The organism is Aquibium pacificum, assembly GCF_040839445.1.
GTDB classification, from domain to species: Bacteria; Pseudomonadota; Alphaproteobacteria; order Rhizobiales; family Rhizobiaceae; genus Aquibium; species Aquibium pacificus.
Window position 1 is genome coordinate 1 of the sequence record NZ_JBDPGJ010000002.1, and the last position, 57,671, is coordinate 57,671.

Here is a 57,671-nt window from a genome sequence, read left to right on the forward strand (position 1 = left end):
TGCTTCTCTACGATCCGACATGGCTCGTCCTCCTGTGGTGAGGATCGGCTCGGACCGTCCGAGCAACCCTCGGACGCGCAGTGTAGGGCGAACCACCTCACCGGCAGAGGCGGACATACGGTCTTACAAATGGGGCAGGCCCAGCCCGGAACCAACTATCCGAAGATCGTCAGCAAACTAGACTAGGCAAGGCTCCCCCGCAGTACCCCGACATCGAGGACGAATGACAGCGCACTGGCCCGTGTCAGTTCAGGGCGTGGCTAATTACCCTGGACGAGACCTACATCAAGGTCCGCGGTCAATGGATGTATCTCTACCGGGCCATCGACAGCGTCGGTGACACGGTTGAATTCTTCTTCAGCGAACACCGCGATCTGATGGCTGCCAAACGCTTCCTGCGCAGAGCGTTTCAGCGTCATGGGCGTCCCGAGCGCATCGTCATCGACGGCAGCCAGACCAATCGCGAGGCAATCATTGCCTGCGACGGCGAAAGCCGGCTCCGGGATCGCTCACGACGGAAGCTGAAGCCGATCCGCATTCGGCAGAGCCAGTACCTCAACAACCGCATCGAGCAGGATCACCGGCGCATCAAGCGCCGCTTCCGATCCATGCTCGGCTTCAAGTCGAAGACCTGCGCCGCAATCATCCTGTCCGGCCTCGAGATGATCCACATAATGCATAAGCGCCAGGGGAGATATGCCTACAATCCCACTCCGACGATCGCCGAACAGTTCCATATCCTCGCCGCCTGAACAGCCAGCCTCCAGCCGTTCACGTCCCTACAGCGAGTTTGCGACAGAACCGCTTCGGATGCCTATGTTTTGGACAGCGTTCTTCTGCCGAAGCCAATCAAGTAGTTCTTGTAGCTGACTGTCGCGGCGAGAAACGATCGATGCGTGATCCAGGTCGAACTCGTACCAGCCCTTTCCGGAAGCTGCGCCAAGTCGTCCATCCTCGACCAGTTTGTGCAGAACGGGCCTGCTGGCGAAATTCGGGTCCCCGGTCTGCTGGTGTAGATAGTCCGTCACTGCAAGAGCCGTCTTCTTGCTCGCGACAAGATCCTCGGTAAGCAGCGGTCCCCAAAGAGCGAGACGGGGACCGAGGCTCAGCCGCACGGCAGCATCTATATCTTCGCGAGAGGCCAGTCCCTCATCCATGATCCGGTGGATCTCCGACTGCATCGCGAACTGGATGCGGTTGACCAAAAACCCTGGACGCTCCAGGCAGGCGATCCCAATATGATCGATCGTCTCAAGGAATGTGCGGCCCCAATCGACGAGCGCCGGCGGGGTGAATTCGGCAGCGATAATCTCCACGGCGCGAACGATGTGAGCAGGAGTGACGTAGTGGATACCAAGAACGCGTTCACGATGCCGAACCCGTCGGCAGATGTCGGTCAGCAGGAACGATGAAGTGTTGGTCGCAAGAACAACATCGGGTTCGCAAACCCTGTCCAATTTTTCGAACAGATGCTGTTTGAGCGCCAGATCCTCTTGCACGATCTCGTGGACCAGAAAGGCGCCATCCACGGCCGCCTCCAGTGTGCGTTCCATCGTGACGTTGGACAATATCCAATCGGCAGGATGCTCGGCGCTGGCCAGGCGTTCGACTATCGGCAACGCGCGTTCACCATAGGCGTCCAGTGCCGAAACGTCTTCGTCATGAAGGACGACCTGATAGCCGTAACGTGCGTAAAGGGTAGCGATGACGCTTCCCATGAAGCCAGCACCGACGATGGAAATACGGTTCGAACTCTGCATCGATCTTTCCTGGGTTGGGGTACCTGCCGGAAACCGAACGGGTGGCCAGCGGGAAGTCAGTGCACTGCGGCGTACATGATCCGCTCTTCGGTCGCCTCCTGCGGCGAGAATTCCTCCACGATCCGGCCGGCCTGGGACACCAGGATCCGGTCCGAGATGCTGAGTATCTCAGGGAGGTACGAAGAGATCACGATAATCGCGAAACCCTCATCTGCCAGCTTGTTCACGAGTTGGTGGATTTCCGAAATTGCCCCTACGTCAACGCCGCGCGTCGGCTCATCGAAAATGATCACGCTCGGCTTCTGCACGAGCGCCTTCGCGATCACAACCTTCTGCTGGTTGCCGCCCGATAGCTCGATGACGCGGGCATTGGAATTGATCGCCCTGATGTTGAGCGCCTTCGTCCAATGGTCGGCGAGTTCTCTCATTTGCGTCATACTGACGAACGTTCCCGAACCGACGTCGGCCGCCTGAGCCGCCTGGTAGATGTTCTCCGCGATCGACATGGTTTCGAAAAAGCCTTCGATTTTCCGGTCTTCGGTCACATAGACGATGCCATCCTTCACTGCCTGGCGCGGCACCCGGTAGCGCACGGATTTTCCGTTGAGCCGCACTTCGCCGCCATAGAAGAAATCGCGCTTGACGATGCCGGCCAGAATTTTCGCGGTCTCGGTGCGGCCGGATCCGATCAGGCCGAATATGCCGGTGACCTGACCTCCATAGATCGTGAACGAGTTGTTCTTCACCACCCGCGACATGGAAAGGTTCTGCACGCTCAAAACCTTTTTCCCCCGCTTGCGGGTGCGGTCACGCGCGTCCTTCTTGTACAATTCGCCAGACAACGAACGGCCCACCATGGAGCGGATGATCTTGTCGCGGTCGAAGTTTGAGGCGTCGTCGGTCACGACCAATTCGCCATCGCGCAGAACCGTGATGCGATCGGCGATAAGAAGCGCCTCCTCTAGGGCATGGGAGATAAAAATAATGGAGACGCCGCGCTGCTTGAGGTTGCGCAGCAGGGAGAAGAAGTGGCGTTTCTCTTCCGGCGTCAGCGACGCGGTCGGCTCATCGAAGATGATCACGCGAGCATTCTGCCGAACGGCCCTGGCGATCTCGACCATTTGTTTCTTGGCAGCGCCCAAGGTGGCGACATTCGCCCAGGGGTCGACGTGGAAGTTTAGCGACTCCATGAATTGCTGCGCGGCGATGTAAATGCCGCGCAGGCGGTTGAAGAGCTTCTCTTCGCCAAGGAACAGGTTCTGGGCGACCGACATCGAGGGAACCAGGCTGGTTTCCTGAAACACCATGGCAATGCCGTTCGCAAGCGCCTGTGCGGGCGTAGCGAACAACGCCTCCTTTCCGTCGAGCAGCATCTTGCCGGACGAACTCTGTGTCACGCCGGCCATGATCTTGGTCAAAGTCGACTTGCCGGCACCGTTTTCGCCGAGCACTGCGTGGATTTCGCCCGGCCGCAGATCGAAGTCGATATTTTTGATGGCCGGCACTCCGCGATATTCCTTTGTCACCGAGCGCATCGAGATGAGTGGTTCCATGACGATCCTCAGTGCTCGATGGCGACGATGGCGTCGCCGCCCTTGGAGGCAACGATCACGCTACTGCCGTCCGGGAGGCAGCTTGTGACGCCGTGCCGCGTCCCGTTGGCGCGGGAATGAAAACTCTCGATCGGCTGACAATCGGCATCAAGCCTGACCAGGAGCCCATACGAGCGGGATGGCGCCCACGGCTTCAATTCGCCGAGCTGTTTCAGCCCGCCCCCCTGGAGCGGCTCCAGGAAGGAAGCCGGGTGGTGGAGAGAGGGCGCGATCCACCACTCCGGATCCAGTTCTTTCATCATCCGCTTTCGGTACTCATCCTCCCGCAGAACGAATTCGATCAATTGCAGGCGGGGTGCGAACACTGCGAGCCACAATTCCTTGCTCTCTAGATCGAGGACCATGCGGGCGGGATAGCCCGGTATGTCGCCGTAAAGCGTTAGCGGCGCGCTTTCCGGCGCGACCTGAACGATCCGGTGGCGCCAGCTTTCCGAAACGATAATCCGCCCGCACGAGTCGGCAACGATCCCATAGGGATACGCTAGAGCGTCGGCCAGGCAGGTGGCGGCCAGGCTCTTCAGATCGATCCGCCATACCGAGCCGCTGGCATGGTTGGCCATCAGATCGTGCTTCCAGTCGGCCGCCGGACATTGTTGGGATCCAAGGCAGACGAGAAGCGTATCGGCATCGGCGAATGTCGCGGCGGTCGCGCAGACGATCTTCCGGTCACCGACCTGGGTGAGGACAGTGCCATCGTGGAGGCCGCCACTGAGCCGTATCGTTCCTTCAGCAAGTCCAATCGCCAACGTGCCCGACGCATGCGAAGCCAGACAAGTCACAGGGCTGGATAAGAGTTCCCGCTCGACCGCGCTCCCTTCCTCGCGCCGAAGTTCAAGGAGGCGGCTGCCGCTGGAAAACAATATCGTACCTGCATAAGAGACGAGATTATCCGGCGCCTCAATCGAATGCAGGAGTGACGCGTTCTCGATGGAAAAATTGGGGCGCAGAGCCCCGTCCATCGGCGGCACCGTAACCGCCGCATCGCCGCTGCCGCGGAAGCGGTCGAGCGCGCGTGTGATCGCCTCGAGCATCAGCGTTTCCCCCAATAGGATGTCACGCCGCTCCAATCCGGGTCGGCGCCCGCAAGCTTGGTTGTTCCGATGCGGTTGTTGAACAGGCCGCCGAGATAGAGAATGCCTTTGTGCTCGCGCACGGAGGTGATCGACGGGTGCGCTAGTCCCCTCTTGTCCCACATCACGTCCAGTATGGTGCCGTCGAGATCGAACTTGATCACGCAGCCGATGTTCATGTTTGGATAAAGCCACTCGTCCTTGGCGACTCGATAGACCATGCGGCGGCGAAATTGCGGCATCTTCAGCGCAAGGTCGAATGCCGGTGAACGCATTCCGACCACGGCGCACCAAAACGTCCCATCGGAGGCCCGGTTGATGTTGTCGGGATACCCCGGCAGGTCGTTTATCACCGTCTCGATATTCCCCTGTTTCGGGCCGGCGAAATAATAGCGCTTGATGGTGCAGCCCCAGGTTTCGGCGAACAGAAAGGAATTGCCGTCGAGTGTAACGCAAATACCGTTGGGGAATCTCAGGCCGGGGATGACCGTGCGGGTGGTATTGTCATTGGGATTGTAGCAGATGATACGGCCGTTGCCGCGCCCCTCGATCGCGTCGAGCATCCAGTCCACGGTATCGTAGCGGATCGACGCTTCCGAAAAAAAGACCCTGCCATCGGGCGCAATGTCGAGATCATCGGCCATCATGATGCGCGAGTCGTCGATGATCGATCCGAAGCTGCGGTTGGTCTCGTCCGACAGTTTTACCACTTCGCGTGCCTTGGTAACCTTGTAAAGACCCATGCCGGCGATGCACACGACCAGTTCGCGCTCGCGGTTGAATGCCATGCCGAGCGGATGGCCGCCGGTGTGAGCATAGATTTCATGGCGGGTGTAGTCGGGCCCGAAAAACCGGATGACGTCGCCGTGTCGGCTGCCGCAGTAGAGATCGTCCGTCTCGTCGAGGACCATGTCCTCAGGACCCTCGAGCTCGCCAAGTCCAATCGCGCCGACATCGCCCAACCGGTCATTGATTTCGTAGGGCGATCCCGAGCCGACTGCCGTCTCCGGGTTGCGCGGCATGGCGAAATAGGTTGGCGACGTGTATGCCCTGCTGAGAACCTTGAGGCGGTTCTTCATCCATTTCACGTCGATCGCCACCGCTGTAAGAAGCACCAGGCCAAGCACGAGATCGCCGGCGCCGGTGCGCAGACCGAGGCGCACCAAGCCGTTGGTGATGAGAACGACAATGATGGTGCCGATGATCGCCTTCGTGGCGGATCCGCGACCGCCGCCGAGGCTGTTGCCGCCGAGCACCGCTGCGGTGAGGATCAGTATTTCGAGGCCGGTGCCGACCGAGCCGCCCGTGCTGCCAAGGCGCGATGCATAAAAGATCGCACCGGCCGCGGTGAACATGCCGCACAGGACATAGGTAAGGCAAACGACGCGCCGGACCGGGAGGCCGACATTGTAAGCGGAGCGGCGCGAGCCGCCGATTGCGCTCAGATGCCATCCAAAGCGCACTCGTGTGAGAAGGATATGAATTGCAACACCTGCGACGACCGCCGCCAGGGCACTGATCGGCAAGCCGGCTATCTTGCCCGCGCCCAGATAATCCCAGAACGGCACCGGGACCGGCGAGTAGGATGCTGAAACCGCATAACGCAGGGTGAGCAGCTCCACAATAGCGCGCAAGATGATCAGCATGACGAGCGTGGTCAGAAATGCCCGCAGCCTGAGATACCCCACCAGAAGGCCATTGACCGCACCGACGCACGCGCCGAGCAGGAGGATGGCCGGAATGACCACCGTGACCGGGAGCCCCAGGGCGTTGGTCATGTAGAGTGCCACGAAGTTGCACAGCGCGAAGTTGGAGCCGACGCTGAGGTCGATCCCGCCTGCCTTCAGCACCATCGTCATTCCAAGTGCAACAAACAGGTACTCGCCGAGTTGTCGGGATATGCTGCTCAAGCTGCTCGGCGAAAGGAATCCCGGCAAAAGGGTGGAAAGGATGCCGATGACGATGGCCAGGATCAGCACCGGTATGGCGTTGTCGATCCAGTTCTTCGACAGGATTTCGCCCACCAAATGATCCGGGACCAGGCGGTAGCGCCAGCGCGTGTAAGCTTCTCTTGCACTCATTCGGCAGGTCCAAACGGTCTGGAGGAAGAGGCCGGCACGTCATGGTGCCGGCTTTGACGCGAGATTTAGTGGCCGGCCTTGATCTGATCCACGGTCCAGCATGAAGAAGGCGTCATGTTGTCCTTGGTAATGACGCTCACCTCGGTATAGAGACCGATCGGCTTCGAACCGGGTTCAGGTTTCGTCTGCAGCAGGCTCTGGATCGCCACGGCCAAATGGTAGGCTTGATGTCGTGTGTCAGACGTGACGTAGGACGAGAAAGAGCCGTTCGCGATGTTGTTGCAAGCGGATTCGACATTGCCGCCGCCGGCGGTTACTAAATGCACCTTTCCTGTGAGGCCCGCCTCGCGGATAGCTGCAGCAGCGCCGATATCCTGGTTGTCCCAGAATCCGATGATCGCGCAGAGATCGGGGTGCTGCTTCAAAACGGTGCTGGCGATGGAATGCGCCTTTGACGCGTCCCAGTCGGCCGCCTGTGTCGAAACGACTGAGAGGTTCGAGTGCCCTGCCAAGGCATCGTTGATGCCGGCAAGGCCTATTTGGCTTGGCGGACTGGTCACGGGCCCCTGGATCAGCGCGATCTTGCCGGACGTGTCTGGCCCACAGAGCTTGGCCGTCTCTTCCAGTTGGCGCTGGCCTTGGCCGTAGAGGTCGGCGCCGACAAAATAGTCGCCGTTGACCGGCGTCTTCAGGTTCACCTGAATGACATTGATACCCTCTGCCATGGCGCGTGTGACGAGCTTGGCGTAGGCCTGCATGTCGTTGTTGTGGAAGATAATGATGTCCGGCTTCTCGATGATCAATTGCTCCAGCGCCTGAGCACCTGCATCAATACTCCAGTTGGGATCGCGGATGATCAGTTCGTAGCCGAGCCTATCGGCGTCGCGCTGGACGGCCGCCATCCAGCCCTGGGTCAGATCAAAGCCCATCGATATAGGCACGAACGCGACCTTCTTGCCCTTGAAGGCTTCGTAATACTGAGGCGCCAGGCCGTCGTCGAAACGTTCGGCCACGGCCGTTTGCATGCCGGATCCAACGCCTGCGGCGAGTATTGCTGCTATACCTAGACGTCTTAACAAAGTTCCCATGATTTCCTCCCTTGATTGTCTCGACTACTTTTGTGGTAAAGTCATTGCATGCCGGTCAGATGTCTCCCTGCTGCGATGTTTGTTCGTCCCGAGGATTCAGGACCGAATCGAAAATGATGGCCAAGAGCAGGATGAGGCTCTTGATGATGTTTTGCACCGGATAGGAGACATCCATGATCGTCATCCCGTTCAGCAGCAGTCCGATGAGGACCGTACCGGCGATGACATTCAACACACTGCCCTTGCCGCCCGAAAGACCGATGCCGCCGATCACCACCACCAGGATGATGTCATAGACCATGGTGGAGCCGGCAAGCTTGGTGTTCACGCTGGAAACCGTCGTGGCCATCACGATCCCGGCTGCGAAGGCAACGGCCGATGAGAGGCTGTACAAGAGAACTGTAATCGGGCGGATGGCGATCCCGGCATTTCGAGCCGCTTGCGGGTTGTCGCCCATCGCGTAGATGAAGTGGCCCTGCTTGGTGTATCGAAGCCCCACATAGGCGGCGCAGGCGAGCACGGCAAAAACGATGACCGGCACCGGTATTTCCAGGACGCGCCCCGTACCTAGGGTCAACAGCCAGCCGATATCTCCGGACACGTACACATTGTCCCGGTCCACCAGGGCGAAACGGCCAATGCCTGCGACAATCGTCGCCACCGCCAATGTGGCGAAGATGGCAGGTATCTCCACATAAGCGATGAGCAGCCCGTTTGCCATCCCGACAAGAATGGCGAACAGGAAACCTAGAAGCAGGGCCAACCCGAGGGGCATGCCGCTGGATGCCAGAGCAAACGACCATCCGACTGAGAAGACCATGACCGCGACCATGGTGAGGTCGATGCCGCGCCCGATCACCACCAAGGCCATGCCGATTGCGAGTATGCCAAGTACCGCGACGCCCTGAAGGAGAGCGAGCAGGTTTGAGACTTGAAGAAAGCCGTCCAATGCAATGGAGAAAAGGATGAACAGGACCACGGAAATCGCGATGACCATTCGTTCCTGATTAAGGCGCAAGCTGAAAGGCATCGCGGCGAAAAACGGCGTCTTTCTGGTTTGCGTGTTAGTGGCCATACTGTTCATCGCTCCCGCACTGTACATCCTGCCGCCTCAGGTGATGGTCGGCGGTAGTCCAAACTCTTTCATCTTGGCGACGTAGTCGGCGATGCCAGTCTCGAAGTCGAATTTTGGTGCGAAGCCCAGGTCCTCGCGGGCGCGACGGTTGTCGAGACGGCCGAAATACTTCACGCCGAGCCCCAGTGGATCGAGGCCCGGACCGATCTCGATATCGGCCCGCGGCAGCACGGTTCGCACCGCATCCGCGAATTCGCCAAGCGTCGTGGCGATACAGCGCGAGATATTGTAGGCGTCGAATTTCGGATTGGGGTGGGTTGCCGCGATCACGCAGGCTTCGGCGATGTCGTCGACATAGATGACGTCGTCGCGCTCATCGCCCCCCTTCTCGATCCTCAGCGGGACGCCGGCCATCGCATTCTCTATGAAGCGGCTGTAGATGCCCATCGGCCCGTGCCGGACGAGTTTCCCGGGGCCGAAAATGGTCGCAAAGCGCAGCGCTATGAATTCGAGCCCGAGCGCGGCAAAGTTCCGCCCCATCAACTCGCTCGACAGTTTGGTCACGTCGTAGACATTGACGCCGCCCAGCCGGTAATCCTCCGCAACCGGCTTATAGACCGGATACGAGTGCTCGCCTTCGAAGTTGCCATAGGCCGCGCGCGAACTCGTATAGACGAAACGCTTAACGCCCGCCTTGAGGGACGCATCCAGCATCTGGACCGTGCCAAGCGCATTCACGCGGAAGCCCTCAAGCGGATTTTGCTGAAGCCCGGAGATCAGGGCCGCGGTGTGGATCACGCAACTCACCTTGCGCGACGCCATCAGGACGCGCATCGCGTCGGCATCCATTATGTCCGCCTGGACAAGCTCGACACCGGCGCCGGCGTCACCCAGCAGCGTCAGGTCGCTGTGCCGGTCGACAACGATCACGGGCAGGCCGCGCTCCAGGAGCTTGCGCGTTATCCAGGCTCCATTGACGCCGAGCCCGCCCGTAATCAGTATCGTCACCTGCATCCTCCTGCGAGATCGGGCCGGATGTTTTTTCATCCAGCCGGATGGTCGGAAGCGTTAGTCGTTAAGTTCCTTAACCGTTTGCGTTATCTCCGATTTCTGCTCATCGGAAAGTTCGCCCCGCAGCTGCTTGTTCGCCGTCGCCTGGGCAATAGCACCGTCAAGGTCACCGATCGTTCCGAGATTCATCGAATCCCGCGGGAAGAATTCGGTGAGTATCTGACGGGCCGAGGCTTCATCGACCTTGATGAGTTCGGCCGCCGCCGCGAGCGCCTTTGGATCCTCATAGAGCGCGTCGATCGTGGCATCGAGCGCGGTGAGGAACCGCTCCACCGTCTCGCGATTGTTCTCGAGGTAGTCGGCGTTCGCGATGTTGACCCTGACTGTCTGCGCCTTCAGCGTCGGCACGTCATTGCCGCGCGCCACGATGCGCAGTGTTCCTTCCGCGACTTCCTTGGGAACGGGCGGCACTCCCCAACCCACATCGACCTGCCCGGACATGACCTGCGTCAACGTCTCCGGCGGGCTGCCCGAGGGCAGGCCGGTGGCTTTGGCGCCATTATGTTCGATAAGGGCCTTGACGACGAGTTCGGACGACGATCCCGGCCGCGAAAAGCCGATGGTTTCGTTGTCCTGCAGGTCCGCGAAGCTCTGGATGTCGCTGTCGGCGCGAACGTACCAGTAGAAATCGCCCGCCCCGGTCATGTCGGCCGAGATGATCTTGACCGGTGCGCCCTGCTGGATCGCGCTCAGAACGCCGGCCATTCCGGTTTGCAGCCCAATGTCGACGCTGCCCGAAATCACCGCGTTCTGAATGTCCGAGCCGCCCTGGGTGAATATGGTCTCGACCTTTATGTTCTCTTTTTCAAAGAATCCCAGCATTTCGCCGAGCCTGATGGGCGTCGATTGCAGCGCGGTCGGATGGGGCGCCGCGACGCGTATGACGTCCTGTGCACTCGCCTGGAATGCCGTCAGCAGAGAGGCCGCCGCCCCGATCAGAGCAATTCTTAGTGTCATGTGGTTTCCTCCAGAGCCATCTGCGACGCACAGAATTCACGGACCGAACCGGCAGTAGTATCGGCCTATTAGTATTTGTATCTCGCAGCAATTTTATTGAACATAATATTGATGCCGATAGCCATCGTGAATATAATTATTAGAACTGCATACATGTCGTCTGTATTAAAAAAGTTGTAGTGCTGTATAGCTAAAAATCCTAGCCCTTTGTTCGAAAGCTTTATTTCCGCAATCAGGGTTCCTGCAATCGCCACGCCTGCTCCCAACCGCGCACCCGTGATCAGAAACGGCACCAATGCGGGGAGATAGACATAGCGAACCATCTGCATCCTCGAAGCCTTGAAGATACGGGCGACGCGGAGCAGTATCGGGTCGACCAGCTTGGTCCCGGCATAAACCGCCACTGCTACCGGGAAGAAGCACGAGATCGCCGCCATCGCTACTTTCGAGCCGGGGCCGACCCCGAAAAGAACCATCATGATTGGCAGAAAGATGATTTTCGGCGTCGGCGCGAGATAACTCAGATAGGGCTCTCCGGTCAGCCCCGCGAAGGGCCAGATGCCAAAAGCCACCCCGACCGCGAAGCCGGCAACGCCGCCGATCAGGAAGCCGAGGACCACTTCATAAGCCGTGCGGCCAAGATGGTCGTAGAATACCGGGTCCGACAGATGCTCGCCGATGGAGCCGAACACGGCGAAGGACGAAGGCACCACGCCTTCATAGAGAAGACCGGAGCGTGACAGAATCTCCCAGGCCGCCCAAACTGCGAGAAACGATCCCACCTGGAGGGCAAGAACCCGGCCGGGAAGCCGCCGCGGATGGTGTTCCGCGCTCAAAGATATCGCAGCCACCGCTCCGCCCTTTCCGTTAAGTCGAAGAAAAGCACGCTGACAACGACGACGGCCAGAATGGCCGCATACATGCCGGCGATGTTGAAGCGGTCGTACATTTCCCCGACGAGAAAGCCGAGACCGCCCAGATTGACCAGGTATTCGACGGCCACCACGCAAATCATGGCATAGATCAGGCCGAGCCTAAGCCCGGTGAACAGTGTCGGGAGCGCCGAGGGCAGCATGATCTTTAGAAACACCTGCGGCCTCGACATGCTGAACGAGGTTCCAACCTTGAGGAACACGCTCTTGACGCCGTCGAACGCCTGTTTCGTGCTGATGATGACGGGGATGCTCGCCGTCAATGCCGCAATGGCCACGGTGGTTACCACCGTGCGACCGAAAAGCACCAGAAACAGCGGGTAGAGCAGGATGAGAGGCGCGGAAAAAAGTCCGGCGACGAATGTCCCATAGGCTTGCCCGAGCAGTTCGCTGCGATGAAGAGCGTAGCCGACCGGAAATCCTATCCCGGCGGCTATCGCCGTCGCGACGAAGGTCGAGGCAAAGGTGATCCCAAAGGCCGCCGGCAGACTTTCCTCACGCAGCATGATCAGTAGTTCCGCGAAAATGTCCGAAGGGCGAGCGACGAGGAAGCGTGATATCACCTCCGTTGCCACCAGCAGTTCGAGCAGCGCCACGAACAGCGCCACCAGAACCAGACCAGTCAGTGTATGCTTGGACACGCGCGCAGCCCTACTTCGATCCTATCACGGAGCCAGATCCGCGATGTTCTTGTTGATCTTTTCCTGCGCCTCAGCCGACAGAGGCGCGGAGAGCTGCTTGTTCTCCACCGCCTGCTGCATTGAGCCCTCAAGATCCCCCAGTTTGTTCATCGTGAAGGCCTCGCGCGGCACGAAATCGGTAAGCACGGAGCGTGCATCCGCGACGTCGAGCTTCACGAATTCCGCCGCCTTGGCCAGGACCTCAGGGTCGGTGTAGAGCGCATCCAGCGTCGCGTTCATGGCGCGCAGAAAGCGGCGTACCGTGTCCTTGTTGGCCTCGAGATAAGCGGCGTTCGCCACGTTGACGCGGGTCGTCTGGCCCGCCAGGACGGTCGCGTCGTTGCCGCGCCCGATGATCCTGAGCCGTCCATCCTTGATTTCCGGATATGCCGGCGGCGCACCCCAGCCCACGTCGATCTGGCCGGACATGACCTGCGTCAGAGTTTCAGGCGGGCTGCCGGACGAGACTGGCGTCGCCTTGGCACCGCTTTGCGCGAGCAAGGCGTTCAAGATCGTCTCCGAAGACGCACCGGGCCGCGAAAACGAAACCGTTTCTCCGTCCTGCAGATCCGCAAAACTCTGGATGTCGCTGTCCGCCTTGACATACCAGTAAAACTCGCCGGCGCCGGTCATCTGGGACGAGATGACCTCGATCGGGGCACCCTTCTCGATCGCGCTCAGCACACCACCCAGACCGGTTTCGATTCCGATATCCACGCTGCCTGAAATGACGGCCTGCAGCACATCGGATCCGCCCTGCGTCCAGAGCATGTCGACCACCAGATTCTCCTTCTCGAAGAACCCGAGTTCCTGCGCGACGCGCGCCGTGATCGTCGTAAGCGCCGTCGGATGCGGTCCAGCCACACGGATCGCATCCTGCGCCTGGCTCGAAGCGGCGGCAAGAACGCCCACAACCGCGATACAGAGCGTTTTCAATATCTTTGACATTTCACTTCCTCCCTATTGCCGAAAATCAGATTTTGCTTTCGATCATCCCCCGCGTCGCTTCCTCGCGCAGATCCTGCCAAATCTGGCCAAGATAGCGGCGGAAGGGCTCGCTTGAGATGATTTCGGAAGTCCGAGGTCGCGGCAGCTCGATCTGAACGATCTGCTTTATGGTGCCGGGCCTGTAGGACATCACGACCACGCGGTCGCTGAGCTGAATCGCCTCGGTCAGATTGTGCGTGATCAATAGCGTGGTCTGGTTGAGTTCGCGCCAGATCTGCACGATCTTGTCGCCTATTAGCATCCGCGTCTGCTCGTCGAGCGCGGCAAAAGGCTCGTCCATGAGCAGGATTCGCGGCTCCGAAGCCAAAGTTCGCGCCAGCGCGGTCCGCTGCCGCATTCCGCCGGACAGTTCGGAAGGGCGCCTATTCTCAAAACCTGTCAGGCCAACAAGTTCCACGAAATGCATCGCCCGCTCGTATCGTTCCTTTTTCGGAACGCCGGCAATCTCCAGCGGCAGCGTCACGTTGCCGATGACAGTCCGCCAGGGAAACACCGACTCTTCCTGGAACACCATGCCGATGTCCTTGTGGGAGCCCCTGATCTCCCTCCCGTCGACCAGGATCCGGCCGGTATCCGATTCCAGCAGCCCGCCGATTATGTTGAAGAGGGTGGATTTCCCGCAGCCGCTGGGTCCGATGACGGAGACGAATTCGCCCTCCTTGATGTCGAGCGTCGTGCTGGCGAGCGCCGTTACCTTTGCTCCTCCCTTGAGCTGGAACTCCTTCGAAACGCCGGCGATGCTCAGCACTACTAGCAGGCTGGCCTCGGGAGCTGTCATAAGCGATGACATTTCCTGCGCTGCGATTGTCATGGGCTCAGCGTCACGTTGACGTTCTTCAGCTGGGTGAATTCGTGGAGTTCCTCGATCGATTCCTCTCGCCCAAGCCCTGATTGCTTGTAGCCACCGAAGGGGGCTCCGAGGAAATGCGAGCTGGACCCGTTGATCCAGATATAGCCGGCCTGGATCCTGGCAGCGGCGCGGTGAGCGGTCGAGAGGTCGTTCGTCCACACCGACGCGGTCAGCCCGTAAGGCACTGAATTGACCGCCTCGAAAAGAGCCGCCTCGTCGCTCCACTTCAAGATCGACAGGACAGGTCCGAAGATTTCCTCGCGAGCGATGCGGTGATCGGGCGCTACGTCGGCAAAGACGGTCGGCTCGACGAAATATCCGCGCTCCAGATCTCCCCTGCCGCGTCCTCCTCCCGCCACGAGCTGGACGCCGTCCCGCTTGGCGCCCTCGATATAGCCGGTGACCTTTTCGAACTGAGCCTGGCTCGACAGACATCCCATCTCGGTCTCGATGGCAGTCGGCTGGCCGAGGCGAATCTTGCCGACCAGATCGGAGACCGCCTCAATCACCTCACTGTAGATCGATTCGTGAACGAGAACGCGGCTGGTGGAGCCGCAGGACTGACCCGCTGTCCAGTCGAAATTCATGCCCTTCACGCAACCCGCAGCCACTTTCGCCGGGTCGGCGTCGGGATAGCCGATCAGCGCGTTCTTTCCGCCGAGTTCTAGCGTCACCCGCTTCAGCGTTTCGGCCCCCGCGCGCATGACGGCACGGCCGGTAGCGATACTGCCGACCACCGCGATGCTGGCAACTCCCGGGTGAGTGGCCAGCGCCTCGCCGGCCGCTCTATCACCGTTCAAGATATTCAAGACGCCCGGCGGAAGCAGGTCCTGGACCAGTTCGGCAAGCCGCAGCGCAGAAAGCGGCGTGTGCTCGCTCGGCTTCAGCACCACAGTGTTGCCGGCAATCAAGGGGGCCGCGATCTTGGCGATGGCGAAGAGAAGCGGATGGTTGAAGGCAACGAGCCGCGCCACAACACCGAGAGGCTCTCGCAGGACATAGTTCAAGACGCCCCCCGGCATGGGGATCGTCGAGCCCTTGATCTCGGTGGAGAGGCCGGCGAAATATTCCATGATGGTCGAACCCATCTGGATATCGAGAAGCATCCCCTTCAGCGGGTTGCCGCTGTCGAGCGCGTCCAGCATGGCAAGTTCGTCGCCGGCTTCCCGAACCCGCTTGGCTATCCCTCGGACATACTCGCTCCGCTTGAGCGGAGACAGTGCCGCCCAGGCTGGAAATGCGGAATTGGCAGCAGCAACGGCGCGATCGACATGCTCGCGATCCGCGAGCGCCACATGCGCGAGGACGTCACCGTTGGCGGGATTCAGCACAGGCAATGTCCTGCCGGCAGCCGGAGAATGCCACTCGCCGCCGTAGAAAAGGCCGAGATTAGTCGGAAGCACATGCCTCCACTCCTCACTCGAGGCGCGTGTTTTACCCTGTGCCATCAAATTCATCGTTTCTGCCAATCACCTATTTATTGACCACGCCGCTGTGGTAGCCGGCCTCGGTCATGACCTCGATCAGGACCTGCTTGCCTGCCCTGACCAACTGCATTCCCGTCAGGATCGCCTGCTGCAGTTCCGCCGGATGGTCGACGCGGGTTGATTCCGACCAGCCCTGAGCTTTGGCCAGACCAACAAGATCGACCGCCGGCTCCCTGATATGCTGGCCGATCCATTTGTTCTCGATCGCGCGGTCGCGGCGTTCCGCCACCACCTTCTGATGCATCTCGTCGTTGAAATAGGAGCGATTGTTGGCAACGATGACGAGAAGCGGAATGTCGTAGCGCGCGGCGGTCCAAAGCGCGCTGCAGCCCATGAGGAGATCGCCGTCCCCAAGAACGGCCACCGGAAGGCGGTCCGTATCCTTCAATGCGAGGGCGGCTCCGACCGACATGCCCGGGCCAGATCCGATGCCGCCGCCACCATCGCCGCCCAGATAGGCGAGCGGGTGGTCGAAGTGACACCCATCCGCGGGCCAACCGATCGGCAGCCGGATCAAGGTGACGTCGAACGACGAACCGGCTTCTTCAACGGCTTCCGCCAACGTAACCAGAGTGATTGCCTCGGACGACGGCTGCGACGGGCGTTCAGCCCTGGAAGTGCGCGCCTTCGGCGCGATCGTCCAGTTGGTATCGCGGGTTCGAGAGCGGCCGGCCAGTCCTTCGACAAGGGCAGCGGTAAATTTGTCGGCCGTTGTCATCACCGGCAGATCCACGGCGGCAAGCGCCATAACATCCTGCGCCCAGCCATTGGCGAGCGTGGTTTCCATCGAAGCGTGAATGAGCCGGGCCTCCGTCGCTCCGCCGCCCACCTGCGCCAGCGTGCCGCCGACATCCAGCCAGTCGAGGCTGAGAATCACGTCGGCGCGGCTCAAAACCTCTCTGGCGGCGGGCGGCATAATGAGGTTGCCCAGTGCCGCGTGACGCTCATGCGCGACCGGGAAAGCGGCGGGCATGCGCATGTCGGTGATCACGAGCGCACCGGTTTCTTCGACCAGCTCGATGCGCCGCTGCCAGTCCTCCATGCTGCGGGAGACACGGCCGGCCAATACCACCGGACGCTCGGCTTCCAGCAACCAGTTCAACGCGGTTTCTACCGCGGCGCGGGAAGGCGTCGGATCTTCGGGAGGCGCAAAACGCGCCAGCGCGGGAAGTGCAATCTCCTCGGTCAGGAGACTCTCCTGCACCGAAACGTCGAGGCAGACATAGACCGGTCCGCGCGGGGCGGTCATGGCGATATTGCGGGCGCGCAGAAGCGCTTCCACCGTCGCCGGAACCGAGGCCGGCTGATCATCCCACTTGGTGTAATTTCGAACCAGCGCACCCTGGTCGCGCGACGTGTGGATCCAGTCGATCCAAGGCCTCCGCTCCGAGGCATCCACCGGCCCGGTGGCGCCGATTAGGATCAGCGGGACACGGTCGCACCATGCATTAAAGACGGCCATCGACGCATGCATCAGTCCGACATTGCTGTGAACCGCGGCCAGCATCGGCTTCTCGGCCACTTTCGCGAAACCGTGCGCCAGCGCGACCGCATGCTCCTCGTGCAGGCAGATGAGCATGCGGGGGTTCTCGTTGCCGAGATGATTGACCAGGCTATCGTGCAGGCCTCGATAGCTCGCGCCGGGGTTGAGCGCGATGTAGCGGCAATCGAAGTCACCCAGAACGCGGGCGATGACGTCGCTTCCCCAGCGAGGCACAGGATCGGGATCGACCGGCTGCTCGCTCTGCCGCAAGCCAATCTTCTCGACCGCCTCGCTGCGGTTTTCCAAGTTCATCAATCCTCCCGCGCCGGCAACTGCCGGCAAACCTGCGCTTGTCGGCTTTGCGGTCTGGCTTTTGGCCCGCTCAGGAAGTCCTCTCCGACACGTCAAAAGCATGACAGTAGGCACCGTCGCGTCAAGGCGTCGAAATCCCTTTCTCGACTATCGAGAAACGAGAGACCTGATGCACCCTGATTTGCCTTACCTCCGACAGGTGACGGATTTCGAGCGGACCTACTCGGCCGCGGCAGACGGCGAAGCGGGTTGGTCCGCGCTTTCGAAACCACGCAGCCGACGCGTGATCTTCCCCACCAGGGAGAATACGATATCGATCTCGCCCTTGCTCATTCCCGCGGTCGCGACTTCGTTGGTGCGCCGGGCGCAGGCGATCAAGTCGTCCTGAACCATTCGGCCGGCAGGGGTGAGATAGACCTTCACCTTCCGCAGGTCCGCGGAATCGCGGATCCGGCTGATGAGGCCGCGCCTTTCGAGCGCGTTCAGGGTCGCCGTTGAGGAAGCACTTTCGATGCCCACCCGCTTGGAGAGTTGCGCCTGGGTAATGCCGTCCTGCTCCCAGAGTTTTCGAAGGTGCTGGTACTGGGAGACGGTAACCCCGTAGGCGGCGAGTTCGGTCCGGAAGACCTTCACGAATGCAAGCTGTCCTTCCTGGAAGAGGTTTCCAAGTCCAATGCCAGGCGGCGCGACCCACGTCGAGGCGGCCTCTTCGTCCGGCTTTTCTGATTTCGGCATGATGGCTTTTCTCACTCTGCAAGAATCTCGGTCAGATCGCTTTGCAATAATCTCCGGCTCTATTTAGTAAGGTATCATATTAATTCAGCGCGGGAAGCGAAGCGATGAAAGATGTCTTCGTATGCCAAGAGGGCGATTTGGCCGATGGCTCGACGCTGGTCGTGTCCAATACCGGCGCCGAGATCGCGGTATTTCGCCATGACGGAGCCTATTACGCCTATCGCAACTACTGTCCGCACCAGGGCGGACCCGCCTGCGAAGGCGTGCGGATGCCTAAGGTGGTCGAGAATATCGACGAGGCCGGCTTCTACAGGGGCCAGAGTTTCGACGAAAGCGAGTTCCACATCATCTGCCCGTGGCATGGTTATGCATTCCGTGTCACGGATGGCGTGAACGCCAACGATCCGAAGCTTCGCCTCAAGAAGTTCGACGTGACGGTCCAGGATGGACAAATCTATGTCCGCATCTGAACTCGAGGCGGCTTTTGCGAGCCAGGCGTCGGCGCTTGCAGGACTCGTCGAGGAGGCGACCGACCGCGGTCTTGTCGGGGAGATTCCCGACGAGAATCTTGGTCAGCTTCTGGCGAGTCTGGTGCGGCTCTATGCGGCAAAGGTGCAGGCAGGAGGGCGTCCCAGGCCGTTTGGGGCAAACAGCGCCCTTGCGGTTACCGACGTCGCCATCGGCTGCACGGCCATGATGGATGCCGTCGGCCTCGAAGTGTTCGAGCTCGGCGCCTGGCAGGCCATGTCGGGCCTGGGAAAAATTCACAGATAAGCGGATTGGGCAGGACTCAAATCGGGAGGTAAGACATCATGAACGCGCCCACCAATTTTCGGGATCTCGCCCATGAGGAATTCAACACCTCGACGCTGCTGAAGAACGCCGCCGAGCAGGCGCGCATTCGCGGCTATGACGACTTCCTCATCGTTGATACGGATTCGCACCACTACGAAAATGAAGTGTTCGCCGAAATAGCCGAATATATCGAAGATTCGGTGCTGCGGCACGAAGCGAAATTCCAGGGCATGATGTCGGGAGGCATCATGTCGACTGAAGGCGGCTATCAGGGCATGGCCGGTCGCATCACGCGCTACCCGAAGCGCAAGCTTGAGAAGGTTCCGCCCGAACCGCATCGCGACATCACGCTGATGCGGCGATGGATGGACGCGATGGGCGTGGACGTGGCCTGCATGTTCCCCACCCCTATGCTGACACTGGGAACCTGCCCTCGCGTCGAAACCGAAGTAGGATTGGCGCGCGCCTACAACCGCTGGCTCTGCGAACGCGTGCTCGCCGAGGACTCTCGCCTCAAGTCGATGCTCTACCTGCCGTTTAACGATCCGGCCGCCTGTCTCAAGATGGTGGAGGATTTCGGCGACAAGCCAGGCGTAATCGGCTTCGTTGTCACGGCGACACATTATCGCGGGGTCTACGACAACGCTTACGTGCCGACATATAGGGCGCTGCAGGAGCGCAACCTCCCTCTCGCCTTCCACGCCGCCTATAGCTGGAACGACCAATCCCTGGCGCTGACCAATCGCTTTATTGCCGTCCACGCGCTCGGCTTTGCCTGGCACAACATGGTGCACATGACTAACTGGGTCGTGAACGGCATGCCGGAGCGGTTTCCACGGCTAAAGGTCATATGGATGGAAAGCGGCCTCGCCTGGCTGCCGTTCCTCATGCAGCGGCTCGACAATGAATTCATGATGCGCAGTTCCGACGCGCCGCTCCTGAAGCGCAAGCCGAGCGAATACATGCGTGACATGTACTACACTAACCAACCGATGGAGATGGTCGACAATCCCGAGGCGCTCGAACTCACATTCAAGATGATCAAGGCGGAAAGCCAACTCCTCTACTCGTCCGACTATCCGCACTGGGACATGGACCTGCCGAGCGTGATCCACGACCTGCCGTTCCTGAGCGACCGGGGCAAGCGCAATATTCTTGGTGGAAACGCCAAGAAGCTCTTCAACCTCAGCGACACGCTGTCGGAGCCGAAGCTGGCGCGCAACGCGGCTCGCGCCGCAGCAGGCATCAATCCGGCAGCGGCGGTCGTCGCATAAGGGATATGGAGCACTCCGCACAGCCGGCTGCCGATTTCGAGACCATCCCGGAGCTTCTGGAGGTGGCCGAGCATGAGCTCGGCCCGAAATTGTGGAACTATCTGACTGGAGGGTCGGACACGGAGACCACGCTGCGACGCAACCGGGCCGCGCTTGACGAGATCATGCTGGTGCCGCGCGTTCTCCGGGACGTGAGCCGCGTCGATGCTTCGAGCAGCCTGTTTGGTCTAGACCTTCGCATCCCCGTGATTCTCGCGCCGATCGGGTCGATTGGCCTTCTCAATCCCGATGGCGCGGCTGCTTCTTGCCGGGCGGCCGAAGCATTCGGCATAGCCGCTGGAGTAAGCGTCATGGCCAAGCCGTCGCTCGAAGAGCTCGGCAGGAGCTTCAAAGGCAAGCATATCTTCCAGCTTTATATCGAGGGCGACGAGGAATGGGTGCGCGACATAGTCCGGCGCGCAGCGGCCAGCGGTAGCTTCGGCGCCCTTTGCGTTACCGTTGATACAGCGCATTACAGCCGACGCGATCGCGACCTGCAGGCCCGCTTCTCGCCAGCCGAGGCGATCGACCGTCCCAATCTTGCCGCCGGGCCTGTCGGGAAAGGCGGATATCGGGCCACCTTCACCTGGGACCGGCTTGAACGACTATGCAGCTGGAGCGAACTGCCGGTGATCGTCAAGGGCATACTCACCGCCGAAGATGCGCGAAGCGCGGTGAATGCCGGGGCGAGCGCCGTCTATGTCTCGAACCATGGCGGCAGGCAACTCGACCACGCGCCCAGCAGCATCGAAATGCTGCCCGAGATCGCCGGGGCCGTAGGGACGGCCACCAAAATCATCGTGGACAGCGGTTTCCTGCGTGGAACAGACATTCTCAAAGCCGTCGCGCTCGGCGCCAGCGCGGTAGGGCTCGGCAAGTTGCACGGAGCAGCCCTGGCGGCAGGAGGCTGGAAAGGCATGGTCCGCGCGCTGGAAATCCTGGAAGCGGAGCTGACGATCGCGATGGCGCTTACCGGCTGTCCCACGCTCTCCCAGGTCTCCCGGGACGTGCTCCGACCGCATCGGCTAGTCAGGGCCTGGTGGGGGCAGAGCAGGTGACGAGCTCACCGCTTGTAGTGGAGCGGATGCGTTAGCCGCCATTCAGCGCATGGTCGCGCCGCCGTCCACCTGGATCAAGTTGCCGGTCATCCACCGCGCTTTGTCCGAAACCAGATAGGCGATGAGTTCAGATACGTCTTCAGGCTCACCTGCACGGCCAAGCGGAAATTCTCTCCCGCGCGCCGCCAGCAGGCTGTCGTAGTCGTCGTTCGACATGCCCGAGGCAAGCCAGATTTCACTGCGCACCAATGCCGGCGCGACGACATGCACGCGGATTTTGTCCTTGGCCACTTCGGTCCCAAGGGCCATGGTGAAGGCCTCGATCGCGCCCTTGGTCGCCGAATAGACAGCGGAGCCCGGCCGCGGCCGGCGCGCCAGCGTCGAAGACAGATTGACGATCGTGCCGCCATTGACTTTCAGAAGCCTGATCGCCGAGCGCGTTACCGAAAGCGTGCCATAGACATTGATCTCGAACAGCCGGCGTACTTCTTCGTCGGGCAGTTCGACGAAATCCTGGCGGGCGGCAGCCACGCCGGCCGAATTGACGACCGCGTCCAGGCGGCCATGATCGCTCTCGATGGCGGATATCAAGCCCTCCACCGAATGGGAATCCGACACGTCGCAGGGATAGGTCGAGAATCCTTGGGAAGCAAGTTCGCGGAGCCGGTCCTCGCGCCGCGCGCATACCGCTACCCGCCATCCGTCCCTTTTGAGCACTTGGGCAACGGACCGGCCAATACCAGCCGTGCCGCCGGTAACCAGCGCAACTTTGGTCTCCACGTCGATGTCTCCTGCTGAAATCTAAGCCGCGCGTTCGGCCGGGATATGAAGAAAGCCTTTGCCGGCAACGAGCATCGCGGCGGTTTTCATGGCGGCGAGCATGCTGCGATGCTGCGCCTTGCCAGTCCCAGCAATGTCGTAAGCCGTACCATGAGGCACGGAAAGCTGGACATAAGGCAGGCCCAGATAGACAGTGCAGGCACCTTCGAAGACGGAGGTCTTGACTGCGATCTGACCTTGATCGTGATACATAGTGACGACCGCGTCATAGCGGTCCTCGATGCACTGGCGGAACACCGAATCCGGTGGCACCGGCCCTTCCGCCGAGAGCCCCTCGGCCTTGGCCCGGGCTACCGCGGGCGCGATCTCCTCAATATCCTCCTCAAACATGGCGTGCGGGTTCAGGCCCGCCACGCCTATGCGCGGCGCCGCGATCCCCCAGCGCCGCAGATGCTTGTCGACAAGACGTATCACGTGCAGGACCCGGTCGGCCGTCACCGCAGCGGCAACGTCTTTTATCCTCAAGTGCTCGCTGATCGGGACGACCCTCAACGGCCCGCTCAGCCGAAACATGAAGGTGCCAGGCGGCTGCAGGTCGTCGATGTCCTTGAGCACCCCGGCGTCCTTCAGCGAGGTGGTGTTGACCGGCGCCATAATCCAGCCGTCAAGTTCGCCGGAATTCGACAAGGCGGTGGCTTTATCAATCCACTGTTTGACCGCCCTGCCGCTCGCCGCGGACGATGCGCCGATACGGTAATCTTCGGGCCGAAGGCTGCCGCTGTCGAGGACGGGGATGAAAAGCTCCCCGCTCGCGCCGGCTGCACTCTCCACCGCCTGAACCGACATGGACACGCCAGCAGCCTTCGCCGCCGACTCGACGACATGGAGATTTCCGATCAGCACCACGTCGGCGAGCCGCTGAGGTTCGCCCGTTGCCAGCGCCTTGACGCAGACTTCCGGACCGATCCCGCCAGGGTCGCCGATCATCACGCCAATCCGCGGCCTTCCCGCCTCGCCCGCCATGGGATGTCCTCCGCGTTCCAGATCAGACAAGGAAGAAGTCCGTGATGAGCTTGTTGAAGCGGTCCTTCTTCTCGATCTGCGTCCAGTGGCCGCATTCGCCGAAGACATGCAGTTCCGAATGCTTGAGGAGTTGATGGAAACGGAAGCTGACCTCGAGCGGAACCACGCGATCCTCACGCCCATGGATGATGAGGGCTCGATTGGGCAAGGCGGCAACCATGTCTTCCGGCGTCGCCATCATCTTCAGATGGCGCTGACGCGGCGCGGCAAACATCGACGAAAAGCTCTCATGGTAACCTGGGCGGATGCTCGCCTCGTAGCGCGACTTCACGAGATCCTCGCGGATCAGACTTTTGTCGTAGGCAAAGAATTCCTGCATCATCATGCGCATGTAGTCCGGGCTCGGCTGGTAGCCCCAAACCGCCTCAAGCCCCTCGGTAACATCAAATTCCAGCCCGCCGGCGCCCATCAACACGATGCGGTCAACCCGCTCGGGATGCCGCGCTGCGATCGCTATCGTCAGCGCGCCGCCAAAGGAATTGCCGACGAAATGCGCCTTCTCGATCCCCAGAGCATCCATCAGCCCGACGGTGTGCCGAACCCAGAAGTCCATGTCATAGACTTGGCCTTCCTTGCGCTCGGTGTAGCCGAATCCCGCCGCGTCGGGTGCAATAACCCGGAAGTGTTCGGCGAGCACGGGAATCGTGAAGCGCCAGTTGGCGTAGCCGGTGACGCCGGGTCCCGAGCCATGCAGCAGCATGACGGGAAAGCCGCTGCCCTGTTCGAGATAGTTCGTATCGAGGCCGGCAGCCTTGATGGACTTGCCTAGTTCCGGATCCGATGCAGCGATGTTCATGTTCACACTCCCATTTATCAATTGTCGGCGGCACTGCGCCGGGCGCTGAGGTCCAGCGCCACGTCGACGATCATGTCTTCCTGACCGCCGACCATCTTGCGCTCGCCGAGTTCGACGAGGATTGCCCTGGTGTCGATGCCGTAAAGCTTGGAGGCCCGCTCGGCGTGGCGCAGGAAACTGGAATAGATGCCGGCATAGCCCAGCGACAGGGTCTCGCGGTCCACGCGCACCGGCCGGTCCTGCAATGGCCGCACGAGATCTTCGGCGGCATCCATCAGCCCAAATAGGTCGCAGTCATGGACATAGCCGGCGCGGTTCGCCGCGGCAACGAACACTTCGAGCGGTGCATTGCCGGCACCGGCCCCTTGCCCCGCGAGCGAAGCATCAACGCGGACCGCGCCCTCTTCGACCGCAACCATGGAATTGGCGACCCCGAGCGACAGATTATGATGCGCGTGAATGCCAACCTGTGTTTCGGGGCGTAGCGCATCGCGCAGGGCGCGGATGCGATCGCGTACGCCCGTCAGGATCAGAGCGCCGCCCGAATCGGTCACGTAGACGCAATGAGCGCCATAGCTCTCCATCAGCTTCGCCTGCTCGGCCAGCGCCTGCGGCTCGCTCATATGCGCCATCATCAGGAAGCCGGCCACATCGAGCCCTATCTTGCGCGCGAACTCTATGTGCTGCTTGGCGATGTCGGCTTCGGTGCAGTGGGTTGCGATGCGCACGGAGCGCACGCCGGCCTGATGCGCCGCCTTGAGATCGTGGATGGTTCCGATGCCGGGAAGCAGCAGCGTCGTAAGTTTTGCGTGGGTGAGTTTTTCAGCCACTGCCTCGATCCATTCGAGGTCGTTATGCCGGCCGAATCCATAGTTGAAGCTGGATCCCGCAAGCCCGTCGCCGTGAGCGACCTCGATGGCGCTTACATGTGTGTTATCGAGCGCTAGCGCGATCGCCGCAGCCTGCTCCAATGAGTATTGGTGATTGATTGCATGCATGCCGTCGCGCAGCGTGACATCCTGGATGTAGAGCTTCGAATGCATGTTAGGCGGCCTTCTGACGCAGTTCGACAAGCCGCTCGGCAGTCCTCAGCGCGGCGGAGGTCATGATGTCGAGATTGCCGGCATATTTGGGCAGATAGTGACCCGCCCCTTCGACCTCCAGGAAGACGCTGACCTTGGTTCCGGTTGCCGACTGGCTGACGTTCGGGATGGTCAACGCGTTGTTTTCGCCGATGCGCTCGAACTGCACCTCCTGCTTGAGGCGGTAGCCAGGCACGTAGCTCTGCACGTCCCTGACCATGCGGTGGATCGACTCGCGGATTGCGTCGCGGTCGTCGGTGCGGGCGAGGCAATAGATGGTGTCGCGCATCACCAGCGGCGGCTCGGCCGGGTTGAGCACGATGATCGCCTTGCCGGCCTCGGCTCCTCCGACCTCGCGGATAGCGCGCGCCGTCGTTTCGGTGAATTCGTCGATATTGGCTCTGGTGCCCGGTCCCGCCGACTTTGAAGCGATGGACGCGACGATCTCAGCATAGGTGACCGGCGCGACGCGAGAGACCGCGGCCACGATCGGGATCGTCGCCTGCCCCCCGCAGGTCACCATGTTGATGTTGCGCGACGAGCAGCCGGCATCGATGTTTACCGACGGCACCACATAGGGCCCGATCGCCGCCGGCGTGAGGTCCACCACCTGCTTGCCGTCCGCCAGCAGGATTTCGCTGTGCTTTGCATGCGCCGCTGCCGAGGTCGCGTCGAAAACAATCTCGATCTCCTTGTAGACCGGGAGCGCGCGCAGTCCCTCGATGCCCCCCGCAGTAGTCGCAACCTTGAGACGCTGCGCCCGCTGAAGTCCGTCCGATTCCGGGTCAATACCGACAAATGCCGCCATTTCGAGGATGGTGGATGTCCGCATGATCTTGATCATCAGATCAGTGCCGATGTTGCCGGACCCGATGATTGCAACCTTGATGCCCACGATCACTGGTCTCCCATGTTGAATGAGACGGTTCCGAGGTTTTCGATGCTGGCGAAAACCTTGCTGCTTGGGCCGACGACCGTCATCGGGCCGAGCGCGCCGGTCATGATAATCTCACCCGCCCTGAGCGGTGTTCCTAGGGCATGCATCTGCGCTGCCAGCCAGGCCGCGGCGTTCAGCGGATTGCCCATGCAGGCACGGCCGCTGCCGGTGGACACGACCTCGTCGTTGAGCTTGAGTTCCATCGCGCAGTCGCCGAAGGAAAACCCTTCAGGTCGGATTGCCGGCGTGCCCAGCACGAACATTCCGCTCGACGCATTGTCGGCGATCGTATCGACAAGCGAAATTTTCCAGTTTTGGATCCGGCTGGCGACAATCTCGATCGCTGGCAGCACGAATGCAGTCGCGCGCAGCACGTCGGCGAGGTTGGGCGACGGCATGTCTAGGTCAGCGCCAAGGATAAGCGCGATCTCAGCCTCGGCCTTGGGCTGCAACAGGCGATCGAAAGCGATGGTTTCCCCATCCCCGACGATCATGTCGGAGAGCAGCGCACCATAGTCAGGTTCGGACACGCCTAGTTGACGCTGCACGGCCACGGATGTGAGCCCAATCTTGCGTCCGATGAGACGGCGCCCAGAACCGATCTTATGATCGATGTTGATCTGCTGAACCTTGTAGGCCGCCTCGACGTCACCGGCAGGCAGCAGGTCTAGAATGGGCGGACACGGCTTCCCGGAATCCTCCGCCTCCCGCAGCATCGCCGCGACGGCGGCAATCTGATCTCCGACCTGCCGGTCGGCTGCTCTTGAACGTGTCGCCATCAACCCTGCTCCTCCTGCAACACCGCATAAACCTGATCGTCGACGACGCGCGTGGCATAGACACGCAGCGGCTTGGAACATGGGGGCGATCTGACGCTGCCATCGCGAATATCGAATTCGCCCTGATGCAGACCGCATTCGATGACAAATTCATTCTGCATGCCGTCGGCCGTCAGCGACGCCTGACCATGCGTGCAGGTATCGTCGGTGACATAGGCCTGCTCACCGACCCGCCAGACTGCCAGTGGCGGAAAACCGTTCAGATCGACACGAAGCCCCTCATCATCGGGAATATCCGCCAATGCACAGATGAGCGTTTCCGATGTGGCGCCGATCATATCGAGCTTCCCGCAACCGTCTTCGCCAATCCCGCCGGCGCCGAAACCGACCCGAGAAAATTCTCGGCATTGCGCCACATGACCTTCGCCGAACGCAATTCGCCGAGCGCCCCACCGACAAAGGCCGCGGCTTGCGGCTGCTGGATCGAAAATGGATAATCCGAACCAAGCACCAGATGCTCATCGCCGACCATATCCGCGATATAGGTCAAAGCTCGCGGGTCGTAGACGATACTATCGAACCAGAACCGCCTTGCGACCTCGCTCGGCTTTTCTGACATCAGCCGCGACAGTGACATTCCGATCGACCACGCATGGTCGAGCCTTGGGAGGATGGAGGTCAGCGCGCCGCCACCGTGGCTGAGAAGGATTTTCAATCCGGGGAAGCGTTCCATAACGCCGCCTGTAAGCAGCGACACGGCGGCCAATGCCGTCTCCAGCGGGAACGCAGCGGTCGCACCCAGATCCGCAGGACCGACGAGCCGCTCCATCCCGGCAGGATGGAGCGGATGCACCATGATGCAGAGATCATTTTCTTCCGCCGCGGCAAAAAACGCATCGAGACGCCGGTCCCCGAGCGGCACACCATCGATGTGGGTGCCGATCTCGACGCCGGAAAGGCCCATTGCCTTCACGTCGGCCAGCCGACGAGCGGCGAGTTCCGGGTCCTGCACGGGAACCATGCCAATGCCCCGGAAACGACCGGGCGTATCGGCCATCATCCTGGCGATGAACTCGTTCATGGCCCGCGCAAGTTCATCCCCATCAGCGGGCGAAAACCAGGTCGAGAGCAATTCCGGCATCGGCGAAATGACCTGAATATCGACGCCGTCCGCACGCATGTCTTCCAGCCGCCGTTCGGCATCCCAGCAGCTCGAGTCGATGCGGCGAAAAACCTCGCCGGCTATCATCACCGCGGCGTCCCCGTTCTCGCCGTGTTGGATCGAAGGCCAGCGCGCGTCACGACCTTTCCCGTTCGGCAGGACGGGCGGGACAATATGCGTGTGGACGTCGGTTACTTGAGACACGGCATGGCCTTTAGCTTGAGCCAACATATCGGCCCCGCCGCCCGGAGGTAAATCGAAAGGAAATCGGTTCTCACTATGCGGAAGCCTGCTTTTTCAGCAGCGCACGCAGGTCGACGGACGGGTCGGCCAGATCGGCGGGTGAGAAGGAAGAGCCTGATGCGATCATCCGGCGCGCCAGCGCAACCCCCTTTGAATTCTGTAGCGCGGCCATCCCGACAAGTTTTCCCCCCAGCAGATAGAACGCCATAGGCGCCGCGCCGTCGCCGGCATTGCGGATAACTTCCTCTCCCGCCAGGCTGCCTTCGACCTGGAGCCGTTGTCCGAACTGATCAGACCAGTAACCCGGAATTTCTTCGTAGCGATCGCCTCCACCGAGGATGGCCTTCGCCACCACCCGCGGATGATTGTCCGCATGCCGCCATGTCTCCTGCCGAACGAGTTGTCCTGCTACCGGATGGCGTGCGACATCGCCGACCGCCCACACAGCCGGGTCGGACGTACGCCCCTGGGCATCGACAATGACGCCGTCGTTCACGGAAATCCCCCCCTCGGCCGCGAGTTGGTCGTTGGGAACGACGCCAATCCCCACGACCGCGAAATCACCTTCGATCCTGCTGTCGTCGTCCAAGGTGACCACGAGTCCATCCGCCGCTCTGTCGACTTTCTCGATCCGTGCGTTCAAATGAAAGTTCACCCCATTCTGACGCTGAAGCCGCAGCATCCAGCCTGCGACGGTGGGCGTCGCCGCCCTGCCCATGACACCCGGCGCGGCTTCAATGACCGTCGCGTGCCCACCCATCTTGACGACGCTGGAAGCAATCTCCAGCCCGATGACGCCGGCGCCGATGATGATGACCCGGCGCCCGGGAGCGAGCCGTTCGCGTACCCAGCGCGCATCGGTGAGCGTCCGAAGATAGGTGATCGGCAGAGCCGGATCGTCGAAAAGCGGCAGACGGCGCGGCCGCGCGCCAGTGGCAAGAACAAGCTGGTCGTAGCCGATCGCGGCGCGTCCGGCGATCGAGACGGATTTCCGCTTCGTATCGATCGCCTCGATTGCCGATCCCAACTCCAATTCGATCCGGCGCTCCTTCCAGAAAACCTCGTCGCCCAGCGCCGCCGTCGCTTCCTCGGAACTTCCCGTGGCAACGTCCTTGGAGAGCGGCGGACGCTCGTAAGGCAGATGCGGCTCTTCGCCGACGAGCAGGATGCGCCCGGTATAGCCTTCCGTCCGCAACGCCTCCGCCATCCGGCCGCCCGACTGGCCTCCGCCCGCCACGACAATCGTCGACAACATCATCAAGTTCCTCCTAAATGCCGCGATACATCATGCTGGCGCCTAGGAACATCAGGAGCGCGAGCAGGAGCTTGTGGAACAGCTTGTCGTCGACGCCGCGCAGGACAAGACGGGCCGCAGTCAGTCCGACCATCACAGGAACCACAGCCATCGCGGAGAACACCAGATCCCCCGGCGCCACAGCGCCGAAGTAGAGAAGGCCGAACAGAAACGGAATGCCCGCGAAGAGGTATATGATGGAGATCGAGGAGATGAACTCCGCCTTGGAGAGCCCGATGCTCATCATGTAAACGATGATCGGAATGCCAAACAGCGAGCTTACCCCGCCCACCATTCCGGCAAACAAGCCGACAGCGACACCTGTCACCCGCTCGAGGCGCGCTGGAACCTGAAAGGTGCCGCGCAGCCTCAGGCCAACGGCCGAGAGCGCCAGCGCCATTCCCGCCCAAAACAGCAGCTGCTGGTCGTCGAGCCTGACCATGAAGCTCGAGGAGAAAACGATCGCCACGGCCATCGTCAACTGCATGGGCCAGAACCGCCGCACGACCGGCAGAAAAGCGCCGCTGGTGAGAGCCTGCCAGCCGTTGGAGACGAGGATGGGAACCATCGTCAGTCCGACCGCCTCGGGGATGGTGAACACCAGCGACAGAATGGGAAGCGCCACCATCGGAAGGCCGATGCCGGTCAATCCCTTGATAAAACCTCCGCAGAGGAATGCGGCCAAGGCGACGGCGGCCGCCTGCAACGTCATCGTTTCAAACATGGCTACCTGCGCATGTCGGCGTCGAGCTTGACCATGGTCTCGACCGGAGGTTCCGCGGCTGGTTCCGCATTCCTGCGAGCGTAGAGATGATTAAGCGTCAATATCGCGCAGCCAGCGACTGCGGCAGTGACGGCAAGCAAAGGCATCGACCACGCGAAGAGGGCGGTCAACGCACATGGGACCAGCGCTATCCGGATCAGCGGCGAAATTCGCGAACGGCAGAACCCAATGGACGCTGCTGCCAATATGTAAATGGCCGCCGCGGTCAGACCGACATCGAGGCAAATCTCGGCCCACGTTCCATCCATCAGAAGCCCTGATCTGACGGTGAAGGCGAAAGGCAGCAGAAAGGCCACCATCCCGAGCCGCACAGAGGCGTTCGCGACCTCCATCGGCGAGGCCTTGGCTATCGTACTTGCCACATAGGCTGCGACCGCCACCGGCGGTGTGATGTGCGAAGCGACCGCGAACCAAACCAGGAACAGATGCGATGCGAGCAGGCCGAAACCGGCCTGGACGAGACCCGGCGCCAGCAGGACCGCAGCCAGCGTATAAACCGCGGTGACCGGCATTCCCATTCCCAGGATGATCGTAATTACGCCAGCGAGCATCAGGATCAGGACAGGCATGCCTTGCGTCATCTCGAAGAGTTGGAACGAAATCTTCGACGCGAGACCAGTGACGTTCAGCGACTGTTCGACCAGGCCCGCACCGGCCACCGCAGCGACCAGCGGAGCGAGCATCACCGTCGCCTCCACGATGACGTTCAGAAGCTTCTTCGGTCCAATCCTAAGCTCCTTCGCCTTGTTGAACCAACTGAAGAAAATCGTCAGAATGATGCCGACAGTGACACTGTATTGCGGAGTGAAGCCCTGCTCGATCATGACGACCAGCGTGCCAAGCGGGATCACGAACATCCAACCCTCGCGCATGACCGACCAGAAGGTCAGGATCTGATCATCGGGCAGGCGCCCGTATCCATGCATAGTCGAATAATGATGGACCTGCAGATAGACGGACAAATAGTAAAGCAGGGCAATGACGATCGAAGCCTTGATCACCTCCGAATAGGAGATGCCGGTGAACTCGACCAGCACGAATACCACCGCGCCCATGACCGGCGGCAGGAAGCTGCCGCCCACCGACGCGACAGTCTCGATGGCCCCAGCCATGACGGCCGGATAGCCGACCTTCTTCATCATGGGCACCGTAACGCTGCCGGTAGTCATGATGTCAGCCGTCGGACTGCCCGAGATCATGCCGAACAGGCCGCTAGAAACTACCGCCACCTTGGCGACGCCGCCCTGGCGCCTTCCGGCCACTAACGCGGCCAGATTGAAAAAGAACTGGCCGCCCCCGCTGACTTCCAGCATCTTGCCGAAAACCACAAAAAGATAAACATAAACGGCCGCGGCCGCCACTGGAGCGCCGAACAATCCGCCATTGATGCTGATGATCGATTGCTCGATAATCTCCGGCACACCGAACGGCCGATGATAGAAGACGCCCGGCAGCAAATGGCCGAAGGCAACATAACCAAACAGGATACCGACCATCACGGTCATGCCGAGACCGATGCAGCGCTTCATGAGGACGAAGGTCACAATGATGAGAACGGCGCCACTTATCTGGCCCAGCACGTCGAACCGGCTGATGCCGAGAATCCATTCGGACAGTGCGCCAGCCTGGGTGAGAAGATAGCTGCCGCTGAGCGCAGTGGCGATCGCCAGAGAGACGTCCCAATAGCTCAGGTAAGTACGGCCGGTTACTCCTGAAGTTGTAAGTAAAGCGATAACGAAGAGAGGCGTCACAAAGGCGAGACCCAGCACAATCGGCGAAACGTTGCCATAAAGTGCCAGCCAGAACTCGAATACGGCCAGCGGAACGGCGAGTGCGATTGCGACAGCCCGAGTGATCGGCGATAGTTCAACCTTGTCGGCTCCGAGGATAAGATTCCGAACGCGGACAGTCGGGGGCATGGTGCCTCTTCAACAATCTGGAAAATGCAACCTAGATAAGAGGAGAGCGCCGCACATGGCATACGTGCGACGCTCTTGTGTCTCCCCGAGACTCAATTCGGAAGCAGGCCGGCTTCCTTGTAGAAGGCCGCGGCGCCCGGATGGATCCTCAGCCCCTCGACTTTGGGAACCAGAGTCTCTTTGGTCGCGGCCTGGAAAGCCGGATGCATCGCCTGGAAATCGGCCAGTTCGGCATTGACGGACTTGGCGAACTTGTATGCCTGCTCGTCGGTCGCCGCGGGGCCGGCCACGATATAGTGGGTGGATACCGGAACGTGCAGATCTTCGGTCTGGAAGTCGTATGTCCCAGCCGGGATGACGCCGACGTCGACATTCATCTGCTTGGCGGCTGCGGCAGCCTCTTCCGCGGTCATCGGAAGGAAGCGCAGCGGCGTTGTGGAATTGAGCTCGATGACGCTGCCTACCGGAGCGAAGCCGCCGGTGATGATGATGTCGGCGCGGCTGTCCTTCATCAGTTCATGAGTCGGACCGGTGCTCTGCGGAATCAGCGTACCGCCGAAAGACTCCAGTTCTTCCATCGTCAGGCCGTATTGGTTGAGGATCGCCACGACATGCGCGCGGGCCCAAAGATTGCCAGGTTGGTTGATCGAAATGCGGACAGGGATCTTGCGCTCCTTGATGTCGGCGAACGACTTGATGTCGTGCTCGTCTAGGAAAGCAGCGCGGCCATAAACGTGAGCCGTGGTCAATTTGGGGCCAATCGCGACAATACCGGAAATCTTGTCTCCGTAGGCTTCCCGGAACGGCGCTTCGCCACGTTGCGCCATGCCGATCTCGATTGAAGTCTCGAGAGCGAATTCGCGCTCGCCATTGGCGACGGCCACCATGGAACCTGCAGGGTTGCCGGGCTCATAGACGATGTTGGAACCGGGATAATGCTTGCGGACCGTCAGCGCCTGACCTTCGCCAAGGAGGCTTGCCATGCCACCGGCGGAATATCCAGCGATTGTGGCGACGACCGGTTCGGAAGTATCGAGCGCAGCCGCATCCTGCGCCGAGGTTGCTGCAGTCATCCCAAGGCTTACGACGAGTGCCGATATTGCACCTGCAAATCTAATGTCCACTGTATTCCTCCCTGTTAAGATCAATATCGTGTCCGCGTGAAACGTTCCGGCAGCCGCACAAACGCGATGCGGTCAGACAAGAAATGTAAGATTGGCCATCGGGCTGTCATTGTTGAGGATAAATACCTTCTTCTTCCTCATCTTCAGGCCGTCCTCCGTCCGTATCAGCGTATGGTGGTTGCGGCCGAACCAGACATTCTGCCGGTCCAGCCTCACATCTCCGAGCACAAAGCATGAGGTGCCAATAATCTCGCTGTCGCTGACCGACTCAATCTCGATGTTCGAGACGATGCGCATCAACCGCGACTTCGGCGACTGGGCGTGCGCGAACTTGCCTTTGAGGCGAAGGATGCGCTCTTCGATCTTCTCAAGATTTTCGTAGATCAGCGAGACGGACTTGTGGATGTCCAAGTCTTCCTCGTTGCACGGAAGCCAGTAGAGCGCGTCTTCCGTCCAGAGCTTGAACCATTCGTCGTATTGATGGTTGTCCATCAGCCGCGCTTCCCGATAAACGAAGCTTTCGTAAAGACGCAGGGTTTCTGCCTCGTCCTGATGCGCAGAACGAGCCGGGGATACGAGGTTCATAACTACTTCCTTCTGATCTTACAGCCGGTCTAGCCCGCGTCCATCAGCCGACGCCATTCCCGCACCTGCGCGCGCTGCGTGACCTCGTCGGAGATGAGACCGATCGTCGTGCCATCCTCGTCAATGCGCTCGCGGTTGAGGCCTCGGGAAATGTCGATCCACGGCTCGACCTGCGCATGCATTCCGCGCTGAGTGCGTTCGAAAATCTCCGCGTCGTCCGGAGAACCCGCTCCCGCGGGGCCGTAGAACGATTCGTGCTGACGAAGCCGCATGCTGTTGATCTCGTCCGGCACGCCCTCGAAGAGAACGGGGAACATCAGGATCTCGGTCTCGTTGGCGGAGATCGGGTTCATGATTCGGACCTGATTGTTAATGATCTGCATGTTCGGGAATATGCCGACATGTGGATCGCCGGCGAGCGACAGGAGTTCGCGGCCCCGTTCCTTTCCGTGCTTCTCATACATTGAGGCAATATATTCGCTGCCGCCCGGCGAGCGCTCCAGGAAAGCAAGATATTCATCGACGTGCTTCAGCCGATGTTTGCGTAGGTCGAGCATGCAGTGGCCATTGCCCAGATCACGCGTTACGCTCAAGGACTTGTCGTCATACGGATCATGGCGATGCGTGGCGCCGGCGCCCGAGTCGGCCTTCGCGTGCCAGACCGCGATCACGGACGCATGAACGTAATAAACATGGTAGCCGTCCATACCGACCAGCTTCCAGTTTCCGCGATATGTCGTCTTGTGAACACCTGCATCCAGCCGGATCTTCCCCGTTGGCGAGGCGTCAATCAGATAGTCGAGCATTTCGGCAGCCTTGCCGAGATGCTCGCGCAGGCCAATGCCTTCCTCAGCCAGGCTTGCAAAAACGAAGCCGCGGTAGTTCTCAACACGCGGCGGCCTAGCCAAACCGCCGACCTTTTCGCAGAAGCCATCCTCGTAGGCATCAGCGCCGGTGACTTGGACAAGCTTGCCGTCAGTGTCGTAAGTCCAGCCATGGTACCAGCAGCGAAAGAACTTGGTCTTGCCGCTTTCCACTTCTGCCACAACTGCGCCGCGATGGCGGCAGCGATTGAGCAGCACATTAACTTGGCCATTGCTGCCGCGAACCAGGATCACGGGCTGGCGACCAATCTGCCGAAGTTTGAACTCGCCCTCCTTGGGAACCTCGCTTTCGTGGCCGATATAGACCCACGTCTTGTAGAACACGCGCTCCATTTCCGCTTCGAAGACGTCCGGCCGAGTATAGATCCCGGAATGGACGCGCGCATCCGAAGCGAGATCGGCGAAACTGTCTAAACCCGCCAGACTGTTGCTGATCGCCTCTCCTTTGAGCGAAACCCCAGACATCTGCTTGTTCATAATAATTCCTCCAACCAGAAATGCATGTGACGCGCGCCAGCTGTGTGGGTCGGCGACCATGCCATTTTTCTAGGTCCAACCTATGGCACAGGTCCGGACACCTCAACATTGCTGGAAGCCGTTTCTCATTAATGAAGAAACTGAACCCGCCTACTTAGGATGCGCATTCTCTATCGGGCTCCATCCTCAAAGGAAAGATAAGGCCTTTTCCGCAAACCGGCTGTTGCGGATTTCGGTGCTGATGAGGCTGGCGCGGCGGTCAAGTTCGCTGCGTATCCGCTGTAGGTCCGCATCCTTGATTCTAGCGCTCGGACCCGAGGTCGATATCGCCGCAACGACGGTTCCCCTAATGGCTATCGGAACAGCGAGACAGCGCAGACCCTCTTCGAATTCCTCATCGTCGAGTGCAAATCCTTGCCGCCGGATCGCTTCGAGTTCGACCATCAAGTCGGAACCGCTGACAATAGTATTGGGCGTCAGCTTCACGAAATTTCCCCCTTTAACGTACAGCTGGACCTTCTCCTCCGGCAGGTGGGCAAGCAGCACCTTGCCCACTCCGGTGCAATAGCCCTCCAGTTCTGTTCCGACGCGCGTAACGATTTTGAGACTGCGCGAAGATTCGGCCTTAGCCACGTAACGAACCATTTCGCCGCTACGAATGGCGATATGAACCGTCTCGTTCAGGATGTTGGTGAGTTGCTGCACATGACCATTCAGAATTGTCTGCAAGTCGCCCCCGAAATCGGCAGCAGTGGCGAGCTGCTGGATAGCCTTCCCGATGTTGTAGCGGCTGGACGGAGCGAGATCTAACGCACCCACGGACAGCAGAGTACGAAGGAAGCGATGCGCTGTCGGCACCGACAGATTTGCCCGGTGTGCAATTTCCGTCAGCGTCAGGCCTCCGGGATTGGCTTTAAACAGGTTCAAAATCCCAAATGCCTTGACGACGGAGTGGTTTTGCGGCGTGGGCATGGGTATCATTTCCTTCAACGATCTCACATATGAAGAACCCTAGCCCAAAATTTTGACATAAGAGAGACCGATTGCAACATATTTTCCGTCGTTCAAAAGGTGGGGCACTTGCGCCCCCAGGAGGAGACGTGAGTAATAAGCTCATCGAACAAGTCGCCTATGTCCGCGTTGGTAGCCGGAACTTGCAGAAGCATGCGCTTTTCGCAAGCGAGGTCATTGGTCTCGAAAAGTCGCGCGAGACTGACGTGGAGGTGTCGTTCCGCTCCGATATCCGTCTGCGCACGCTCGGCCTTTTCGATGGCGACCCGTCCGAAACCAGCGTCGGTATCGAAATTCCCAACGAGCGGTCTCTAAACGAAGCCGCGGAAAAACTCGCCGCGGCTGGTTTTGAAGTTGCCTGCGCCGATCATGAGCAGTGCCAGCAACTTTTCGTTCGCCGCGCGATACGGACGCGCGACGGCAGCGGCAACCGCATCGATCTCGTCATAGCCCCGTTTCACGCGGGTCGACGTTTCTTTCCGACGCGCGACGCTGGGGTGCAAGGCCTCCAGGGCGTCGGTTTGCGCAGCACCGACAACGATCGCGACGTGCAGTTCTGGACGAAGATATTGGGCGCTCGAATCGCGGATTGGGCTGGCGGCATCACGTACCTCAACATAGACAGCCAGCATCACCGTATCGCGTTGTATCCTTCCGACCGGAACGGCGTGCTCTATATCGCCTTCACGGTGGAAGATCTCGACAACCTCATGCAGAGCAAATATTTCGTTCTCGACCGGCAGATAAAAGTTGTGCAGGGCCCAGGCAGGCAAACCGCTTCCAACCAGATGTTCATGCATTTTGAAGGGCCTGAGAAGAACCTGTACAGCTTCGTTACAGGGATCGACATCATCGATCCCGCCCGCCACCGGCCGCGTCAGTTCGGCTCTGCGAACGACGGGCTCTGCGCATGGGGATCGGTGAGCGAAGGTGTCCCTGAACTTGGTGCGGCTCGGCGCTAGCAATTCACGGAAAGGACAAGTCAGATGATCGAACTAAAGGATGTCTCTTATGTGCGGCTCGGCACGCGCGACCTCGATGACGCGCTGTCCTTCGCAACCGGATATCTTGGTCTCGAGGTGGCGGAAACGGCCCGCAATGCGGCTTATCTGCGTTCCGACGACCGTGCCCATACCCTGTGCTATTTCGACGGCGATCCGGAGGACCACACTGTGGGCTTCGAGGTCGAGGACGAGGAAAACCTGCAACTGGCCGCCGCCACGCTCGAACGGCTCGGTCACCCCGTCCATGCCGGAACGCCTGAGGAATGCGACCTGCGTAAAGTGAAGGCGTTTATCGGGTTCCGCGATCCGACCGGAAACCATATCGAGCTCGTGGTACGGCCCGAACGCAGTGGCAAACGCTATTTTGCCACACGTGACGCGGGAATCACGGGCTTCAGCCATATCGGCCTTTACACGACTGATCCCTCCAGGGACGAGCGGTTCTGGACCGAGGTCTGCAATGCCAAAGTTAGCGATCGCATCGGCGATATCCCGCTGATGCGGGTCAATGAAATCCACCACACCATCGCCCTGCTCGCTTCCGACCGCGCCGGCATCCAGCATGTCAACCACCAAGTGCAAACGAGCGACGACGTCATGCGCTCCTACAATTTCCTCCATGAGCGGAACGTACCGATCGTCTTCGGACCCGGCCGGCATCCGACGTCCGGCGCGCGCTTCCTCTACTTCAAGGGGCCGGACGGCATGGTCTTCGAATACTCGGTTGGCGTGGATGCCATCGAGGACGAGGAGGGCCACAATCCGCGCCAGTTTGGTTTCGAGCCTTCGAGCTTCTGCAAATGGGGCTCCAAGCCGGCGGCCGATTTTCGTCGCTGAGGCCGTCTCGCACGCAAGTAGCTCATTCGCTTGATGCACGGCATCTGGAGGGGATTTGACAATGCCGGCAAGGTACGCTGAGGTTTATGAGCAATGGAAAAGCGACCCTGAAGGGTTCTGGGCCGGGGCCGCAAGCGCAGTGGACTGGTACTCTCCCTGGGAGAGGGTGCTGGACATGGATGCAGGCGCCAACGGCAGGTGGTTCGTAGGCGCAACGTGCAATACCTGCCACAATGCGGTCGACCGCCATGTCGCAAACGGCCGAGGCGATCAGGCGGCGCTGATTTACGACAGCGCCATGACGGGTCGCAAGCGGAGCTTCACCTATGCCGAGTTGAAAGCCGAGGTGATTGCCCTGGCAGCAGTGCTGGAGGACAAAGGAGTAAAAAAAGGCGACCGTGTTATCATCTACATGCCGATGATCCCCGAAGCCGTGTTTGCAATGCTTGCTTGCGCGCGGCTAGGCGTCATCCATTCGGTCGTGTTCGGCGGCTTCGCCGCCAAGGAACTCGCGACGCGCATAGACGACGCCAAGCCAAAGCTTGTCATTTCGGCCTCCTGCGGACTCGAGCCAGGACGCGCTGTTGCCTACAAGCCACTGCTCGACCAGGCCATTTCACTTTCATCTTCGAAGCCCGAGACCTGCATCATCGTGCAGCGCACTGAACTTGCTTGCAATCTCATTGCGGGACGCGACATCGATTATGCGGAAGCCGTCGACATGGTCAAAGCAGAAGGACGCGACGCACCTTGCGTTCCGGTGCTCGCTACTGATCCTCTCTATATCCTCTACACCTCCGGCACCACCGGCCAGCCAAAGGGTGTCGTGCGCGACAATGGCGGGCACATGGTCGCGCTCAGCTGGTCGATGTGGAACGAATATGGCGTCAGGCCCGGCGAAGTCTTTTGGGCTGCTTCGGATATCGGCTGGGCTGTCGGTCACTCATACATAACTTACGCGCCCCTTTTCCATGGCTGCACAACTGTGCTTTTCGAGGGCAAGCCCGTGGGCACCCCCGACGCCGGCACCTTCTGGCGTGTTATCGCCGAGCATGGAGTGGTCGTGCTTTTCACCGCCCCCACGGCGTTTCGTGCCATCAGGAAGGAAGATCCGGAGGCAAAGCTCGTCGGGGAGTACGACCTCTCACGCTTTCGCGCGCTGTTCCTCGCCGGAGAGCGCGCCGATCCCGAGACCCTCAAGTGGGCGGAGCGGAATCTGAAGGTACCCGTGATCGACCACTGGTGGCAGACAGAGACGGGCAGCCCGATCAGCCAGAATCCGATCGGACTTGGAAAATTGCCGGTCAAATATGGGTCGCCGGGCGTTCCCATGCCTGGCTACGACGTGCAGATCGTGGACGATGCGGGCCATCCAGTCCCAACCGATACGCTCGGCAATGTGGTTATTAAGCTTCCACTCCCGCCCGGCTGTCTGCCTACACTGTGGAATGCCGAGCAACGCTTTCGTGAAGCATATCTTGAAGAATTCCCCGGCCACTACAAGACGGCGGATGCCGGCTTCATTGATGCCGACGGCTATCTCTTCATCATGTCCCGCACGGACGACATCATCAATGTCGCGGGCCACAGGCTTTCGACCGGAGCAATCGAGGAGGTCTTGGCCGAGCATCCGGATGTCGCTGAATGTGCCGTGGTCGGCGTGTTCGACAGGATAAAGGGGGAAGTTCCGTGCGGCTTCATCGTTCTTAAGAGTGGCGTTACGCGTGACTCGGATGCGATCGAAAGGGAAGTGATCCAGCTTGTGCGGGAGCGTATAGGCGCGGTCGCTGCATTCAAGATTGCATTCTCCGTCAAGCGGCTCCCCAAGACCCGCTCCGGAAAGATCTTGCGCGGCACAATGAAGAAGATCGCCGACGCCGAGGAATGGAATATGCCCGCAACAATCGACGATCCGGCCATCCTCGATGAGATCGCGGATGTCATCAAGCAGCGTCGGACAGGCCTGGCCACTCCTTAGAGTCTGAATCGGAATGACCGCTGTGTTTTCAGTTCCTTGCGAGCCTTCGCGTGAGCATGCGGATGTTTGCCAAGTAGACCCAGGCTTCGGAGGAAGCGATGGTCCGGTCGAAGTCCTTTGCCAGTCTGCGGCATCTGCCCAGCCATGCGAAGGTTCGCTCCACCACCCATCGGCGCAGAAGGACCTCGAAGCCTTTGGCGCTGTCGGATCGCTTGATGATCTGCATCGTGAACGAGCCGATTTTTGCAGGGCGCCCCGCAGTTTCGGTCCGGCATAGCCGCCGTCGGCGAAGACGTGGCGCAGCCACGGCCATCGCGTGAGAATGGATTTGAGGACGGCGGGCGCGCCGTCGCGGTCTTGAATGTCGGCGGCGTGAACGACCAGTCCGACCATCATGCCCAGCGTGTCGACGACGATGTGGCGCTTGCGACCCATGATCTTCTTGCCGGCGTCGAAGCCTCGTATGCCGCCGCTTTCCGTGGTTTTCACGCTCTGACTGCCGATGACGCCGGCGGACGGGCTCGCCTCCCGGCCCTCCCGTTCGCGCGCCGCCATCACGAGTTCATTGTTGATGGTCCGCAGCAGGCCATCGTCACGCCAGCGCCAGAAGTATTTCTGCACCGTCGAGAATGGCGGGAAGTCCTTCGGCAAAAGTCGCCACGCAGAGCCGGCCGACGCAAGGTAGAGAAGCGCGTTCACGACCTCACGCAGGTCCGTCTTGCGTGGCCGGCCGATCCGGTTCGGCGCCGGCATCAATGGTGCAACCAGCGCCCACTCCGCATCCGTCAGATCGCTTGCGTAGCGGAGGCAGCGCCGCTCATAGTGCGGACGGGTGATTTCAGTCCAGGGCATCGTGACCTCCGTCGAATCTCAGCAATCCGACTGAATCACAACCCGCTGAAATCACTCACCTCTTTTTGGAACAGACACTTAGGAGTGAGGCCGCCTGCCCCATCTCTCCTTGGGATGACGCGGCGGGGGTTGTCGCGTGAGATCACAGACCTTGTGGGGATGCGACAATGAAAGATTTGCGGGGCTTCGACTTCATCATCGTCGGCGCGGGATCGGCCGGCTGCGAGCTGGCCAACCGGCTTGCGGAGGATCCGTCCTGTTCGGTTCTGCTGCTCGAAGCCGGAGGCTGGGATCGCGATCCGTGGATCCAGATCCCGCTCGGCTGGGGCCGCATCATGCAGAAGCGCCTGCACGACTGGGGCTACGAGACGGAACCGGAAGAGCAGCTTGGCGACCGCAGCATGGAATGCGCCCGAGGCAAGGTGATCGGCGGTTCGTCGTCGATAAATGCCATGGCCTATGTGCGCGGCAATCGGGCCGACAATGACCGATGGGCACGAAACGGACTGCCTGATTTGTCCTACCAGCGCAAGTTTGTGGGCTTCCTGCTCGCTGTTCTGTAAACGGGAGGCGCTATAAGAAGGGAGTCGTCAGATTCGCGGTCCGAACATTGAGTAGAAACTGGGTGCCATTGCGCGACGAACGCGTCTGTCGCTTCTTGCACATGCGTTGGTTGATCATCTGGTCCACGGTCAATTCCACATGGGCAGTCGACCCCCGCGCGGGGGCCGGTTCCACGCTGCGCCCACCCGGCCATCAAATCACCGACGATACCGATATTAGCTTCACCCTTTGAGACACGCTCAAGCTGGTGGTCCTCGGAGGAACTCTGACTTAGCCCAACATCGTATCCATGTGCGGCAAGTAAGTTCTGAGTGATAATTCCCACGTTCCACCATGGCGCTCACTTGAATAATAATGCAAACGTCAATTTACGCTGGTTCAAATCCATAGCATTCTCTCAGATGGATGGCATTCTTCGGACCATACTTAGCGCTTCCAATCGAAAAGGCTATAGCCGTCATGAATGTGCTACTCCGTTTCTCAATTATTGAGACGAGGAGCTCCGGTTCCATCTGAGTTGCGATAAGTCGCGCGCCGTAGTCGGCCATCAGACGCGTCACAGGGAGATCTAGGCGGTCGACCGCGAGCAGCCGGTCCTGCCGATGATGCCGGGCGTGCCCGAGCGCCGGACCACAATTGTGTGCAGCACAGCACGACGTCGCTATTTGCCGCGCTCGATATCGCCTCGGTCTTCGTGATGGCAAATGCTACAAGCGGCACTGTGCGACCGAGTTCTTGACTTCCTCAAACAGATCGACGCCCGTGTTCCCGACGGGCTCGATTCCGCGACAGGGCTGGAGCTGGCAGAGCGATCGGTAATCGCGACAGATTGACCGGAAACAATCGCCGGAAGCTCTTGTTGCCCTGCTACAGCCAAAAACGGCGCGGCTAATCTGTGAGCAAAAGAGAATGGGAGGCATCGCTGCCGCCCTTTCCGTATCTGAAGGCATCGAAAGCTCAATCTTCTTGCGTCAGAAACCCGTCGAAGTAAGCTCGAGCTCGGCAAAGGCCGCGAGTGGGAGAACATGCGCAACGTGCTGGTCCGGCCGCACAACGACAATGCAGCCCTCGGCTCGATCTATGCCCCTCCTGTCGAAAAATGTCGTTGCCGACCTTCAGGTCGAGGCAGAACATTTTTTCGTAGTCGTGGAGCCTATAGCGGCCTTTCCGGGGGAGGAGGAAAGGAGGCATGGCTTCGACGCTGAGCTCGCGATGACCCTGCTGGAAGATAACCCGACAATCGATCACGGAATCGATGTCGGCCCCGCTCGGCGTGTATTTCGCGCCGGGAGATTGCGGGGACCGGGCAAGAAACTCGCAGAGCGCTCGGAGGCCGGAGGAAAGGGCGACCGGGTCTTCCGCACCGGCGAAGGCGAAGAGACGCCAGCGGCCGAATCCCCATAAAGCGCCCGACCGAGGGACTGGCGCACGGCGCTACGCGCCCCGTCACAACCGACGACGTAACGAGCCTTCACGGTTTCGACCTGTCCTTCGTGCGAGGGATCGAGCCGCTCGAGCCTGACCGTTACCGGGCAGGCCGGGGGGGGGGGCGTTGCGTTTGATCGGCACGCCGTTGCCGAAAGAGGCTGTCGAGTCGATCCTGAGATCCAGCATGCGGCGCGCGTAATCCGGCTCTAGCCGCACCGGAGAATTGCGCATGACATCCAGAAAAAAATCATGCACCCGCGCTTGGTTCAGGATGACGTGCGGGAATTCGGACAGGCCGTCTTCAGTATCTTGGATCCGTCCACTGGCGGATGATGTTTTCCCGCTGATTGTCGCCCGGCTTCCAGAACGACGTCTCATTAACCCAATACGCCTCTTTCACTACGCGCTCGCTGAAGCCGTAGGCCTCGAACATCTCCATCGTGCGGCATCCGATTCCGTCGGCCTGACCGACGAGCAATCGGCCGGGCTTCTGGTCGACAATCCGGGTATTGATGTCGGGAAAGGCCGCCAGTTGCGCCGCCAACGTCAGACCTGCCGGCCCGCAGCCAACAATCAAGACATCGGCTTGCGCGGGAAGATTTCCAGAGGGCCGTGAGTTGCGGTACCGCTCGGCCGGCTCGGAAATTTCCGGATCACCAGGCTTGAAGCCGTTGAGATGGAATTGCATAGGCCAAAATCCTCGAAGGCATTCAGCAGACGATTACAGGCCCTGAAAACTCGCCCGCGCCGTCCACCCAGGCCCGGGGGCCCGGGGCCCGGGTGACGTCCCGGGGCGTGGTGTAGCTGGGTAGCGCGGTGGTCATCGGCGCTTTCCGGTAGGGTCTGGTTGTCGAAGCCAACCTTTCTGGAGAGACCACCGATGACCGACGACATGATGAACCTGCGTGCGCTCGTGGAGAAGAGCGCGGATGCCGATCTGCTGCGCGAGATGATCGGCTTCGCGGCCGAGCGGCTGATGGAGATGGAGGTGGGCGCGGCCACCGGCGCCGCCTATGGCGAGAAGTCGCCGCTGCGGACGGCGCAGCGCAACGGCTACCGCGACCGGGACTGGGAGACGCGGGCCGGCACCGTCGAGCTGCGCATTCCCAAGCTCAGGAAGGGCTCCTACTTCCCTGGCTTTCTGGAACCGCGTCGCATGGCCGAGAAGGCGCTGACGGCGGTGATCCAGGAGGCGTATGTCCAGGGCATCTCGACGCGCTCGGTCGACGATCTCGTCAAGGCGATGGGAATGTCGGGCATCTCGAAGAGCCAGGTCAGCCGCCTCTGCGAGGAGATCGACGGCAAGGTGAAGGCCTTCCTCGAACGGCCGATCGAAGGTGATTGGCCATACCTGTGGATCGACGCAACCTACCTGAAGGTCCGGCGCGGCGGGCGCATCGTCTCGGTCGCGGTGATCATCGCGGTCGGCGTCAACAGCGATGGCCGGCGCGAGGTGCTTGGGATGGAGATCGGCACGTCTGAAGCCGAGCCGATATGGACGGAGTTCCTGCGCAAGCTGACACGACGAGGCCTGCGCGGCGTGAAGCTCGTCGTGTCCGATGCCCATGAAGGCCTGAAGGCCGCCGTCACCAAGGTTCTCTCGGCCACCTGGCAGCGCTGCCGCGTGGGCCTGTTGAAGAAGTTCCTGTCGGCTGATTCCATTGGACGATCGTTGATTCGCCGGGGGATTCGCGATGCTCGGACGCAAGGAGCGGGATCAGTTGGAGCTGTTCATGACCGGGTCGCTGCGGCAGCTCGTGCCCGACGATCATGTTCTCGCCCGGGTGGATCGCGTTCTCGACCTGTCGTGGCTGCGGTCGGAGGTGTCTGAGCTCTACTGCGAGACAACCGGGCGACCGGGGATCGATCCCGAGGTTGCGGTTCGGCTGATGCTGGCCGGGTTTCTGCTCGGGATCGTGCATGACCGTCGGCTGATGCGGGAGGCCCAGGTCAATCTCGCGATCCGCTGGTTCGTTGGCTACGGTTTGCACGAAGCGCTGCCCGACCATTCGTCGCTGACCCGTATCCGCCAGCGGTGGGGTGCTCATTGTTTCCGGCGCATCTTCGAGCGCACCGTGCAGGCTTGCATGTCCGCGAAGGTCGCGAAGGGCGAGATCGTGCATGTCGACGCCTCGCTGATCCGGGCGGACGTGAGCTGGGAGAGCCTCGCCGTCCGTCACGTCGATGCCGTCGCTGAGGCCAACGCAGACGGCGCGACGGTGGAGCGGGACAGCCGCAAGACCGGCAAGCACAAGAAGGTCTGCGTCACAGACCCTGATGCTTCGATGGCGACCAACGGGCGGAACCGGCGCCTCGAGCCGGCCTACAAGCAGCATGCGGTGGTCGACGACGTCTTCGGCGTGGTCATAGACGTCGAGGTCACGACCGGCGAGGTCAACGAGGGGCAGGTCGTTCTCGAGCGCATCGACGCCGCCGCCGATACGACCGGCGTGCCAATCCAGACCGTTACGGCCGATGCGGGCTACGCCTACGCCAAGGTCTACGGGGGCTTGGAGCGGCGCAAGTTCGTGGCGGTCATTCCGGCGAAGGCCGAACCCAACCGCAGCCCGGTGCCGCTCCGCCGCTTCCGCTACGATGCGCGCCACGACATCCTCAAGTGCCCGCGCGGCAAGATCCTGCGACCGACACGGCCGGTCAAGCATGGCCGCTTCTTCTACTCGCGCGCCGCCGATTGCAAAGGCTGCGACCTCGCAGCGCTGTGCCTCTCCAAGGGGCGCGTCAACAAGGCTGTTGTCGTTGGTGGCGACTATCCTGCGCTCCTGCGCGCTCGGCGGCGGCGCGAGCAGTGGACGGACGAGGACAGGCGGCTTTACCAGCGCCACCGCTGGCGATCAGAGGGCTACCATGGCGAAGCGAAGACATGGCATGGCCTCGCCCGCGCCGTCAGGCGGGGCCTCCAGAACATGCGCATCCAGGCTTTTCTCACCGCCTCTGCCGTGAACCTCAAGCGGCTCGCCGCCGCTCTTTCGGCCGCCCTCCTGCTTCCGGCCGGCCTGAGAAAATCGGTCCTCGAGCAACTGCTCTCGCTGGGGACGCGCATGTCGCAGGTTCGTCTGGCAGCCGGATAGCTCTGTTCAATCTCGGCTTCTTCAACAGGCCCCGCGTCCACTTCATGCGCAATGTGCTGGCGCATGCCGGCAAGAGCGGTCGGCGCGTCGTCTCCGCCTTCATCGTCACCGCCTTCGCGCAGGAGACGCCGGAGGCCGCCAGCACCCAGTGGCGGGCCGTCGCCGACCAGATCCGGCCGAAGGTGCCGAAGCTCGCCGCCATCCTCGACGACGCCGAGCCCGACGTGCTCGCCTACATGACCGTCCCGAAGGAGCACCGGGCGAAGCTGCACTCGACGGATGACATCGACAAGTCTGACGTCGGCTCATTCGTTTCCTTGTTCGGCGCCGGTGAGCCCGTTTCTGCGTCCCGGCCCATGCGTCGCGATCGGCCCCGTCTCGGGACGCGGTCAAGGCTGGGCGCTGCGCAGCCGGTTCCGCTGGGCGCGGCGTTTCCAGGCCACGCCTTGAAGGCGGCTCGACACGGGGCCAGTCTTCAGCCAGGCCGAGGCGATCGTCGTGCCGTGCCGGCACATTCTTGTGCTATCTTCGCCCGGCACGGACGACCACGTGGCAAAGAGCGGCGCAAGGATGAAAGCGCCACCACGCAGCCCTTATAGTCGTTCTTCCTTTGTGGCGTCCGTGCGCCGCTTCGGCCCTCGCGACCGCCAGTGCCGGACCGTCAACTCGTAGGCACGCTCGGCATTCTCGGCCGCGGCTTTCTCGCTGTTGCGCAGCTCCTTCATATTGTAGGCGTAGGCCGGACCGCGCCGTCCAACGCCGCGTTCGTTGGGCGCACCGGCCTTGAGGGCGAGCTGCCGCCGCTTCGCCGCTACCAGCGCCGGCCGAACCCAGAAGTAGTCCTGCTCCTTGGTCAGCAAGTGCCAGATCAGCACGGCGAGCTTGCGGGCGACCGCCACCCGCGACCTGATGGCCACGCTTGTTGCGGATGCGCAGGAAGAAGGCCCTGAGCGGCCCGGGCGCCTTTGCCGCCGCCCAGGCGGCCTCGACCAGCATGGCGCGCGCGTGGGAGCGCCCGTGCTTGCTGATCCGGCCATACTGGGCGATGCCAAGACCGGATTGGCGCACACGCGGATTGAGGCCGAAGTAGCTCAACAGCTTCTGCGATTCGCCGAAACGGCGGATGTCGCCGATCGCCGCGATGATGCCGGTGGCAACGACCGCATTGACGCCGGTGATCGTCTGCAGCCGACGAACCTGCGGATCGTCAACCGCTTCACAAGCGATGTCGCGATCAAGGTCGGCAAGATTCCCGGCCAGCCGGTCGATCTCGCGGATGTGGCGGGCGATCGCGGCGCGCTCGTCGTCGGGAAGCATCTGCCGTTCGAGCCAGGCCCGGCCGCGCTTGTTGAACAGATCGGCATGCGGGCACTTGGGCACGAGATGTGCCTGCAGAATGCCATGCACCTCGTTCTTCACCCGTGTGCGGTGCCGCACCACCTGGTTGCGCCGGGCAACAAGACGGCGCAGCCGCTCGGTGCGCGCATCCGGAACCCAAACCTCCGGCAGGAAGCCGCTGGCATGAAGTTGCGCGAGAACCCCGGCATCGATCTTGTCGGTCTTGATCCTGGCATGGGCGATCACCTTCACCTGCATCGGGTTGGCGACAATTACCCGGCCGACGAAGGGCGAAAGCACACGCACCACCGCCATGGCATTGCCGGTTGCTTCGACAACGACCTCGTCGGTTGTAAGCAGACTGCGGCCGAACCCTTCCAGTCCCGAGCGGGTCATGTCGATCCGGCCGTGATGGCGCAGCCGGCCGTCTTCCCAAAACACCACCTCCGCAAACGTGCGGTGGATGTCCATTCCGATTACACGTCTCATTGGCTCCCTCTCCTCAAACAGTCGGGAGCCGGCGGGCGACGCGACACCTACGGATCCGCGCTCTCGGCGCAACCGGGCAGGTCGCAGGGGCGGCCAGCTACTAACGCGAGCTCGCAGCTCATCGAATACATCGGCCTGCCCGCACTTGGCGTGCTCCCGGTGCCCCTGTCCCGGATGGTCGCACCATACGCCGAATATTGCTCCAGCGAGGACGAGATGGCACCGTCAGATTATACTGGTTACGAACCCCTTCGAGCGCCTCAACGGCGAGATCAAGCGGCGCACCGACGTCGTAGGAATCTTCCCCAACGATGATGCCATCGTCCGCCTCGTCGGCGCGCTGCTGCTCGAACAGAACGACGAATGGGCCGTCCAGCGCGCCCGCTACATGACGCTGGAAAGCGTCGGCCAGTTGAGCGATGATCCCCTCATCAGCCTGCCAGCAGTGGCGCGCTGATCAGCCCGGCCAAGCCGGAGAGCGCGGCCACCAACGCCGCCAGCTACACCACGCGGTGGGACACCATCCAGGCCCGCGCCAACGGCATATCGCTGAGCAGCATATCGGATACCTTTTCGATCTCTCCCTGCAGTAGGTAGTTGGTCGTCCCGAGCGGAGCCGTCTTCAAGATGAGATCATCCGCATTCTCCCTTGGGAAGATCGAGACATGAAGATGTCGCGCAGGTTCTTCGCCGCCGCGCAGACGGCGCCGGGCTCGAGCGCCACGCGGCCTATTCCCAGCACCTTGGCCAGCGAGTGGCCAATCGGCAGCCAATCCACCAGCATCTCGGTATCGCTGAATTCTGTCTGACTGTCCTAAGTCGGTATATCGTTGCCGGCGACAGAGGCCATGTGGAAGACGGCTTGAACGGCGTGTCTGTCACCGTAAATGGTGTTAGAGCGGATTCGACTTAGTCCGGGTCATATCCTGCGGCCTCGAAATAGTTCCGACACTCCTCTGCGGTGAAGACTGACAGGCAATCGGCAACGACCGACCAGAGTTCGTCGACGGTTCTGGCGGCGGCCTTTCTAAGCAGGGCCTTGAGCTTCGAGAACGCCATCTCGATCGGGTTGAAGTCCGGCGAGTATGGCGGCAGGAACAGGAGTTGCGCCCCGACCTTCTCGATGGCTTCGCGCACGCCGCTGATCTTGTGGGCCGGCAGATTGTCCATGACCACGACGTCGCCGGGGCGAAGCTCGGGCGCGAGAACCTGCTCGGCATAGGCCAGGAAGGCGGCACCATTCATGGGGCCGTCGAGCAGCATCGGCGCCGCCATGCCGTCCAGTCGCAGCCCGGCGGTGAAGGTGGTCGTCTTCCAATGGCCGTGGGGAACGGCTGCCCGGCATCGCTCGCCGCATGGCGCCCTGCCGCGCAAGCGGGCCATCTTCGTCGAAGCAGCGGTCTCGTCGATGAAGATCATCTTGGCGGGATCGAGGTCGAGTTGGCCGTCAAACCAGGCTATGCGGCGGCGCAGGACATCAGGGCGCTGCTGCTCTGAGGCGTGCGCTGTCTTTTATGGGATGGCCCGCCCCTCCCGCCGGCTCCGAGTTACGGTGCCGGTGTGTTTGAGAGGAAGGAGCGGACCTATGTCTATCGTGACCCTTGGAATCGACCTGGGCAAGAACCTGAACAGCGTGGTGGGCCTTGATACGGAGGGGCAGGTCGTCCTGCGCCGGCGCGTCCGGCGCTCGACGCTTGCGGAACTCGCCGGCAGCCTTCCACCCTGCACCGTCGCCATGGAGGCGTGCTGCGGTGCCCATCATGTCGGTCGTCTCTTTGCCGCGAAAGGGCATGATGTCCGAATGATGTCTCCCGAATATGTCCGGCCTTACGTCCGTGCGCAGAAGAACGACGACAACGATGCGGCGGGGATCGCCGAGGCCGCGACGCGACCGACCATGCGCTTCGTGGAGTTGAAGAGCCAGGACCGGCTCGACCTGCAGACCCTGCACCGGGCTCGCTCTCGCCTTGTGGCGGCGCGCAAGTCGCTCGTCAACCAGCTCCGGGCGATCCTGCTCGAACGTGGGTATACGTTCCGGCAGGGACGCGAGGTCCTTGAGCGCGAACTCGATCCATTCCTTGCCGAGCCGCCTTCGGAGCTTTCGTCCCGCATCGTGGCGCTCATCGCGGACATGCGCGCCGAGTGGCGATCCCTCGATGAGCGGATTGATGCCTTGAACGACGACCTCGCCGCGCATGTGCGCGCCGACGACGCAGCGAGCCGACTGACCTCGATACCCGGCATCGGCATCCTTGGCGCAACCGCGCTGGTTGCGGCCGTTGGAGATGGCGAAGCGTTCCGTCGGGCGCGCGATGTGCCAGCATGGCTCGGGCTCGTGCCGAAGCAGATGACGACCGGCGGCAAGCCGCGGCTGCTCAGCATTACCAAGCGTGGGAACATTTACCTTCGCATGCTGCTGATCCATGGGGCGCGTGCTGCGCTGCCGAGCCTCTCCAAACAGGCGACGCCCTCGGGCGATTGGCTTCGAGGTCTCCTGTCGCGGGCGCACCGCAACGTCGTGATCGTAGCGCTGGCGGCCAAGCTCGCCCGTATCGCCTGGGCGAGCCTGCGGCGCGGCGTCGGCTTCGAGCGTGGATGGGGACAGGCCGTGGTGGCCTGAAACGAAGGTATCGACTGCGGCGGATTGCGAACGAAAGCCGCCGTTCGACGAGGTTGGCGGAAGGAGGCTGATGGCCGGAAGGGTCGAACACCCGCGTCCCTGGAAGCCTGGTTCAAAAAACGGCGCATCGACGCCGAGACTTTTATGAGGACCAGGACGCGCGGATCTCCATCATGGCGAGGGCAAACGCGCCACTACGCCGGATACGTTTGTGCACGACCGAACAAAGCCTGACGCAACCAACTTGCCAACGGGGCGGGCCATACGTTTTTGAACGTGATGCCGCGCCGGTCGAGGAACAGCCAGACCGTCGAGGGCGCTGCCCGCACGCCGCGCTCGGAGCCGAGGCGCTCCCCGATCTCGGCAAGTGTGATGTCCGGCGCTTCCTCGATGAGGCCGAGAATGAAGGTCTCGTGTTCATCGAGCTTCGAGCGCGACGGCTGGCCCTGCTTGCGCGCTTCCATCTCGCCGGTCTCGCGATAGCGGCGATACCAGGCCCCGGCGGTCGAGATCCCGATCGCAAAGCGACGCGCTGCCTCCCGCGTTGAAACCCCGTCTTCGATCGCCGCAATCACCCGACCGCGAAGGTCGCCGCTCAGGCTCCTCGTCATCACCACCTCCTGGCAAATCACCAGCACCAGTGAATCAGACAACGAACGATCCGGGAATCCTCAAACCGACTCTGCGTTCATCGGAGATGCTCTAGGGGGCGGGCGCGCCGGAAATCGCGTTTGATATCGCTCGGGTCATGTAGATTGCGCCTTGGATGTAGCTTCCGGAATACATGCGGCGGTATGCTGTAAGATTAAACGTGCCGTCGAGGCCGAATTCCATGATATCGTCACGGGCAGACTATCTGCGGGCTGCGCGAGCTCAACCGAAAGAAGCAACAGGATTTGTGAGTTGGCGCGCGCTGACATGGCCGGAAGCCGGGATTGCCGCGCCTCCATCTTTCGCCCGGCAATCTGCTTCTGGACGATCGCGCCTGCGAACGGGATCATCGCGGTGAACGCCGTTTAACGCCCGGCGAGTTCCGCCAAATCTTCCTCCTGCGACACGTGATGCAGGCCCGGCAGCACTCTCACGACTTCCGGATACGAGGAATGGCGGCGCGTCACCTGTAGAAACGTCCAGTCATCTCAGGTCCCGCATCAAGATTCACAGACTATAGGCCTCGGTCGTCGCCGGGTGAAACAACTCCTCTACCCGGACGCGACGCGGCGACAGCCCTTGGCGGTAGTGGTAGTCGAGAAACGTCTCCAGCACATGTTTATTCGGCGCCAGTCCATAGGTCCACACATCCGGTCCCATCAACTGATGCGCGCGCCGCAGATTGTCTTCGACGAACGGCATTGTGACCTTGGTGGCTGAAGCGTCTGCGAGCGCGGCTTGGGCCATCGCCTTGGCCTGCGTGAAGGCCTTCAGTAGAGCGCCCGGCAGCCACGGGTTCGCCTCGGCCAGCGATCGCCGCAGGCCCAGGACATGCATGATCGGGAAGATCGCCGTCCGCTTATAATAATCCTCGGCGGCCGCAACCGTGTTGGGAAAGAGCCGGTCTATATTCGCATGCCCATCGTCGAAGCACATCGGCGCGCGCGGGCCCAGGAAGCCATCGATCGTGCCGTCGAGAAGCATCGCGTTAAGCGTCGCCCCTTCGCGCGTCTGTTCGACCCGGATGTCGGGCGGGAGGTTCACCTTGATCTTCTCGGGCCGGCCCGGCGTGTTCATGCCGCCGCGCACCCAGGTGATCTCCGACGACTTCACGCCGTGATCGTCCTCAAGGATGCCGCGGAACCAGACATTGGCGGAAAGCTGATATTCCGCGATGCCGATGCGCCTGCCGCGCAGGTCGTCAGGTCCCCTGATCCCCTTGTCGGTGCGCACATAAATCGAGGTGTGCCGGAAAGCGCGCGACAGGAACACGGGAATGGCGAAATAATGAGGATCGCCCCGCGCCACCGAGATGGAGTACGATGACAGCGATAGCTCGGAGACGTCGAATGCTTGGTGGCGGAAGGCGCGGAAGAACATTTCCTCTGGCGACAGCAGCATGCAGGTAGGATCGACCCCGTCGATCTTGATGCGACCGTCGAAGATGGGACGGGTTCTATCGTAGTCGCCCATCGCCAGAGACAGGGTTAGTTCGCTCATTGGTCGGTTCCTATACTGTTGTCTGGTATTGCAGCGCCGTCGGCAGTTCCGTTTCGCCCGAACGCAGAACGGGGTGGCAGACTCCAAGGCACGCCAGCCCCAGGCGCCGGTCCGTGTAGGCGCGATGTCTTCGCGGATGGCGTCAAGCAGCGCGTCGATCACCTCCGCCCGCGGATTGCGCGACGGCCGCGTAGCGCCTAACATTTCCCGAGCATGTCGAGCAATTTCGTAGAACCGCTAATATAGATCAACCCGCTTTGAGGTGTCTGTAGTCCGCTCGGATAGTCGCTCAAACCGGTAGCGGAGCAATTTAGATCTATTAATGTGCACATGCACCGTTCGACCCGCCGGCACAATGCCGCGGCTAGGCCCGAGAACGCTCTTGCCTCCCGCCCCATTGCCGTGAAAGGAGACCCATCTCCAACAAGCTCTAAGTTCTTCGCCAGGGAATCGAGATGGTGATCCGAAATGTTCAACAATCCGGTCTGGCTTATCTCAATTGTGATAGCCGACAACCCTTCTTGAAGAGTCGTCATGAAAAAAATAACATCGGGCAGGCGCGAGAAGACCTTGATGACATCTATCATTCTATCGAGTTCTTCAATAGCACCTAACACTTCCATAACTGGGCTGTCATTGTCTACGACAAGACCCGACCTCAATTTCGTCTTGAGTGTACTGCTTCTTGAGGAGGAGAAAAACGAACCGAAGCCCGTCATGTTGATGATCCTTCCGTTTCAATATGCTGCCCTTCAAGGCGTCGATGGACGAAGTTGCGCCTTTCGGAATGCCGCTGCGTAGCTGCAATACTGGGCCCAGGTCGCCGCAATCATGTCGCGCTTTTTCGCATCGAGCGGTGCGATCTGCTTTGCGGGGCTGCCGCCGTAGAGCCAGCCGCTCTCCAGGATCTGTCCTTCGGTGGTGCGCGCGCCGGCGGCCACTAGCACGTCGTCCTTGACGATGGTGCCCGGCGCGACGACCGAGCCGATGCCGATCAGGCTGGCGTGGCCGACCTCACAATCGGTCATCGTGACATTGTGGCCAATCGTCGATTCCGCGCCGATTATCACCCGTCCGCAAACCGCCCGGATCACCGTATTGTCCTGGATGTTCGTGTGCAGACCCACCTTGATCGCCTGATCTCCCGCATCGAGTTCGCAGCCATACCAGATGCCGTTCTCGCCCTCGCATTCGATCCGGCCGCGAAGCCTGACATTGGCCGCAACGAAGACGTCTTGCGTCGGGCCTGAACCGGAGTCCGGCGAAGCCGCTTCGTACTCGTCAGGCTCGCTCCGCGCCGCGTGATGCAGCGCGTCAAGTTCGCCCGCTTCCAGCCTGCGCACACGCTTGGCTGGCGCGCCCTCATAAAGCCAGCCGCTTTCGAGCGCGGAGCGCGGAAACACAATTGATCCGGCGGCGATGGCGCAAGCCTCCGCCACCTTGGAGCCATCGAGCACCACGACATCGTCGCCGATAAAGCAATCGCCACCGACATCGCAGGCATGAATGACCGCGCGGCGTCCCGCCGTGACATGCGATCCGATATGGGTGGGCAGGACGTCGTGCGCGATATGGACGGTGCCGCGGCCCCCAAGCCGGAAATCGTCGCCGATCGTCACATAATGCCCGTCGGCGCGGATTACCGAGCGCGCGCCGAGCCAGGCGGACCGGCCGAGGGTGGCTCGGCCCAGCACCGCCGACCCCGGGCCCATATAGGTCGGTGGCGATGCGAAGACCGGCGCCGTGCCTTTATAGGGCAGGATGATCGGGGTTTGTTCGATGGTCATACCCGCGTCCTCATTCAAATCCGACGCATGCCTATCGCGCGGTTGCCGCAGCGTCGACAAGAGAAGCGGCTAGAAAACCGGCGTCTCGCGATAGACGCCCCAGACGTCCTTCAGCTTTTCGACGATGTCGCCCATGGTCGCACCGGCCCGCACGAGATCGATCGTCGCCGGCATGATGTTCTTGTCCGGGTCGCGGGCAACCTCGACCAGCTTGTCCAGGAGCCGCTCGATCTCGGCCTGGTCGCGTTCGGCGCGCACGCGGCGGGTGCGCGAGATCTGCCGTTCCGCCGTCGTCGGATCGTAGGGGTGCGTTTCAAACTTCTCGTCCGCGCCGTCCAGCCGATAGCGGTTGACCCCGATCACCGGCTTTTCGCCGGACTGCTTTCGAAGCGCGGTGTCATAGGCGAAGTCGGCGATGTGCTTCTGGAACCAGCCCTCCTCGATCAGCTTGATCGTGCCGCCGCGCTCGTCGATCTCGTCGAGGATATCGAAGATTCGCTTTTCATATTCGTTGGTCAGTGACTCGACATAGTAGGAGCCGCCGAGCGGATCCACGACCTGGGTGACGTTGGTCTCGTCGGCGATCACCTGCTGGGTGCGAAGCGCAAGCTGCATCGCCTCCTCGGTCGGGATGGCGAAGGCCTCGTCGAAGCCGTTGGTGTGCAGCGATTGCGCGCCGCCGAGCACCGCCGACAGCGCCTGCATGGCGGTGCGCACCACATTGACCATGTATTGCGGCTTGGTGAGCGAGGCGGCTGCGGTCTGGCAGTGGAAGCGCAGCCGCATCGATTCCGGCTTCTGGGCCCCGAAGCGCTCTTTCATGATCTTGGCGTAGCAGCGCCTCAGCGCGCGGAATTTGGCGATCTCCTCGAAGAAATCCGCCTGGCTGACGAAGAAGAAGGCGAGCCGGGGTGCGAACTCGTCAACATGCAGCCCGGTCTTGGTCACCTCCTCGACATAGGTGATCAGGTTGGCGAGCGTGAAGGCGGCCTCGTGAAGCGGCGAGGAGCCGGCCTCCGAGATGTGGTAGCCGGAAATGTTGATGGGGTTGTAGCGCTTCATGGTCTTCGCCGAATGGGCGATGATATCGCGCACGATGCGCACGGACGGCGCAATCGGGAAGATGTATTCCTTCTGCGCCATATATTCCTTGAGGATGTCGGCCTGCACCGTGCCCGACAACTTGTCGAGGTCGTAGCCGCGCTGCTCGGCCAGCACGATATACATGGCAAGCAGGATCCAGGCCGTCGGATTGATAGTCAGCGATACGGAGATGTTTTCGAGATCGATCCCTTCAAGCAAGGCCTCCATGTCGGCCAGCGTATCGATGGCGACGCCTTCGCGGCCGACCTCGCCATCCGACATCGGATGGTCGCTGTCGTAGCCCATCAGGGTAGGCATGTCGAAATCGGTCGAGATGCCAGTCTGGCCCTGCTCGATCAGGAATTTGAAGCGCCGGTTGGTGTCCTCGCCGGTGCCGAAGCCGGCGATCTGGCGCATGGTCCAGTTGCGGCCGCGATACATGGTCGGATAAGGGCCGCGGGTGAACGGGTAGCGCCCCGGAAGGCCGATATCCTCGACTGGCGTGCCGGCGATGTCGGCCGCCGTATAGGTGCGCTTGACCGGGATGTCGCCCAGCGTGAAGAACTGCTCCTTGCGCTCCGGCGCGCGCCGCACGAAGTCGGCAACCTCGTTCTCCTCCCATTCGCGAACGATGCGTTCCAGATCTTGCGTGGGCGTGCGATCAACCGTTTCGGACATTGTCTTCTCCCTTGAATTTCATGACCATGGCGCTGGCGGCGGCATAGGGGTCGTCCTGCCGCGCGACGAGCCGGTCGACACAACCCGCCTGGCTCCCGGCGAGCACCTTGCGGAACTGTTCCAGCGCTAGCGTCTCGGCGGTCTTGGCCAATCGGAATGCGGCGATGCTTTCGCGTCTTGCCTCGCCCGCCTCGCCGTCGAGCGCCGCCCGGTGGCGCCCCAGCGCCTCGACCAGCGCGTCGAACCCTTCGCCCGAGACCGAGGACAGGCCGACGACCGGCGGCCGCCAACCGTGGCGTGGAAACTGGTCCTTCAGCATCATCTTCAGGTCGGCGATGGTGCGGTCGGAATCGCTGCGGTCGCATTTGGACACCACATGGATGTCGGCGATCTCCAGGATGCCGGCCTTGATCGCCTGCACCTCGTCGCCAAGGCCGGGGGCCGAGACGACGACGGTGGTGTGCGAAGCGTTGGCGATCTCGACCTCGTCCTGGCCGACTCCGACGGTCTCGATGATGATCACGTCGAAGCCGGCGACATCGAGAATGTCGACCACGTCAAGGGCTGCATGCGCCATGCCGCCGACAGCGCCGCGCGTCGCCATGGAGCGGATGAAGACGCCCGGATCAAGCACCAGATCGCTCATGCGGATGCGGTCGCCGAGGATCGAGCCGCCGGAATAGGGGCTGGAGGGATCGATTGCGACGATGGCCACCTTGGCCTCGGTGCGGCGCAACCGCTCGACAAGCTTGCCGACCAGCGTCGACTTGCCCGAACCGGGCACGCCGGTGATGCCGATCACATGCGCGCGGCCGGCCTTGCGGTAGATGTCTCCGATCGCGGCGCGCGCTTCGGCCGCGCCTGCTTCCGCCCGCGAGATCAGCCGGGCGACGGCGAACGCCTCGCCCTGCTCCACGCGTGGAACAAGCGCCTCGGACGGGATATAAGCGCGCGTCACGAGGCGCTCGCTCCTTCCAGCCGCTGGCGCATCTCGCGCAGCACTTCGCGGTCGTCGGTCACCCGGCGCGCCTTGAAGTCGGTCCGCTCGATCGAATGCTGCGGCACTATCTCGACCATGGTCCTGAGGCCGAGCAGCTTCTGCAGGCTGGCCGCGACCTCGCGCCGGAATGCCCCAACCCGCGCCTCGCCGGCATTCCAGATCTCGGGCTCAGCCTCGACGCTGACCGCCAGCTCATCCATGATGCCTTCGCGCGTGATGACGATCCGGTGCTCGCCGCCATAGCCCTTGGTGGCGTTCAGCACCGCGTCGATCTCGCTCGGATAAACGTTTTCGCCGCGGATCGTGAACATGTCGTCGATGCGGCCGATGATGCCCATCGGCAGGCGCGGATAGGTGCGGCCGCAAGGGTTCGGGCCGTCCTCCCACAGCGTCAGGTCGCCGGAAAGCAGCCGGATCATCGGCTGCGAGGTACGCTCCAAATGCGTATACACCGGCGTCCCGCGC

51 protein-coding genes and 8 pseudogenes (1 of these 59 running past the window's edge) are annotated in these 57,671 nt (G+C 61.3%); 15 read left to right on the forward strand and 44 right to left on the reverse strand.

Annotation, left to right across the window (positions count from 1 at the left end; genetic code table 11):
• Positions 1-269 precede the first annotated feature (269 nt).
• Positions 270-752: pseudogene (locus ABGN05_RS06280) on the forward strand (IS6 family transposase); the annotation flags it as partial.
• Positions 753-779: 27 nt separating this feature from the next.
• Here ABGN05_RS06280 and ABGN05_RS06285 read toward each other — a convergent pair.
• The 15 genes from ABGN05_RS06285 to ABGN05_RS06355 all read right to left on the reverse strand — a co-directional run bounded on the left by ABGN05_RS06285 (position 780) and on the right by ABGN05_RS06355 (position 18,202).
• Positions 780-1,760, reverse strand: a complete 981-nt coding sequence (locus tag ABGN05_RS06285; RefSeq protein ID WP_367953168.1) for a 3-hydroxyacyl-CoA dehydrogenase family protein — start codon at positions 1,758-1,760, stop codon at positions 780-782.
• Between the two features lie 56 nt (positions 1,761-1,816).
• Positions 1,817-3,313: a sugar ABC transporter ATP-binding protein gene (locus ABGN05_RS06290; RefSeq protein WP_367953169.1), complete on the reverse strand. Its 1,497-nt coding sequence runs from the start codon at positions 3,311-3,313 to the stop codon at positions 1,817-1,819.
• 8 nt (positions 3,314-3,321) lie between these two features.
• Positions 3,322-4,404 (reverse strand): NHL repeat-containing protein, encoded by a 1,083-nt coding sequence (locus tag ABGN05_RS06295; protein ID WP_367953170.1) that lies wholly within the window; start codon positions 4,402-4,404, stop codon positions 3,322-3,324.
• A complete protein-coding gene (locus ABGN05_RS06300; RefSeq protein ID WP_367953171.1) occupies positions 4,404-6,467 on the reverse strand; it encodes an ABC transporter permease in 2,064 nt (687 codons plus the stop codon). The genes ABGN05_RS06295 and ABGN05_RS06300 overlap by 1 nt, the downstream gene beginning before the upstream one ends.
• A gap of 122 nt (positions 6,468-6,589) precedes the next feature.
• Complete coding sequence (locus ABGN05_RS06305) at positions 6,590-7,549, reverse strand: sugar ABC transporter substrate-binding protein (protein WP_367953172.1); 960 nt, start codon at positions 7,547-7,549, stop codon at positions 6,590-6,592.
• A 118-nt stretch (positions 7,550-7,667) separates the two neighbouring features.
• Positions 7,668-8,687: an ABC transporter permease gene (locus tag ABGN05_RS06310; RefSeq protein ID WP_367953173.1), complete on the reverse strand. Its 1,020-nt coding sequence runs from the start codon at positions 8,685-8,687 to the stop codon at positions 7,668-7,670.
• Between the two features lie 36 nt (positions 8,688-8,723).
• Positions 8,724-9,695: an NAD-dependent epimerase/dehydratase family protein gene (locus tag ABGN05_RS06315; RefSeq protein WP_367953174.1), complete on the reverse strand. Its 972-nt coding sequence runs from the start codon at positions 9,693-9,695 to the stop codon at positions 8,724-8,726.
• Between the two features lie 60 nt (positions 9,696-9,755).
• On the reverse strand, positions 9,756-10,715 hold the full coding sequence (locus tag ABGN05_RS06320; RefSeq protein WP_367953175.1) for an ABC transporter substrate-binding protein: 960 nt from the start codon (positions 10,713-10,715) through the stop codon (positions 9,756-9,758).
• A 68-nt stretch (positions 10,716-10,783) separates the two neighbouring features.
• Entirely contained in the window at positions 10,784-11,566 is a 783-nt protein-coding gene (locus tag ABGN05_RS06325; RefSeq protein WP_367953176.1) for an ABC transporter permease, read from the reverse strand.
• Positions 11,548-12,288 carry an ABC transporter permease gene (locus ABGN05_RS06330; RefSeq protein WP_367953177.1) on the reverse strand — a complete coding sequence of 247 codons (741 nt, stop codon included), beginning with the start codon at positions 12,286-12,288 and terminating at the stop codon, positions 11,548-11,550. Before ABGN05_RS06330 ends, ABGN05_RS06325 begins: the two co-directional genes overlap by 19 nt.
• A 24-nt stretch (positions 12,289-12,312) precedes the next feature.
• Positions 12,313-13,275 (reverse strand): ABC transporter substrate-binding protein, encoded by a 963-nt coding sequence (locus tag ABGN05_RS06335; RefSeq protein WP_367953178.1) that lies wholly within the window; start codon positions 13,273-13,275, stop codon positions 12,313-12,315.
• A gap of 25 nt (positions 13,276-13,300) precedes the next feature.
• Positions 13,301-14,113: an ABC transporter ATP-binding protein gene (locus ABGN05_RS06340; protein WP_367953179.1), complete on the reverse strand. Its 813-nt coding sequence runs from the start codon at positions 14,111-14,113 to the stop codon at positions 13,301-13,303.
• 29 nt (positions 14,114-14,142) lie between these two features.
• Entirely contained in the window at positions 14,143-15,642 is a 1,500-nt protein-coding gene (locus tag ABGN05_RS06345) for an aldehyde dehydrogenase family protein (protein WP_367953180.1), read from the reverse strand.
• 16 nt (positions 15,643-15,658) lie between these two features.
• Positions 15,659-17,467 carry a thiamine pyrophosphate-binding protein gene (locus ABGN05_RS06350; RefSeq protein WP_367953181.1) on the reverse strand — a complete coding sequence of 603 codons (1,809 nt, stop codon included), beginning with the start codon at positions 17,465-17,467 and terminating at the stop codon, positions 15,659-15,661.
• Between the two features lie 219 nt (positions 17,468-17,686).
• Positions 17,687-18,202 (reverse strand): MarR family winged helix-turn-helix transcriptional regulator, encoded by a 516-nt coding sequence (locus tag ABGN05_RS06355; RefSeq protein ID WP_367953182.1) that lies wholly within the window; start codon positions 18,200-18,202, stop codon positions 17,687-17,689.
• A gap of 104 nt (positions 18,203-18,306) precedes the next feature.
• On the opposite strand from ABGN05_RS06355, the gene ABGN05_RS06360 reads away from it, so the two are divergent.
• The 4 genes from ABGN05_RS06360 to ABGN05_RS06375 all read left to right on the forward strand — a co-directional run bounded on the left by ABGN05_RS06360 (position 18,307) and on the right by ABGN05_RS06375 (position 21,368).
• Positions 18,307-18,672 carry a Rieske (2Fe-2S) protein gene (locus ABGN05_RS06360; protein WP_367953183.1) on the forward strand — a complete coding sequence of 122 codons (366 nt, stop codon included), beginning with the start codon at positions 18,307-18,309 and terminating at the stop codon, positions 18,670-18,672.
• Positions 18,659-18,976 carry a hypothetical protein gene (locus tag ABGN05_RS06365; RefSeq protein ID WP_367953184.1) on the forward strand — a complete coding sequence of 106 codons (318 nt, stop codon included), beginning with the start codon at positions 18,659-18,661 and terminating at the stop codon, positions 18,974-18,976. Before ABGN05_RS06360 ends, ABGN05_RS06365 begins: the two co-directional genes overlap by 14 nt.
• Before the next feature lie 38 nt (positions 18,977-19,014).
• Positions 19,015-20,271: an amidohydrolase family protein gene (locus ABGN05_RS06370; protein ID WP_367953185.1), complete on the forward strand. Its 1,257-nt coding sequence runs from the start codon at positions 19,015-19,017 to the stop codon at positions 20,269-20,271.
• A gap of 62 nt (positions 20,272-20,333) precedes the next feature.
• Complete coding sequence (locus tag ABGN05_RS06375; protein WP_367953186.1) at positions 20,334-21,368, forward strand: alpha-hydroxy acid oxidase; 1,035 nt, start codon at positions 20,334-20,336, stop codon at positions 21,366-21,368.
• A 42-nt stretch (positions 21,369-21,410) separates the two neighbouring features.
• Here ABGN05_RS06375 and ABGN05_RS06380 read toward each other — a convergent pair whose 3' ends face one another.
• The 15 genes from ABGN05_RS06380 to ABGN05_RS06450 form a co-directional block, all read right to left on the reverse strand.
• A complete protein-coding gene (locus ABGN05_RS06380) occupies positions 21,411-22,148 on the reverse strand; it encodes an SDR family NAD(P)-dependent oxidoreductase (RefSeq protein WP_367953187.1) in 738 nt (245 codons plus the stop codon).
• 21 nt (positions 22,149-22,169) lie between these two features.
• Positions 22,170-23,171, reverse strand: a complete 1,002-nt coding sequence (locus tag ABGN05_RS06385; RefSeq protein WP_367953188.1) for a PdxA family dehydrogenase — start codon at positions 23,169-23,171, stop codon at positions 22,170-22,172.
• Between the two features lie 22 nt (positions 23,172-23,193).
• On the reverse strand, positions 23,194-24,027 hold the full coding sequence (locus ABGN05_RS06390; protein WP_367953189.1) for an alpha/beta fold hydrolase: 834 nt from the start codon (positions 24,025-24,027) through the stop codon (positions 23,194-23,196).
• 17 nt (positions 24,028-24,044) lie between these two features.
• The gene (dmpG, locus tag ABGN05_RS06395) at positions 24,045-25,070 is read right to left on the reverse strand and encodes a 4-hydroxy-2-oxovalerate aldolase (RefSeq protein ID WP_367953190.1); all 1,026 of its coding nucleotides are present in this window, start codon (positions 25,068-25,070) and stop codon (positions 24,045-24,047) included.
• A 1-nt stretch (position 25,071) separates the two neighbouring features.
• Positions 25,072-26,007 carry an acetaldehyde dehydrogenase (acetylating) gene (locus ABGN05_RS06400; RefSeq protein ID WP_373695918.1) on the reverse strand — a complete coding sequence of 312 codons (936 nt, stop codon included), beginning with the start codon at positions 26,005-26,007 and terminating at the stop codon, positions 25,072-25,074.
• Positions 26,007-26,825: a 2-keto-4-pentenoate hydratase gene (locus ABGN05_RS06405; protein ID WP_367954326.1), complete on the reverse strand. Its 819-nt coding sequence runs from the start codon at positions 26,823-26,825 to the stop codon at positions 26,007-26,009. Before ABGN05_RS06405 ends, ABGN05_RS06400 begins: the two co-directional genes overlap by 1 nt.
• The gene (locus ABGN05_RS06410; protein WP_367953192.1) at positions 26,825-27,163 is read right to left on the reverse strand and encodes a non-heme iron oxygenase ferredoxin subunit; all 339 of its coding nucleotides are present in this window, start codon (positions 27,161-27,163) and stop codon (positions 26,825-26,827) included. The genes ABGN05_RS06405 and ABGN05_RS06410 overlap by 1 nt, the downstream gene beginning before the upstream one ends.
• Complete coding sequence (locus tag ABGN05_RS06415; protein ID WP_367953193.1) at positions 27,160-28,218, reverse strand: amidohydrolase family protein; 1,059 nt, start codon at positions 28,216-28,218, stop codon at positions 27,160-27,162. The genes ABGN05_RS06410 and ABGN05_RS06415 overlap by 4 nt, the downstream gene beginning before the upstream one ends.
• Positions 28,219-28,264: 46 nt before the next feature.
• The gene (locus ABGN05_RS06420; RefSeq protein ID WP_367953194.1) at positions 28,265-29,488 is read right to left on the reverse strand and encodes an NAD(P)/FAD-dependent oxidoreductase; all 1,224 of its coding nucleotides are present in this window, start codon (positions 29,486-29,488) and stop codon (positions 28,265-28,267) included.
• A 10-nt stretch (positions 29,489-29,498) separates the two neighbouring features.
• Positions 29,499-30,248 carry a sulfite exporter TauE/SafE family protein gene (locus ABGN05_RS06425; RefSeq protein ID WP_367953195.1) on the reverse strand — a complete coding sequence of 250 codons (750 nt, stop codon included), beginning with the start codon at positions 30,246-30,248 and terminating at the stop codon, positions 29,499-29,501.
• Positions 30,249-30,250: 2 nt separating this feature from the next.
• Entirely contained in the window at positions 30,251-32,227 is a 1,977-nt protein-coding gene (locus ABGN05_RS06430) for a TRAP transporter permease (RefSeq protein WP_367953196.1), read from the reverse strand.
• 92 nt (positions 32,228-32,319) lie between these two features.
• The gene (locus tag ABGN05_RS06435; protein WP_367953197.1) at positions 32,320-33,351 is read right to left on the reverse strand and encodes a TAXI family TRAP transporter solute-binding subunit; all 1,032 of its coding nucleotides are present in this window, start codon (positions 33,349-33,351) and stop codon (positions 32,320-32,322) included.
• A 72-nt stretch (positions 33,352-33,423) separates the two neighbouring features.
• Entirely contained in the window at positions 33,424-33,936 is a 513-nt protein-coding gene (locus ABGN05_RS06440) for an aromatic-ring-hydroxylating dioxygenase subunit beta (RefSeq protein WP_367953198.1), read from the reverse strand.
• 29 nt (positions 33,937-33,965) lie between these two features.
• Complete coding sequence (locus ABGN05_RS06445) at positions 33,966-35,297, reverse strand: aromatic ring-hydroxylating oxygenase subunit alpha (protein ID WP_367953199.1); 1,332 nt, start codon at positions 35,295-35,297, stop codon at positions 33,966-33,968.
• 186 nt (positions 35,298-35,483) lie between these two features.
• Entirely contained in the window at positions 35,484-36,269 is a 786-nt protein-coding gene (locus ABGN05_RS06450; protein ID WP_367953200.1) for an IclR family transcriptional regulator, read from the reverse strand.
• 128 nt (positions 36,270-36,397) lie between these two features.
• Here ABGN05_RS06450 and ABGN05_RS06455 point away from each other — a divergent pair, with 128 nt between their 5' ends.
• From ABGN05_RS06455 to ABGN05_RS06465, 3 genes are all read left to right on the forward strand, one after another.
• Positions 36,398-37,270 (forward strand): VOC family protein, encoded by an 873-nt coding sequence (locus tag ABGN05_RS06455; RefSeq protein ID WP_367953201.1) that lies wholly within the window; start codon positions 36,398-36,400, stop codon positions 37,268-37,270.
• A gap of 24 nt (positions 37,271-37,294) precedes the next feature.
• Complete coding sequence (locus ABGN05_RS06460; protein WP_367953202.1) at positions 37,295-38,149, forward strand: VOC family protein; 855 nt, start codon at positions 37,295-37,297, stop codon at positions 38,147-38,149.
• Positions 38,150-38,210: 61 nt separating this feature from the next.
• A complete protein-coding gene (locus ABGN05_RS06465; RefSeq protein ID WP_367954327.1) occupies positions 38,211-40,127 on the forward strand; it encodes a propionyl-CoA synthetase in 1,917 nt (638 codons plus the stop codon).
• Between the two features lie 28 nt (positions 40,128-40,155).
• Here the strand turns inward: ABGN05_RS06465 and ABGN05_RS06470 are convergent.
• A protein-coding gene (locus ABGN05_RS06470; RefSeq protein WP_367953203.1) for an IS5 family transposase occupies positions 40,156-40,979 on the reverse strand; the annotation gives its coding sequence in 2 pieces (ribosomal slippage) (positions 40,156-40,373 and positions 40,373-40,979; 825 coding nt in all).
• Positions 40,980-41,146: 167 nt separating this feature from the next.
• Here ABGN05_RS06470 and ABGN05_RS06475 point away from each other — a divergent pair.
• Together ABGN05_RS06475 and ABGN05_RS06480 are read left to right on the forward strand one after the other, a co-directional pair.
• A complete protein-coding gene (locus tag ABGN05_RS06475) occupies positions 41,147-41,542 on the forward strand; it encodes a GMC family oxidoreductase N-terminal domain-containing protein (RefSeq protein WP_367953204.1) in 396 nt (131 codons plus the stop codon).
• A 573-nt stretch (positions 41,543-42,115) separates the two neighbouring features.
• A pseudogene (locus tag ABGN05_RS06480) lies at positions 42,116-42,322 on the forward strand (IS630 family transposase); the annotation flags it as partial.
• A 192-nt stretch (positions 42,323-42,514) separates the two neighbouring features.
• Here ABGN05_RS06480 and ABGN05_RS30230 read toward each other — a convergent pair.
• From ABGN05_RS30230 to ABGN05_RS30195, 3 genes and pseudogenes are all read right to left on the reverse strand, one after another.
• Entirely contained in the window at positions 42,515-42,595 is an 81-nt protein-coding gene (locus tag ABGN05_RS30230) for a hypothetical protein (protein ID WP_444876170.1), read from the reverse strand.
• 118 nt (positions 42,596-42,713) lie between these two features.
• Positions 42,714-42,875 (reverse strand): annotated as a pseudogene (locus ABGN05_RS30235) (hypothetical protein); the annotation flags it as partial.
• 397 nt (positions 42,876-43,272) lie between these two features.
• Positions 43,273-43,659: an FAD-dependent monooxygenase gene (locus tag ABGN05_RS30195; protein WP_373695902.1), complete on the reverse strand. Its 387-nt coding sequence runs from the start codon at positions 43,657-43,659 to the stop codon at positions 43,273-43,275.
• Positions 43,660-43,851: 192 nt separating this feature from the next.
• Between ABGN05_RS30195 and ABGN05_RS06490 the strand changes: the two are divergent.
• From ABGN05_RS06490 to ABGN05_RS06500, 3 genes and pseudogenes are all read left to right on the forward strand, one after another.
• Positions 43,852-44,622, forward strand: a pseudogene (locus ABGN05_RS06490) (IS256 family transposase); the annotation flags it as partial.
• A 43-nt stretch (positions 44,623-44,665) separates the two neighbouring features.
• Entirely contained in the window at positions 44,666-46,060 is a 1,395-nt protein-coding gene (locus tag ABGN05_RS06495; protein ID WP_373695903.1) for a transposase, read from the forward strand.
• A 20-nt stretch (positions 46,061-46,080) separates the two neighbouring features.
• Positions 46,081-46,353 (forward strand): annotated as a pseudogene (locus tag ABGN05_RS06500) (transposase); the annotation flags it as partial.
• Between the two features lie 300 nt (positions 46,354-46,653).
• On the opposite strand, the pseudogene ABGN05_RS06505 reads toward ABGN05_RS06500, so the two are convergent.
• Positions 46,654-47,869, reverse strand: a pseudogene (locus tag ABGN05_RS06505) (IS110 family RNA-guided transposase).
• Positions 47,870-48,125: 256 nt separating this feature from the next.
• Here ABGN05_RS06505 and ABGN05_RS06510 point away from each other — a divergent pair.
• A pseudogene (locus ABGN05_RS06510) lies at positions 48,126-48,344 on the forward strand (transposase); the annotation flags it as partial.
• Positions 48,345-48,509: 165 nt separating this feature from the next.
• Here ABGN05_RS06510 and ABGN05_RS06515 read toward each other — a convergent pair.
• Together ABGN05_RS06515 and ABGN05_RS06520 are read right to left on the reverse strand one after the other, a co-directional pair.
• Positions 48,510-48,671, reverse strand: a complete 162-nt coding sequence (locus ABGN05_RS06515) for a hypothetical protein (protein ID WP_367953205.1) — start codon at positions 48,669-48,671, stop codon at positions 48,510-48,512.
• Positions 48,672-48,796: 125 nt separating this feature from the next.
• A pseudogene (locus ABGN05_RS06520) lies at positions 48,797-49,399 on the reverse strand (IS630 family transposase); the annotation flags it as partial.
• 73 nt (positions 49,400-49,472) lie between these two features.
• Here ABGN05_RS06520 and ABGN05_RS06525 point away from each other — a divergent pair.
• The gene (locus ABGN05_RS06525; protein WP_367953206.1) at positions 49,473-50,507 is read left to right on the forward strand and encodes an IS110 family RNA-guided transposase; all 1,035 of its coding nucleotides are present in this window, start codon (positions 49,473-49,475) and stop codon (positions 50,505-50,507) included.
• Between the two features lie 194 nt (positions 50,508-50,701).
• On the opposite strand, the gene ABGN05_RS06530 is transcribed toward ABGN05_RS06525, so the two are convergent.
• The 7 genes from ABGN05_RS06530 to ABGN05_RS06560 all read right to left on the reverse strand — a co-directional run.
• Positions 50,702-51,160 carry a helix-turn-helix domain-containing protein gene (locus ABGN05_RS06530; RefSeq protein WP_367953207.1) on the reverse strand — a complete coding sequence of 153 codons (459 nt, stop codon included), beginning with the start codon at positions 51,158-51,160 and terminating at the stop codon, positions 50,702-50,704.
• A 505-nt stretch (positions 51,161-51,665) separates the two neighbouring features.
• Positions 51,666-52,820 (reverse strand): ABC transporter substrate-binding protein, encoded by a 1,155-nt coding sequence (locus ABGN05_RS06535; RefSeq protein ID WP_367953208.1) that lies wholly within the window; start codon positions 52,818-52,820, stop codon positions 51,666-51,668.
• 35 nt (positions 52,821-52,855) lie between these two features.
• Entirely contained in the window at positions 52,856-53,377 is a 522-nt protein-coding gene (locus tag ABGN05_RS06540) for an ATP:cob(I)alamin adenosyltransferase (RefSeq protein WP_367953209.1), read from the reverse strand.
• A 33-nt stretch (positions 53,378-53,410) separates the two neighbouring features.
• Complete coding sequence (locus ABGN05_RS06545; protein WP_367953210.1) at positions 53,411-54,463, reverse strand: gamma carbonic anhydrase family protein; 1,053 nt, start codon at positions 54,461-54,463, stop codon at positions 53,411-53,413.
• 51 nt (positions 54,464-54,514) lie between these two features.
• Positions 54,515-56,206: a methylmalonyl-CoA mutase family protein gene (locus ABGN05_RS06550; protein WP_367953211.1), complete on the reverse strand. Its 1,692-nt coding sequence runs from the start codon at positions 56,204-56,206 to the stop codon at positions 54,515-54,517.
• Positions 56,190-57,164 (reverse strand): methylmalonyl Co-A mutase-associated GTPase MeaB, encoded by a 975-nt coding sequence (meaB, locus tag ABGN05_RS06555; protein WP_367953212.1) that lies wholly within the window; start codon positions 57,162-57,164, stop codon positions 56,190-56,192. Before meaB ends, ABGN05_RS06550 begins: the two co-directional genes overlap by 17 nt.
• Positions 57,161-57,671 carry the final stretch of a phenylacetate--CoA ligase family protein gene (locus ABGN05_RS06560; protein ID WP_367953213.1) on the reverse strand. It continues 926 nt past the right edge of the window, so 511 of the gene's 1,437 nt are visible here — the last part of the coding sequence; the start codon falls outside the window, past its right edge; the stop codon is at positions 57,161-57,163. Before ABGN05_RS06560 ends, meaB begins: the two co-directional genes overlap by 4 nt.

Excerpts from the sequence above, each read along its gene's own strand:
- ABGN05_RS06410 (WP_367953192.1), bottom strand. The coding sequence starts at position 27,163 with ATGATCGGCGCCACATCGGAAACGCTCATCTGTGCATTGGCGGATATT.
- ABGN05_RS06385 (WP_367953188.1), bottom strand. The coding sequence starts at position 23,171 with ATGGCGGGCGAGGCGGGAAGGCCGCGGATTGGCGTGATGATCGGCGAC.
- ABGN05_RS06540 (WP_367953209.1), bottom strand. The coding sequence starts at position 53,377 with ATGACGGGCTTCGGTTCGTTTTTCTCCTCCTCAAGAAGCAGTACACTC.
- ABGN05_RS06525 (WP_367953206.1), top strand. The coding sequence starts at position 49,473 with ATGTCTATCGTGACCCTTGGAATCGACCTGGGCAAGAACCTGAACAGC.
- ABGN05_RS06550 (WP_367953211.1), bottom strand. The coding sequence starts at position 56,206 with ATGTCCGAAACGGTTGATCGCACGCCCACGCAAGATCTGGAACGCATC.
- ABGN05_RS06290 (WP_367953169.1), bottom strand. The coding sequence starts at position 3,313 with ATGGAACCACTCATCTCGATGCGCTCGGTGACAAAGGAATATCGCGGA.
- ABGN05_RS06295 (WP_367953170.1), bottom strand. The coding sequence starts at position 4,404 with ATGCTCGAGGCGATCACACGCGCGCTCGACCGCTTCCGCGGCAGCGGC.
- ABGN05_RS06370 (WP_367953185.1), top strand. The coding sequence starts at position 19,015 with ATGAACGCGCCCACCAATTTTCGGGATCTCGCCCATGAGGAATTCAAC.
- ABGN05_RS06390 (WP_367953189.1), bottom strand. The coding sequence starts at position 24,027 with ATGAACATCGCTGCATCGGATCCGGAACTAGGCAAGTCCATCAAGGCT.
- dmpG (WP_367953190.1), bottom strand. The coding sequence starts at position 25,070 with ATGCATTCGAAGCTCTACATCCAGGATGTCACGCTGCGCGACGGCATG.
- ABGN05_RS06420 (WP_367953194.1), bottom strand. The coding sequence starts at position 29,488 with ATGATGTTGTCGACGATTGTCGTGGCGGGCGGAGGCCAGTCGGGCGGC.
- ABGN05_RS06460 (WP_367953202.1), top strand. The coding sequence starts at position 37,295 with ATGATCGAACTAAAGGATGTCTCTTATGTGCGGCTCGGCACGCGCGAC.
- ABGN05_RS06360 (WP_367953183.1), top strand. The coding sequence starts at position 18,307 with ATGAAAGATGTCTTCGTATGCCAAGAGGGCGATTTGGCCGATGGCTCG.
- ABGN05_RS06320 (WP_367953175.1), bottom strand. The coding sequence starts at position 10,715 with ATGACACTAAGAATTGCTCTGATCGGGGCGGCGGCCTCTCTGCTGACG.
- ABGN05_RS06355 (WP_367953182.1), bottom strand. The coding sequence starts at position 18,202 with ATGCCGAAATCAGAAAAGCCGGACGAAGAGGCCGCCTCGACGTGGGTC.
- ABGN05_RS06310 (WP_367953173.1), bottom strand. The coding sequence starts at position 8,687 with ATGGCCACTAACACGCAAACCAGAAAGACGCCGTTTTTCGCCGCGATG.
- ABGN05_RS06350 (WP_367953181.1), bottom strand. The coding sequence starts at position 17,467 with ATGAACTTGGAAAACCGCAGCGAGGCGGTCGAGAAGATTGGCTTGCGG.
- ABGN05_RS06425 (WP_367953195.1), bottom strand. The coding sequence starts at position 30,248 with ATGTTTGAAACGATGACGTTGCAGGCGGCCGCCGTCGCCTTGGCCGCA.
- ABGN05_RS30195 (WP_373695902.1), bottom strand. The coding sequence starts at position 43,659 with ATGCAATTCCATCTCAACGGCTTCAAGCCTGGTGATCCGGAAATTTCC.
- ABGN05_RS06305 (WP_367953172.1), bottom strand. The coding sequence starts at position 7,549 with ATGCAAACGGCCGTGGCCGAACGTTTCGACGACGGCCTGGCGCCTCAG.
- ABGN05_RS06515 (WP_367953205.1), bottom strand. The coding sequence starts at position 48,671 with ATGCTGGTGGATTGGCTGCCGATTGGCCACTCGCTGGCCAAGGTGCTG.
- ABGN05_RS06340 (WP_367953179.1), bottom strand. The coding sequence starts at position 14,113 with ATGACAGCTCCCGAGGCCAGCCTGCTAGTAGTGCTGAGCATCGCCGGC.
- ABGN05_RS06405 (WP_367954326.1), bottom strand. The coding sequence starts at position 26,825 with ATGGCGACACGTTCAAGAGCAGCCGACCGGCAGGTCGGAGATCAGATT.
- ABGN05_RS06285 (WP_367953168.1), bottom strand. The coding sequence starts at position 1,760 with ATGCAGAGTTCGAACCGTATTTCCATCGTCGGTGCTGGCTTCATGGGA.
- ABGN05_RS06415 (WP_367953193.1), bottom strand. The coding sequence starts at position 28,218 with ATGTTGGCTCAAGCTAAAGGCCATGCCGTGTCTCAAGTAACCGACGTC.
- ABGN05_RS06495 (WP_373695903.1), top strand. The coding sequence starts at position 44,666 with ATGCTCGGACGCAAGGAGCGGGATCAGTTGGAGCTGTTCATGACCGGG.
- ABGN05_RS06475 (WP_367953204.1), top strand. The coding sequence starts at position 41,147 with ATGAAAGATTTGCGGGGCTTCGACTTCATCATCGTCGGCGCGGGATCG.
- ABGN05_RS06335 (WP_367953178.1), bottom strand. The coding sequence starts at position 13,275 with ATGTCAAAGATATTGAAAACGCTCTGTATCGCGGTTGTGGGCGTTCTT.
- ABGN05_RS06345 (WP_367953180.1), bottom strand. The coding sequence starts at position 15,642 with ATGAATTTGATGGCACAGGGTAAAACACGCGCCTCGAGTGAGGAGTGG.
- ABGN05_RS06430 (WP_367953196.1), bottom strand. The coding sequence starts at position 32,227 with ATGCCCCCGACTGTCCGCGTTCGGAATCTTATCCTCGGAGCCGACAAG.
- ABGN05_RS06440 (WP_367953198.1), bottom strand. The coding sequence starts at position 33,936 with ATGAACCTCGTATCCCCGGCTCGTTCTGCGCATCAGGACGAGGCAGAA.
- ABGN05_RS06445 (WP_367953199.1), bottom strand. The coding sequence starts at position 35,297 with ATGAACAAGCAGATGTCTGGGGTTTCGCTCAAAGGAGAGGCGATCAGC.
- ABGN05_RS06365 (WP_367953184.1), top strand. The coding sequence starts at position 18,659 with ATGTCCGCATCTGAACTCGAGGCGGCTTTTGCGAGCCAGGCGTCGGCG.
- ABGN05_RS06450 (WP_367953200.1), bottom strand. The coding sequence starts at position 36,269 with ATGCCCACGCCGCAAAACCACTCCGTCGTCAAGGCATTTGGGATTTTG.
- ABGN05_RS06465 (WP_367954327.1), top strand. The coding sequence starts at position 38,211 with ATGCCGGCAAGGTACGCTGAGGTTTATGAGCAATGGAAAAGCGACCCT.